The organism is Hominiventricola filiformis (genome assembly GCF_020686965.1).
In the GTDB taxonomy this organism is placed as follows: Bacteria; Bacillota; Clostridia; order Lachnospirales; family Lachnospiraceae; genus Hominiventricola; species Hominiventricola filiformis.
Genome location: NZ_JAJEPS010000016.1, coordinates 1 through 57,671 on the forward strand (window position 1 = coordinate 1; position 57,671 = coordinate 57,671).

General features: G+C 44.9%; 54 protein-coding genes, 1 pseudogene and 3 riboswitches (1 of these 58 running past the window's edge). Of the genes and pseudogenes, 13 read left to right on the forward strand and 42 right to left on the reverse strand.

Annotated elements, in window-relative coordinates; all coding sequences use genetic code 11:
* Window positions 1–87 precede the first annotated feature (87 nt).
* The 5 genes from LKD36_RS13445 to fucO all read right to left on the reverse strand — a co-directional run bounded on the left by LKD36_RS13445 (window position 88) and on the right by fucO (window position 3,888).
* Entirely contained in the window at window positions 88–591 is a 504-nt protein-coding gene (locus LKD36_RS13445) for a PD-(D/E)XK nuclease family transposase (RefSeq protein WP_308459885.1), read from the reverse strand.
* Window positions 560–700, reverse strand: coding sequence for a hypothetical protein (locus tag LKD36_RS13450; RefSeq protein ID WP_308459886.1), 141 nt, complete (start codon window positions 698–700; stop codon window positions 560–562). Before LKD36_RS13450 ends, LKD36_RS13445 begins: the two co-directional genes overlap by 32 nt.
* Before the next feature lie 277 nt (window positions 701–977).
* Window positions 978–1,685, reverse strand: coding sequence for a hypothetical protein (locus tag LKD36_RS13455; protein WP_308459887.1), 708 nt, complete (start codon window positions 1,683–1,685; stop codon window positions 978–980).
* A gap of 1 nt (window position 1,686) precedes the next feature.
* Window positions 1,687–2,568 (reverse strand): ComEC/Rec2 family competence protein, encoded by an 882-nt coding sequence (locus LKD36_RS13460; protein ID WP_308459888.1) that lies wholly within the window; start codon window positions 2,566–2,568, stop codon window positions 1,687–1,689.
* 171 nt (window positions 2,569–2,739) lie between these two features.
* A complete protein-coding gene (gene fucO, locus LKD36_RS13465) occupies window positions 2,740–3,888 on the reverse strand; it encodes a lactaldehyde reductase (protein WP_118769739.1) in 1,149 nt (382 codons plus the stop codon).
* Between the two features lie 185 nt (window positions 3,889–4,073).
* Here fucO and LKD36_RS13470 point away from each other — a divergent pair, with 185 nt between their 5' ends.
* The gene (locus tag LKD36_RS13470; protein WP_308459889.1) at window positions 4,074–4,448 is read left to right on the forward strand and encodes a hypothetical protein; all 375 of its coding nucleotides are present in this window, start codon (window positions 4,074–4,076) and stop codon (window positions 4,446–4,448) included.
* Between the two features lie 28 nt (window positions 4,449–4,476).
* A riboswitch (THF riboswitch) is annotated at window positions 4,477–4,574 on the forward strand.
* Between the two features lie 118 nt (window positions 4,575–4,692).
* Entirely contained in the window at window positions 4,693–5,247 is a 555-nt protein-coding gene (locus LKD36_RS13475; RefSeq protein ID WP_308459890.1) for a folate family ECF transporter S component, read from the forward strand.
* Window positions 5,248–5,325: 78 nt separating this feature from the next.
* Here the strand turns inward: LKD36_RS13475 and LKD36_RS13480 are convergent, their stop codons facing one another.
* The 7 genes from LKD36_RS13480 to LKD36_RS13510 all read right to left on the reverse strand — a co-directional run bounded on the left by LKD36_RS13480 (window position 5,326) and on the right by LKD36_RS13510 (window position 11,646).
* Window positions 5,326–5,658: a DUF1622 domain-containing protein gene (locus tag LKD36_RS13480; protein ID WP_308459891.1), complete on the reverse strand. Its 333-nt coding sequence runs from the start codon at window positions 5,656–5,658 to the stop codon at window positions 5,326–5,328.
* 1 nt (window position 5,659) lies between these two features.
* Window positions 5,660–7,015: an AAA family ATPase gene (locus LKD36_RS13485; RefSeq protein WP_308459892.1), complete on the reverse strand. Its 1,356-nt coding sequence runs from the start codon at window positions 7,013–7,015 to the stop codon at window positions 5,660–5,662.
* A complete protein-coding gene (locus tag LKD36_RS13490) occupies window positions 7,012–8,322 on the reverse strand; it encodes a vWA domain-containing protein (RefSeq protein WP_308459893.1) in 1,311 nt (436 codons plus the stop codon). The genes LKD36_RS13485 and LKD36_RS13490 overlap by 4 nt, the downstream gene beginning before the upstream one ends.
* Before the next feature lie 17 nt (window positions 8,323–8,339).
* Window positions 8,340–9,311 carry a leucine-rich repeat protein gene (locus tag LKD36_RS13495; RefSeq protein WP_308459894.1) on the reverse strand — a complete coding sequence of 324 codons (972 nt, stop codon included), beginning with the start codon at window positions 9,309–9,311 and terminating at the stop codon, window positions 8,340–8,342.
* Between the two features lie 40 nt (window positions 9,312–9,351).
* Window positions 9,352–10,131 (reverse strand): sirohydrochlorin cobaltochelatase, encoded by a 780-nt coding sequence (locus LKD36_RS13500; RefSeq protein WP_431834958.1) that lies wholly within the window; start codon window positions 10,129–10,131, stop codon window positions 9,352–9,354.
* A gap of 164 nt (window positions 10,132–10,295) precedes the next feature.
* A complete protein-coding gene (locus LKD36_RS13505) occupies window positions 10,296–10,658 on the reverse strand; it encodes a DUF6465 family protein (protein WP_118769733.1) in 363 nt (120 codons plus the stop codon).
* A 100-nt stretch (window positions 10,659–10,758) separates the two neighbouring features.
* Window positions 10,759–11,646 (reverse strand): AraC family transcriptional regulator, encoded by an 888-nt coding sequence (locus tag LKD36_RS13510; RefSeq protein ID WP_308459896.1) that lies wholly within the window; start codon window positions 11,644–11,646, stop codon window positions 10,759–10,761.
* Window positions 11,647–11,794: 148 nt separating this feature from the next.
* On the opposite strand from LKD36_RS13510, the gene LKD36_RS13515 reads away from it, so the two are divergent.
* From LKD36_RS13515 to LKD36_RS13530, 4 genes are all read left to right on the forward strand, one after another.
* Window positions 11,795–12,970, forward strand: coding sequence for a galactokinase (locus LKD36_RS13515; protein WP_308459897.1), 1,176 nt, complete (start codon window positions 11,795–11,797; stop codon window positions 12,968–12,970).
* A 46-nt stretch (window positions 12,971–13,016) separates the two neighbouring features.
* The gene (gene galT / locus LKD36_RS13520) at window positions 13,017–14,507 is read left to right on the forward strand and encodes a UDP-glucose--hexose-1-phosphate uridylyltransferase (RefSeq protein WP_308459898.1); all 1,491 of its coding nucleotides are present in this window, start codon (window positions 13,017–13,019) and stop codon (window positions 14,505–14,507) included.
* A 110-nt stretch (window positions 14,508–14,617) separates the two neighbouring features.
* A riboswitch (ZMP/ZTP riboswitch) is annotated at window positions 14,618–14,718 on the forward strand.
* Window positions 14,719–14,786: 68 nt separating this feature from the next.
* Window positions 14,787–15,500, forward strand: coding sequence for an IMP cyclohydrolase (locus tag LKD36_RS13525; RefSeq protein ID WP_118769730.1), 714 nt, complete (start codon window positions 14,787–14,789; stop codon window positions 15,498–15,500).
* A 17-nt stretch (window positions 15,501–15,517) separates the two neighbouring features.
* A complete protein-coding gene (locus tag LKD36_RS13530; RefSeq protein WP_308459899.1) occupies window positions 15,518–16,696 on the forward strand; it encodes a phosphoribosylaminoimidazolecarboxamide formyltransferase in 1,179 nt (392 codons plus the stop codon).
* Window positions 16,697–16,760: 64 nt separating this feature from the next.
* Here LKD36_RS13530 and LKD36_RS13535 read toward each other — a convergent pair whose 3' ends face one another.
* From LKD36_RS13535 to LKD36_RS13550, 4 genes and pseudogenes are all read right to left on the reverse strand, one after another.
* Window positions 16,761–17,780 carry an alpha-hydroxy-acid oxidizing protein gene (locus LKD36_RS13535; protein WP_308459900.1) on the reverse strand — a complete coding sequence of 340 codons (1,020 nt, stop codon included), beginning with the start codon at window positions 17,778–17,780 and terminating at the stop codon, window positions 16,761–16,763.
* A 24-nt stretch (window positions 17,781–17,804) separates the two neighbouring features.
* Window positions 17,805–18,389, reverse strand: a complete 585-nt coding sequence (locus LKD36_RS17575; protein ID WP_408610930.1) for a DNA-deoxyinosine glycosylase — start codon at window positions 18,387–18,389, stop codon at window positions 17,805–17,807.
* Between the two features lie 312 nt (window positions 18,390–18,701).
* Window positions 18,702–19,196: pseudogene (locus LKD36_RS17580) on the reverse strand (glycosyltransferase family 2 protein); the annotation flags it as partial.
* A gap of 15 nt (window positions 19,197–19,211) precedes the next feature.
* On the reverse strand, window positions 19,212–19,394 hold the full coding sequence (locus tag LKD36_RS13550) for a DUF6472 family protein (protein ID WP_118769726.1): 183 nt from the start codon (window positions 19,392–19,394) through the stop codon (window positions 19,212–19,214).
* Between the two features lie 226 nt (window positions 19,395–19,620).
* Between LKD36_RS13550 and LKD36_RS13555 the strand changes: the two genes are divergently transcribed.
* On the forward strand, window positions 19,621–20,967 hold the full coding sequence (locus LKD36_RS13555; protein ID WP_308459901.1) for an ATP-binding protein: 1,347 nt from the start codon (window positions 19,621–19,623) through the stop codon (window positions 20,965–20,967).
* 72 nt (window positions 20,968–21,039) lie between these two features.
* Window positions 21,040–21,843, forward strand: a complete 804-nt coding sequence (locus tag LKD36_RS13560) for an aldose 1-epimerase family protein (protein WP_308459902.1) — start codon at window positions 21,040–21,042, stop codon at window positions 21,841–21,843.
* A gap of 85 nt (window positions 21,844–21,928) precedes the next feature.
* Here the strand turns inward: LKD36_RS13560 and LKD36_RS13565 are convergent, their stop codons facing one another.
* From LKD36_RS13565 to tgt, 8 genes are all read right to left on the reverse strand, one after another.
* The gene (locus tag LKD36_RS13565; protein ID WP_308459903.1) at window positions 21,929–23,161 is read right to left on the reverse strand and encodes a DUF1015 domain-containing protein; all 1,233 of its coding nucleotides are present in this window, start codon (window positions 23,159–23,161) and stop codon (window positions 21,929–21,931) included.
* Window positions 23,161–24,324, reverse strand: a complete 1,164-nt coding sequence (locus tag LKD36_RS13570) for a phosphoglycerate dehydrogenase (RefSeq protein ID WP_118769722.1) — start codon at window positions 24,322–24,324, stop codon at window positions 23,161–23,163. The genes LKD36_RS13565 and LKD36_RS13570 overlap by 1 nt, the downstream gene beginning before the upstream one ends.
* Before the next feature lies 1 nt (window position 24,325).
* Window positions 24,326–25,408 (reverse strand): 3-phosphoserine/phosphohydroxythreonine transaminase, encoded by a 1,083-nt coding sequence (gene serC, locus LKD36_RS13575; protein WP_118769721.1) that lies wholly within the window; start codon window positions 25,406–25,408, stop codon window positions 24,326–24,328.
* Window positions 25,409–25,486: 78 nt separating this feature from the next.
* Entirely contained in the window at window positions 25,487–27,169 is a 1,683-nt protein-coding gene (gene ilvB / locus LKD36_RS13580) for a biosynthetic-type acetolactate synthase large subunit (protein ID WP_308459904.1), read from the reverse strand.
* Window positions 27,170–27,183: 14 nt separating this feature from the next.
* On the reverse strand, window positions 27,184–28,851 hold the full coding sequence (gene ilvD, locus LKD36_RS13585) for a dihydroxy-acid dehydratase (RefSeq protein ID WP_118769719.1): 1,668 nt from the start codon (window positions 28,849–28,851) through the stop codon (window positions 27,184–27,186).
* Between the two features lie 50 nt (window positions 28,852–28,901).
* Window positions 28,902–29,984, reverse strand: a complete 1,083-nt coding sequence (gene leuB, locus LKD36_RS13590; protein WP_308459905.1) for a 3-isopropylmalate dehydrogenase — start codon at window positions 29,982–29,984, stop codon at window positions 28,902–28,904.
* Between the two features lie 66 nt (window positions 29,985–30,050).
* Window positions 30,051–30,338 (reverse strand): preprotein translocase subunit YajC, encoded by a 288-nt coding sequence (yajC, locus tag LKD36_RS13595; RefSeq protein WP_408610931.1) that lies wholly within the window; start codon window positions 30,336–30,338, stop codon window positions 30,051–30,053.
* A 77-nt stretch (window positions 30,339–30,415) separates the two neighbouring features.
* Window positions 30,416–31,546, reverse strand: coding sequence for a tRNA guanosine(34) transglycosylase Tgt (tgt, locus tag LKD36_RS13600; RefSeq protein ID WP_118769716.1), 1,131 nt, complete (start codon window positions 31,544–31,546; stop codon window positions 30,416–30,418).
* A gap of 106 nt (window positions 31,547–31,652) precedes the next feature.
* Here tgt and aroC point away from each other — a divergent pair, with 106 nt between their 5' ends.
* A complete protein-coding gene (gene aroC / locus LKD36_RS13605) occupies window positions 31,653–32,771 on the forward strand; it encodes a chorismate synthase (protein ID WP_308459906.1) in 1,119 nt (372 codons plus the stop codon).
* 223 nt (window positions 32,772–32,994) lie between these two features.
* Here the strand turns inward: aroC and LKD36_RS13610 are convergent, their stop codons facing one another.
* Window positions 32,995–34,698 carry an alpha-amylase family glycosyl hydrolase gene (locus tag LKD36_RS13610; RefSeq protein ID WP_308459907.1) on the reverse strand — a complete coding sequence of 568 codons (1,704 nt, stop codon included), beginning with the start codon at window positions 34,696–34,698 and terminating at the stop codon, window positions 32,995–32,997.
* Window positions 34,699–34,981: 283 nt separating this feature from the next.
* Here LKD36_RS13610 and cobI point away from each other — a divergent pair, with 283 nt between their 5' ends.
* The 4 genes from cobI to LKD36_RS13630 are packed head-to-tail and all read left to right on the forward strand — an operon-like array spanning window position 34,982 to window position 37,833.
* Window positions 34,982–35,674 (forward strand): precorrin-2 C(20)-methyltransferase, encoded by a 693-nt coding sequence (cobI, locus tag LKD36_RS13615; RefSeq protein ID WP_308459908.1) that lies wholly within the window; start codon window positions 34,982–34,984, stop codon window positions 35,672–35,674.
* Window positions 35,667–36,509, forward strand: coding sequence for an ABC transporter ATP-binding protein (locus LKD36_RS13620; protein ID WP_308459909.1), 843 nt, complete (start codon window positions 35,667–35,669; stop codon window positions 36,507–36,509). Before cobI ends, LKD36_RS13620 begins: the two co-directional genes overlap by 8 nt.
* Window positions 36,509–37,243 carry an ABC transporter permease gene (locus LKD36_RS13625; protein WP_308459910.1) on the forward strand — a complete coding sequence of 245 codons (735 nt, stop codon included), beginning with the start codon at window positions 36,509–36,511 and terminating at the stop codon, window positions 37,241–37,243. Before LKD36_RS13620 ends, LKD36_RS13625 begins: the two co-directional genes overlap by 1 nt.
* 32 nt (window positions 37,244–37,275) lie before the next feature.
* Window positions 37,276–37,833, forward strand: coding sequence for a hypothetical protein (locus LKD36_RS13630; protein ID WP_308459911.1), 558 nt, complete (start codon window positions 37,276–37,278; stop codon window positions 37,831–37,833).
* A gap of 226 nt (window positions 37,834–38,059) precedes the next feature.
* On the opposite strand, the gene LKD36_RS13635 is transcribed toward LKD36_RS13630, so the two are convergent.
* From LKD36_RS13635 to LKD36_RS13715, 17 genes are all read right to left on the reverse strand, one after another.
* Window positions 38,060–39,010: an amidohydrolase family protein gene (locus tag LKD36_RS13635; RefSeq protein ID WP_308459912.1), complete on the reverse strand. Its 951-nt coding sequence runs from the start codon at window positions 39,008–39,010 to the stop codon at window positions 38,060–38,062.
* A gap of 15 nt (window positions 39,011–39,025) precedes the next feature.
* Window positions 39,026–40,072, reverse strand: a complete 1,047-nt coding sequence (locus tag LKD36_RS13640) for a LacI family DNA-binding transcriptional regulator (protein ID WP_308459913.1) — start codon at window positions 40,070–40,072, stop codon at window positions 39,026–39,028.
* A 26-nt stretch (window positions 40,073–40,098) separates the two neighbouring features.
* Complete coding sequence (locus tag LKD36_RS13645; protein WP_308459914.1) at window positions 40,099–41,094, reverse strand: sugar ABC transporter substrate-binding protein; 996 nt, start codon at window positions 41,092–41,094, stop codon at window positions 40,099–40,101.
* Between the two features lie 27 nt (window positions 41,095–41,121).
* Window positions 41,122–42,123: an ABC transporter permease gene (locus LKD36_RS13650; protein ID WP_308459915.1), complete on the reverse strand. Its 1,002-nt coding sequence runs from the start codon at window positions 42,121–42,123 to the stop codon at window positions 41,122–41,124.
* Window positions 42,116–43,642 (reverse strand): sugar ABC transporter ATP-binding protein, encoded by a 1,527-nt coding sequence (locus tag LKD36_RS13655; RefSeq protein WP_308459916.1) that lies wholly within the window; start codon window positions 43,640–43,642, stop codon window positions 42,116–42,118. The genes LKD36_RS13650 and LKD36_RS13655 overlap by 8 nt, the downstream gene beginning before the upstream one ends.
* A 248-nt stretch (window positions 43,643–43,890) precedes the next feature.
* On the reverse strand, window positions 43,891–44,988 hold the full coding sequence (locus LKD36_RS13660) for an ABC transporter ATP-binding protein (RefSeq protein WP_308459917.1): 1,098 nt from the start codon (window positions 44,986–44,988) through the stop codon (window positions 43,891–43,893).
* Between the two features lie 4 nt (window positions 44,989–44,992).
* Window positions 44,993–46,012, reverse strand: a complete 1,020-nt coding sequence (locus LKD36_RS13665) for a FecCD family ABC transporter permease (RefSeq protein ID WP_308459918.1) — start codon at window positions 46,010–46,012, stop codon at window positions 44,993–44,995.
* Window positions 46,013–46,016: 4 nt separating this feature from the next.
* A complete protein-coding gene (locus LKD36_RS13670; RefSeq protein ID WP_308459919.1) occupies window positions 46,017–47,156 on the reverse strand; it encodes an ABC transporter substrate-binding protein in 1,140 nt (379 codons plus the stop codon).
* Complete coding sequence (locus tag LKD36_RS13675; RefSeq protein ID WP_308459920.1) at window positions 47,156–47,707, reverse strand: hypothetical protein; 552 nt, start codon at window positions 47,705–47,707, stop codon at window positions 47,156–47,158. Before LKD36_RS13675 ends, LKD36_RS13670 begins: the two co-directional genes overlap by 1 nt.
* A gap of 64 nt (window positions 47,708–47,771) precedes the next feature.
* Window positions 47,772–48,362 carry a hypothetical protein gene (locus LKD36_RS13680; RefSeq protein ID WP_118769707.1) on the reverse strand — a complete coding sequence of 197 codons (591 nt, stop codon included), beginning with the start codon at window positions 48,360–48,362 and terminating at the stop codon, window positions 47,772–47,774.
* 25 nt (window positions 48,363–48,387) lie between these two features.
* Window positions 48,388–49,644 carry a sirohydrochlorin cobaltochelatase gene (locus LKD36_RS13685; RefSeq protein ID WP_308459921.1) on the reverse strand — a complete coding sequence of 419 codons (1,257 nt, stop codon included), beginning with the start codon at window positions 49,642–49,644 and terminating at the stop codon, window positions 48,388–48,390.
* Between the two features lie 171 nt (window positions 49,645–49,815).
* Window positions 49,816–50,002, reverse strand: a riboswitch (cobalamin riboswitch).
* 106 nt (window positions 50,003–50,108) lie between these two features.
* On the reverse strand, window positions 50,109–50,366 hold the full coding sequence (locus tag LKD36_RS13690; protein ID WP_308459929.1) for a spore coat protein: 258 nt from the start codon (window positions 50,364–50,366) through the stop codon (window positions 50,109–50,111).
* A gap of 16 nt (window positions 50,367–50,382) precedes the next feature.
* Window positions 50,383–50,568 carry a hypothetical protein gene (locus tag LKD36_RS13695; RefSeq protein WP_118769706.1) on the reverse strand — a complete coding sequence of 62 codons (186 nt, stop codon included), beginning with the start codon at window positions 50,566–50,568 and terminating at the stop codon, window positions 50,383–50,385.
* A gap of 85 nt (window positions 50,569–50,653) precedes the next feature.
* Window positions 50,654–52,090, reverse strand: a complete 1,437-nt coding sequence (gene glgA / locus LKD36_RS13700) for a glycogen synthase GlgA (protein ID WP_118769705.1) — start codon at window positions 52,088–52,090, stop codon at window positions 50,654–50,656.
* A 71-nt stretch (window positions 52,091–52,161) separates the two neighbouring features.
* Entirely contained in the window at window positions 52,162–52,959 is a 798-nt protein-coding gene (spo0A, locus tag LKD36_RS13705) for a sporulation transcription factor Spo0A (RefSeq protein WP_118769704.1), read from the reverse strand.
* 213 nt (window positions 52,960–53,172) lie between these two features.
* On the reverse strand, window positions 53,173–56,226 hold the full coding sequence (locus LKD36_RS13710; protein WP_308459922.1) for an efflux RND transporter permease subunit: 3,054 nt from the start codon (window positions 56,224–56,226) through the stop codon (window positions 53,173–53,175).
* Window positions 56,226–57,671: the 3' portion of an efflux RND transporter periplasmic adaptor subunit gene (locus tag LKD36_RS13715; protein WP_308459923.1), read on the reverse strand. The gene runs 270 nt beyond the window's last position; 1,446 of the gene's 1,716 nt are visible here — the last part of the coding sequence; its start codon lies beyond the right edge, outside the window — the gene reads right to left on this strand; the stop codon is at window positions 56,226–56,228. Before LKD36_RS13715 ends, LKD36_RS13710 begins: the two co-directional genes overlap by 1 nt.

Consider the following 57,671-nt stretch of genomic DNA (forward strand, 5'->3'; position numbering starts at 1 on the left):
ACAACCGATTTCGCCCCCATTTGGGCATAAAGCAGGGCTACCGCCCAGCAAAAAATATTTGCTAGTGCGACAGCCCCATTTTTCTTATTATAGTCCATATTCTTTATACAGTTTTTCCGTATACGCTTCATCGGAGACCGCCTTCCGTAGATCTTCTATACGACCATCATTTAACAGATGATCACACAAAACCTTAAGGCGTGCTTCACCAATTCGAATTCCTTCTTCTCTCGAACTGCTCATTTGTGAATTATAATCCAATATTGCTTTCTGTCTCGCTTCGTATTCCAGGCGCTTTCGTTCGTCAGCACTTAATTTTTGCAGAACTTCGTAGGCTTCATTGATATAAGTATCTTCTTCTGCCATTTTTTCAAAATCCTCCTTCTTTTCTGCGGACAGAAACCGCATCCATTTGACAATCAGCGGTTCCTTCTTTTGTTCCGGTGGAAGTTTCTTCAGTTCCAACACATAAATCTCCATCAAATCTGTATACTTCTGCTTTGTTGTCAAATCACAAAACGCAATTTCACGGATGCATTCCTGATCTTCCGGAAACAGGTTAAAATTCAATTTCTTCGGGATTCTTACCAAGAATAGCCGCCACAAATCCCTTTCTCACTTCCGGATAAGCCAAAAGTTCTTTAAAACAGTAATCTACTGTCGGTGACATTAAAAAATCATCGTTTTTCTTCTTTTTCATATTATTGTCCCCTTACACTCCATAGCCCGGATGTCAGAAGAAAAACTTGTTTTCTACTATTTTATCACAGATCCCCCTTCCCTGAAAGAAGCTTCTTCCCGCATCCGTTCTATATTAATTTTTTCCTTCTCCGGGAATTTTGCTCGATCAGAGCTCCTAGAATAAGATATAAGATAGTTTTATTACTTTTGTATTTGAATTGTAACACACAGTTACAAAGAAAGCAACAATTATTTAATGAGAACTCCCGGCAATTTTCATTGCCGGGGATTTCACATTACTCCAGGATCATCACTTTCTGTACCTGATTCTGATCATCATACCAGATGGCACATGCGGTTCCTTTCTGCACATCCTGCATCTTCACGATATTTTTGGTGAGATACGGCACTACCTGGGCATCTTCTGTCACTTCATAAACCGTTCCGTCAGTTGCCTTCAGTGTCCAGATGCCGTTCGTTTCTGTCGGGTCTTCCGCTGCCACAGCGTAGGCCGGCATGGCAATGTCTTCCGGAACATTTACAAATACGATATCCGGTGTATTCTGCGGCGGAAGGGACATGGTCATAGCATCCCCAAGATAAGCTTCAAAGCTGTCTCCTGCCTGTACATCCTTCACATCCACTGGAAGTCCGGTTGATGCATCCAGAAGATACGTATGATCCGGGTCAATCATCAGGATGATCTCACCTTCTGAAGAAACACTGGACTGATTATCTACTATAATTTCATTTTCACCTACATCGGTGATGACTCCAAATACAGCTGCAGACGTTTCTTCAGAATCTACACCAAATTCCGGGTCCATTTCCATATCTTCATCCGGTATAGCAGCTTCTTCAGAACCCGCTGCCTGATCTTCTGTATTTTCTGCCTGCTCGGTATTTTCGGTCTGTTCTGCGGCATCTTTCTGTCCGCATCCTGTCATCATTGCTGCGCTCAACGCCGCAGTCATTATCCATACTGCCAATTGTTTTTTCTTCATATTATTCATTCTCCTGTCTGACTTTTATGTTTTTTCCATCGGTTATGGTAACTACCGTTCCATCGGCCGTCTCCCATTCCTTTATCTGCCGTTTTTTCAAAGCATCCAGTGTTTCTTCTTCCGCAGGCTGATCCTCCCCGTCGCAGATCACCGCATAGAAAGGATTCACTGCTTCCAACAGTTTTTCCACCTTCTTCTGATAACGTCCATGATGAGGCATCTTGATCCAGTCCGCCGTCCAGTCCACACCAGAGTCCAGCATCTGACGGATTCTGGTCTTTTCAATATCACCGGTAAATAAAAATTTCCGTTCGCCACAGATAACTTTTGCAACCAGAGACATGTCATTGTCATATTCACCGTCCGTATCCTGAATTTCTTCCGGATCATCCGCCGCATAAATCGCAAGAGATGTGTTCACCGATCCTGCAGGAATTTCCAGTGTTTCCGTTCCAGTTATCCGCTGTACCTCCGTCTCCGGATGTGCCTCCAATGCCGACAGAAATGCCGCATACTCGGGTCTTGTTCCTTCATAATCCGGCATCAGTACCTGATCCGCGCCAACCGTTCCCAGAAGCTCTGCCGCACTGCCCACATGATCCTTATCAAAATGAGTGACCAGCAGAAGATTCAGGTGATCAATGCCTGCCGCCTCCAGTGTCTCACGAATATAGGAACCATCCCTTTCCTCTCCAGTGTCAATCATGGCCGCCCAACTATCCGTCTTAAGAATCAGTGCATCTGCCTTTCCTACCGGCAGCGCCGTAATCGTAAGCGCCGGATTTTTTATCTCATCAGAGCCTGCAAACTGCCGGATACCCAGCCACACTGCTATCAGCGCTGCCAGAAGGATACCCACTGCTATTATTCTTTTCTTTTCCATTTACAATTATGCTCCTCCTGTGCCGCCTATTGTATCAGATTTACGGAATAAATCAAATTAAGATTTTCTAAAGTTTCCAGAAACATGAAAATGCCGCTTTACCGTCTTGATAAACGGCATAGCGGCATTTCCATATCGTATATAGGAAGTATGTAATGGTGGATAACGTCTTTACAGAAGTTTGCGGTACAGCATCTCAATATCTTCCAGAGTTGCCTCTTTCGGGTTACCCGGTGCGCAGGCATCTGCCACTGCACTTTCACTTAAGAACCGTACATCCTCTTCTTTTGCAATTCCTTTCAGGTCTTTCGGAATGCCAACATCGGAAGCCAGTTTGCGGACCGCATCAACGGCTGCTTTCCGGTATTCTTCCTGACTCATGGTCTCTGTTCCCTGAACGCCCATTGCTTTTGCAATGTCTCTGTATTTCTCTCCGGTAGCATCTGCGTTAAATTCCATAACCGTCGGAAGCAGAATTGCATTTGCCACACCATGCGGAGTGTCATAGACAGCTCCCAGTGCATGTGCCATGGAATGTACAATTCCAAGTCCTACGTTGGAAAATCCCATTCCTGCAACATACTGGCCAAGCGCCATTCCTTCCCGGCCTTCCGGTGTATTCTCAACTGCACCTCTTAAGGAAGAAGAAATCAGCTCGATGGCTTTCAGATGAAACATGTCCGTCATCTCCCATGCTGCCTTTGTAATGTATCCTTCAATGGCGTGGGTCAGCGCGTCCATGCCGGTTGCTGCCGTCAGTCCCTTCGGCATAGATGACATCATATCCGGGTCAACCACTGCCACAATCGGAATATCATGGGTATCGACACATACGAATTTTCTTCTCTTTTCGGTGTCGGTAATGACATAGTTAATGGTAATCTCTGATGCAGTACCTGCTGTGGTCGGAACTGCAATAATCGGAACCGACGGATTCTTGGTCGGTGCTACACCTTCCAGACTTCTCACATCCTCAAACTCCGGGTTATTAATGATAATTCCGATTGCCTTTGCCGTATCCATAGGAGAACCACCTCCCAGTGCTACGATAAAGTCTGCTCCGGATGCTTTGTATGCTTTCACACCATCCTGCACATTCTCAATGGTCGGGTTCTCTTTAATATTGGTATAAACCTCATAAGGACATCCTGCCTGCTCCAGTACATCGGTCACTTTCTTGGTTACCCCATGCTTATAAAGGGTCGGACCCGAACATACAAATGCCTTTCGGAAGCCTCTGCGGGTTACTTCTCCTGCGATCTCCTGAATGGCTCCTTTCCCATGATAAGATGTTTCATTTAAAACGATTCTGTTTGCCATCTTTTCAATCCTCCATTCTGCTGATAGGTGAAATTGTTTTTTCTTTCACAATCTTTACTATACACCTGTTTTTCAAATAGTCAATAAGTTTGTTATATTATTGACATACTGATTTGGAATATCTTATGACCCTGTTTTAATGCCCGCAGTCGGGGCTGTGGGTCTCAGCGCCCAACTTGCTTCTCATGGAAAATCTGTGGTGGCCGGGACTGAATTTCCGGCGTCCGGAGATGACTTATCTTCTGTTGGAAAGTATCCATTATCAGAAGAAAGGCCTGATGCTGGATACAGGACATTTTCTGCATACCCACCCCCATATACTGTCAGACGATCCCATGGAACAGATGAACCAGCTGTTCACCCATATTTTTGCCATCGATAAGCACCAGCCTTTCACCGCCCTTGGCGTCCGGGAACTGGTGGAACGGATTCAACCGGAATATGTGACACTGGAATATATCACAGAAAGCCGGGAACAGCTGGCAGAATATTTAAGCCAGGGCATGGCCGCGTTAAAAAATGAAAAAATCTTTGTTAATCCATTGACGAATTGGGAATAACTGCTATAATAAAAAACAAGTAAATAATAGCGAAGTAGAATCTTACGCGTTAAGTGCCCGTGGATGGGGAGTTGTCACGGGACGAAAAGCCCAAAGGCTTACGGTGTCTGATTCGCACCCGTTGCTACATATGAGGATACATCTCAGATGTGGTGCCTGAAAGATATTATTTATGAGTCACTTATCATTCAGCGAAGGACTGGTTCCTTCACCCCTGCATTTCATCTATGGAGGTGTATTTTTTATGCAGATTTCAAAAGAAGCGCTGGATCTCAAATACCAGTTGCAGGAACTGTGCAAAGTACAGAATTTATGTATCTGTGGTTTCTTCATTGCACTGTACGTGGTACTGTCATTCTTCAACATTCCGATCTCTTCTATCGTTGAGATCCGTATCGGATTCCTAGCATTTATTGCTGCCGGTATGATGGGCGGCCCGGTGATGGGCTTCACGGTTGGATTCCTTGGCGACATGCTGAACAGCTTTGTCAGAGGATTTTCCTATTTTCCGGGATTTTCCTTAAGCTATGCTCTGGTTGGCGCACTTTGCGGACTGATTCTGTATCGTTCCAAAATCACCAAGCTCCGCGCTGTTGCCTGTGCACTGGTGGAATTCGTTATCAGCATTACGCTGACATCCACCTGGCTGTACCTGATGTACGGCACCCCGCTTCAGGTACTTCTGACCACCAGAATCATTAAATGTACCATGAACTTCTTTGTAAATATCGTCATCATCTATGTATTTCTGGAAGCATTACAGAAAGTGGTACGTGTGGCATTACCTGCCCGCAGATAATTACATTTGAACTCCCAAAAAGCCGCCATCCATCTGGCATCTTCTGCCAGCGGATGACGGCTCTTTTGATCTTTATGCTTAATGCATTTCTTTTTCTTCTTCTTTGATTTCCCAGTGAATGAGGAAGGTCAATGCTGCACGTAAAGCGATAATTCCTGCTACGGTGCCGATCTCTTTCCAGTCCCGGACAATCACCGTTCTTAAGATCTCGCTTCCAAGCTTAAACTCCAGACCCATAGCCAGACCTTTGGCCAGAGTCAGCTTTGTCTCCGGCGACCGTTTCAGATACAGCCAGAATCCACGGAGGCCAGAGAAAATAATAATTCCCACCCCGATAAATTCAAAGATCAGAATGGCAATTTCTACCAGATGATCCATGCAAAATTCCAGTACATTCAGAATATCCGCCATCCTACTGTCCTCCTTCTCTTCTTTCCATCCGGTCACGGAGAGCATCCATATCATCGAGGATTCCCTGCCGGCCTTCCCGGAATAAGAGTCCTTTATTGTATTTGTAGTAGCGGTCGCAGCCATTTTCACTGATAAACCAGGAACTGTAGGGATTGATCGTAAGCTCCGTGACAAAGACTACCAGCTCCTGTCCTTCTCCGAATGCAGTCTCACAGAAATCAAAGGCGCATTCCAGATTTTCCGCAGCTTCCTCCACCATCTGCTCTCTTCTGCTCACCTGGGCTTCAAAATCTGCCCGGATCGCTTCATCCAGTTCCCCTTCCAGCGCTTTCTTCGATTTCAGCTGCTCATAGACTTCTGTGACCTGCTCATCCACAGCCTGTACCTGGGAAAAGATCTCTCCCAGACGGCTGATGAGAAGCCCCACCACACTGAGCCGCTCATCGAAAGCGGCAAATTTAAGTTTCTCAATGGCGGACGGTTTCCACACGCCTTTTAAGATACCGTCAATCTGGTAATCGGTCTTATATTTTGCATAGAGGTCGAGATACGCCGCAAAGTCCTTGGCAATTCTGCCATGCTGGAGATACTGTCCCACCACTTCCTGGTCTACCGGAATATCAAGTGCCTCGTAAACCTGCAAAATTTCTGAAAGATCCTGCCATCCTCTGGCCGTTACAAAACGTTTCCCGTCCACAGTCGTCTCGATCTGATAAAAATTGTCCGGTTTAATATCCAGATACGAAATGATAGCGCCATGAATCTTCTGCTCATAGGCAAATTCTTTCCACACCTGATAGTCTGCCTCTATCTCGATCTTCTTCACACGGTCCAGGGTAACAATATCGAACTCCCGGACGGATTTGTTATATTCCGGCGGGTTGCCTGCTGCCACAATGATCCATCCTTCCGGCACCTGCTGGTTACCGAAGGTCTTACACTGCAGAAACTGAAGCATGGTCGGTGCCAGTGTCTCAGACACGCAGTTGATCTCATCGATAAAGAGAATTCCTTCCTGCTGCCCTGTCTCCTCCATCTTCTCATAGACCGCGGAAATGATCTCACTCATGGTATATTCCGTCACAGAATGCATCTTTCCCTGATATTCTTTTTCCCTGATAAAAGGAAGGCCAATGGCACTCTGGCGGGTATGATGGGTGATGGTGTAGGAAAGAAGGGGCAGTCCGCACTCTTCGGCCACCTGCTCCATAATCTGAGTCTTGCCGATACCTGGAGGTCCCATGAGCAGCACCGGGCGCTGGCGGATCACCGGAATCCGGTACTTTCCGTCCGCTCCCCGCAGGTGGTATGCATCAATGGTATGTTTGATTTCTTCTTTTGCTCGCTTGATATTCATAAGTCTTCTTCGTCCAGCATCAGGCGGATTGCCCAAGGCGGAACACTTACCTCCTTATAATCTTCCCTGAATAAAATGAACGCCGCATCATAGGGCGGCCTCTTCCGCGGGAAGGTTCCTTTTCCATCGGTGAAATACAATAATCCTTTCAGATTTTTAAATTCACCCTGGTCGATGAGCTGCTGCACATAGGTGAATGCGGGGCGGAAATCCGTTCCTCCATCTCCATAGAGCTGCAGATGATCCATGTACTGTTTCAGCTCTTCTCCTGTTGTAATCAGCTGATCTGCACGTACTGCATCATCACATTGCAGAATCCGGATATGTACTTTCCGAAAGAAACTCTCCGTCTCAGCCAGGATGTGATACGTCTCCTCCAGAAATTTTCTCACCAGATCGCCGCTGCAGGACATGGATGTGTCAATTACAATGACGAATTCTTCAATTTTATGAGTTTCTTTCCATTCCTGTGGTTCAATAAGCGGCATATTGCCATACATCCGGAGACCGTAGCTGTAAAATACATAATCAAAAGAATCCGGATCGATCTGCATTTCTTCTTTTAAGACTGCAAATTTCCTCAGAAACGTCCGGTAATCATAACGCTCCCGGTTCTCCACCGCCAGTTCATCGGACAGGTCTCCGTCCTCTGTTCCCGCTTCTCTTCCGATAGAAAGCTCCGTCTGCATCCGGTCGCTGACATCCTTCCAGTGCTTCTTAAGCTTTGCCATCAGAGGTGACGGCGGCTTCGGACCTTCCTCCTCCGGCGGAGCCGGCCAGTATGTATGGTCATCGATACAGAATTCCTGTACCATCCTTGCCCTCTGCTCCGGACGGTAATCCGCTTTCTTCAGTTCCCGGTAAATGCCTTCTGCCGTCAGCACTTTCAGAGTTTTCCGCAGTTCGTCATAGACTGCACGCCGGAACGGATGGACGCCCATGCGGATGCTTCGGTGATGCATCCCGTCGATGAGCGCTTCCACTGCCATATCACAGGACAGATTCCACAGCTCCCGGTCTTCCGGACAAGGCCGGAACAGATGCCGAAAAATGCAGTGAAACACCATATGGAGATACACCCGGTTCACCAGCATGGGATTTTCCCGATAGAGATCTGCCAGATAATGGGGTTCGTATGCAATTTTTAATCCGTCCGTGCCAATGCGCGGAATGTCTGTGGTAATCTCCCAGGCAAGGCTTGATAATGCCACATCCAGATATCGCATATTGATATACAGGGCATTTCTGGAGCTTTCCAGGATTTTCCTGCAGATGTTTTCAAACCCGGCCTCGATTTCGTATGCCATGGCTTACGCCTTTCTATCTACAATTCAAATGTTTTTTTCCGTCTTCCGCTGTGCCGTCTCCGGTAGTCCATAAGGAAACTGCCCACTTCTGCGGCACCGTGCTCTGCCGCATACGGTGTGGCAAATGCGGTCAGTTCTTCACTTAGAAGTCCTTGCTCTTCCATCAGGGCAAGCAAATCCGGATCTTCTTTCTGTACTGCACGCTTCACCAGTTCTTTTCCATGATCTGCCAGAAATTTTCTGTACTGTCCTGCTGCCTCTTCGGTGAGGCTTAAGGGATATTTCAACCGGTTCAGTGCCAGCTGCAGGCAGGTGTCCGGCAGCTCATTGGCCACGGCATAAGGAAATAATTTGTCATATCCACCCAGATCCAGCTTTCGTTCCGGGAAACACTGGCGATATTTATATCCGGAGCCATGCCAGTGAGTATCGATAATCCGGGCCGGCGTATTTTCCACGGATTCTTCATAGTACTCCGGGAAAGTCAGAGTAAGCGTTGTTCCGTCCGCAAAAAAAAGCGACGCTTCCAGTTCCTGTGTAAACTCTGAGAGGACGTTGTAAACGACTTTGTTTTCCCATGGAATATTTCGAAAGGTCAGGCGGTTCAATCCCTTGCACCACATAAAGGCGCCGCCCTCGATGTCTTCCAGTTCTCCCTGCACATGAAGGATTTTTAATTGCCTGCAAAAATAAAAGGCATAGGCGCCGATTCTTTTCAGATGTCTCGGAAGATAAACTTCTGTTAATAATTCTCCTGCAAGCTCCTGTTCTTCTCCAGGCAGCTTCTCCTCTTCATGAAGTACCGTCTCCTGAATCTCGTATTTCTTCCACCGGTCTCCCGGATCTGATGAAGAGCAGGCATAGGGAGCCAGTTCCGTCACCGGACGCCCCATCAGTTCATCCGGGATCACCAGCGTCTGTTCATATCCATAGCAGCGGAGAACGCAGATCCCATTTTCTGTCTCCGCATATTTCACTCTCAGATACATCTCGTCGTTGTCACTCTTTTCCTCTGTTCATTGGTTCCTGTTACAGTGGTTTCGCATTTTTTGCATGCTCCGCATACAGATTCTGGATTTCTCTATATTCACCCAGGCCTTTCATCACACAGCTTACGCTGTATCCTTCCGCTTCCAGACGGCTTTTCCAGGAATCCTCTTCCTCGCCTGCCATGTCATTTATGGCATGGTCTCCTGCTACTACCATGAATGGAGCCAGGCGGATCTCTTTCACTCCGGATACTCTGATCAGACGTAATGCTGACTCTAATGACGGATAAGCTTCTACGGTTCCCACATGGACATTTTTATAACCCAGATCCTTGAACATATAGTCAAGTGCCGCATAGACCGGATTCACATGATGTTCCGTTCCATGTCCCATAAGCAGCAGTGCCTCCTGTGGCTCCAGATCTTCCTGTTCCTCCATCACCGCCTCGATTACTTTCTGAAAATCTTCCTCACTGGAAAGCAGGGGTTCTCCTACACTGATCTTTTCGAAATGCTCTGAAAATGAGCGGATTTCCTCCATCATCTGTTCATTTTCGATTCCTTTGATCACATGGGTAGGCTGAACAATCACTTCCGTGATCCCATCTGCGAGCATCCGTGCAAAAGCTTCTTTTACCGTATCAATCTGCACCTGATCCCGCTGTTTCAGTTTTCGGATAATCATACGGCTGGTCCAAGCCCGGTACAGCTGGCAATCCGGACATGCGGCTGCAAGTTCCCGTTCAATTGCATCAATGGTTTTCTCTCTTGTCTCATTTACACTGGTTCCAAAGCTGACTGCCAGTAATCCTTTTTTCATATGATTCATGAATTCCTTTCCTGCAGTTACCCGTTTTTCATACATGTCTGTCCCTATTTTATATGGAGAAACCAAAAGATGCAACACCCGTTTTGGACACACAAAAAATGAGAAGAGACCGTGATGCACGATCTCTTCCCATCTTTCACATTCATTCTTCGATCTTATAAAGCCTTCAGATCTACTTTGTAGCTCTCGCCACCCTGTCCATCTACCGTATAATAAGCAGCCTGCTCATTTGCATTTACATAGATCTTCAGTTCAGAAGCTTCCAGTCCCTGTGCTTTCACAGCAGCCTTTACTGCGGACTGAATATCTGCAACTGCAACGCTTAATCCATTCATCTCTACGCATACGCTGGTCTTGCAGGTTTTTCTTGTGGTGGTCTTTGCAGCAGTTTTAGCAACTTCCTTTACTTCTGCTACTACTTTCTCCTGTGCCTTTACTGCAGTTGCTTTTGCTTCAGCAGCAGCATCTTTTACCGCTTTCACTGCAGCAGTCTTGGTGTGTTTCGCCGGTCTTGCCATATTTCATTTCCTCCTCATAACGCTTTATGCCTATATGTATCTCTTTTGTAAGTCTTTAAATTTGTGTCAAAAGATATTATAGGAAGAAATAACCAATTTGTCAACTTTCCCTCCGGTTTTTTCTGTACTGGAGGGGTGTACATCCCATCTTTCGACGAAAAATCCGGGCATAATAGCCGGGATTGGTAAATCCGCAATTTCCCGCGATACCGGTTACATCAAGATCCGTATGCCGTAATAATTCCAGACTTCGTTCCACCCGGTAAGCCAGCAGGTAATCAAATAATGATTCTTTCATATAACGTTTGAAGAGACGGCAGCTTTCACTTTTACAGAGATGAATCTGATCTGCCAGTTCCTCCAGCGTTACCTTCTCCCCATAATGTTTCTGCATATATTCCATAAGAGTACGGATGCGTTCGATATCTCTGCCGTTTTCCTCTGGTTCTTCCGGGCAGTCCGCATGTTCATATATCCTGAGCCAGATTTCCATCAGTGCAATCTGCATCTGCAGTTCCCGGCTGTCCGATTCTTTATCCCGCAAATGATGAATCTCTTCCATCCGTTCCAGAATCTCCCGCTGCCAGAAAACGTCCGGTGTAAAATGAATGGAGGACAGAGTCGGACTTTGTAGAATTCTTTCCATATATTTACTCTGCATGAGACTGGATGTGTAGCCATAGAGAAGGCGCGGATGAAAGGTAATGGATAAATAACTGCAGTCTTCCGCATCGTAATGTCTTCCGGAATGGAGCACGTTGGTATTGCAGAAAAGTCCTTCTCCTGCCCTCAGTATGTATTCATTATCATTGACCAGATAGGTCATGTTTCCATCCAGTACAATCGTCAGCTCAATCTCAGGATGCCAGTGCCAGGGAAATTCTCCCGTATCAAACCAGGAAAGACGCTCATCACTGACCAGCACCGGAAATGCATAATTTCCATGGGCTTTCAGTTCTTTGTGTTCTTTATCAATATTCAGCCGCATATTTCTCAATATCCTTCACTTTTATGCAAATATACTTGTTGAATTGTCCTCTGTTTCTCATTATATTGATATTATAAACAATGTCAAGATTCCATCCGGGCAGAAGACATACCGGAGGTATCATTCAGCAAAAAGGGGGATATTACTTATGGAATTCACTATGCAGCAGTTACAAGACAAATTTGCAGAACTCTACGGCACAGAAGGTGAACCGAAAGCTTATTTTGCACCGGGACGTGTCAATCTGATTGGTGAACATACCGATTACAACGGCGGTCATGTATTTCCATGCGCACTGACCATCGGAACTTACGGGCTGATCCGTCCGCGCAAGGACCGTACTGTCCGCTTCTACTCCATGAACTTTGACACGATGGGTGTTGTCACCACTTCTCTTGATGATCTGGTGCCGAACGACGAAGCCGGATGGACGAATTATCCGAAGGGAGTTATGTGGACCTTTGAAAAGAGAGGCTTCCAGCTTCCGGCAGGTGCTGATATTCTCATCTACGGAGACATTCCGGCAGGCAGCGGACTTTCCTCTTCTGCTTCTCTGGAAGTGCTGACTGGAATTATGCTGCGTGATACTTTTGGATTCGACATTTCCATGGTGGATCTGGCGCTCATCGGGCAGTATTCCGAAAATAATTTTAATGGTATGAACTGCGGTATTATGGACCAGTTTGCATCCGCCATGGGAAAAAAGGACTGTGCTATTTTCCTGGACACCAATACTCTTCATTATGAATATGCACCGGTAAAACTTCCGGATGCCCGCATTGTCATCACCAACAGCAAGGTAAAACACAGTCTGGTATCTTCTGCTTACAATGACAGAAGACGGGAAAGTGAGACTGCCCTCAAGGATCTTCAGACAGTTATGGATATTAAAACACTTGGTGATCTGACCGAGGAGCAGTTTGAAGCCCACAAGGATGCCATTAAGGATCCCATCTGCCAGAAACGGGCAAAACATGCAGTTTACGAAAACCAGAGAACGATCCATGCAGTAGAAGCACTGAAAGCAAATGATATTGTCACCTTCGGAAAGCTGATCAATGAATCCCATATTTCTCTGCGTGATGACTATGAAACTTCCTGCGAAGAAACCGATATTCTTGCTGAACTGGCATGGCAGATTCCGGGTGTCTATGGTTCCCGTATCACCGGCGGCGGATTCGGCGGATGTACCGTCAGCATTGTGAAAAATGATGCCATTGATACCTTTATCGACAATGTAGGCAGCGTATATAAAGAAAAAACCGGACACACGGCAGAATTTTACGTAGTAGACATCGGAGACGGTGCCCGTCCACTGAACTAATCCGGCTGACGTATTCATTCAGTCTATGGCAGGAGGAAAAACCATCATGAAATTATACGAACTGATCGCAGCTCTGGTACAGTACGGCATTGACACCGGTCTTACCCCGGCCTGCGAAAGAATCTACACTACCAATCTTCTACTGGACCAGTTCCACGAAGACGATTACGAAGAACCGGACGCCATCCCTTCTCTTTCCCTGGAAGAGATTCTGGAAGGACTTCTCGACGAAGCCTGCAGACGGGAATTGATTCCGGATAGCATCACTTATCGGGATCTTTTTGACACCCGGCTTATGAACTGCCTGATGCCAAGACCTTCCCAGATTCAGGAAACCTTCCGCGAGAAATATGCCGTTTCCCCGAAGGAAGCAACGGACTATTTTTACAAACTGTCTCAGGACAGCAACTATATCCGCCGCTACCGGGTCTGCAAAGACCAGAAATGGAAAGTGCCCAGTATCTACGGCGACATTGACATCACCATCAACCTGTCAAAGCCGGAGAAAGATCCGAAAGCCATCGCAGTCGCTGGAAAAGCAAAGGCAAGTGCTTATCCGAAATGCCAGCTCTGTATGGAAAATGAAGGCTATGCCGGCCGCGTCAACCATCCGGCCAGAGAGAACCACCGGATCATTCCGCTGACCATCAACGACAGCCAGTGGGGATTTCAGTACTCTCCTTATGTATATTATAATGAACACTGCATCGTTTTTAACGGACAGCACACGCCTATGAAGATCGACCGTGCAGCATTCCGGAAGCTGTTTGATTTTGTAAAACAGTTCCCCCATTATTTCCTTGGCTCCAACGCAGACCTTCCGATTGTAGGCGGTTCCATCTTAAGCCACGATCATTTCCAGGGTGGAAATTATACCTTTGCCATGGCGAAGGCTCCTATCGAACTTCCGGTTACCATTCCTGGTTATGATGATGTGGAAGCCGGTATTGTGAAATGGCCTTTGTCAGTGCTTCGTATCCGTCACAAAGACGAGAACCGGCTCATCGACCTTGCCACCCATGTGCTGGACTGCTGGAGATCTTATACAGACGAAGATTTCTTCATCTTTGCCTGTACAGATGGAGAGCCGCACAATACCATTACCCCGATTGCAAGGAAAGTGGGTGACACTTACGAGCTGGACCTGACTCTCCGGAACAATATTACCACGGATGAGCATCCTCTGGGAGTCTACCATCCACATGCAAAGCTTCATCACATCAAGAAAGAAAATATCGGTCTCATCGAAGTTATGGGACTGGCTGTCCTTCCTTCCCGCCTGAAACAGGAAATGGCACTTCTAAAAGATGCCATTCTCACCGGCAGCGATCTGGAAAAAGACGAAGTGCTTCAGAAGCATGCAGAATGGGTAGCAGAATTCCTGCCATCCTATCCGGAGATCAATGGGGAAAATATCGATGAAATTCTCCGCCAGGAGATCGGCAAAGTCTTTGTTCAGGTACTGGAAGACGCTGGTGTCTATAAATGTACGCCAGAAGGCCGGGAAGCCTTCTTGAAGTTTGTAAAAACATTATAGTTTGCCGTTGACTAAGTGACCGGGAGTGACAGCATGTCACTTTCGGTCACATATATTGAAAACCGTAAATTGGGACTTGCCAAAACCTGAAAGATCGGATAAGATGAAGAAAGGAACTGCACGACTGGCGGAAAAGCAGACACAGTCTGTGGTAGGGCGACCTACAGGGAGTGCAGAAGTAAAAGATTTGCCGACCGCCTGGGCGCATTGCGGAACCGCTGTGCACTCAGGCGGTCTTCTGTGTTTATATACTTATTTACCAGAAAGAGAGGAATAAGAATGAAAGCTTTATCCCTGGAACAGGAACTGAAATCCAACGCATATCCCGGACGTGGAATCGTCATTGGCCGCACCCCGGACGGCACACATGCTGTGACTGCTTATTTTATTATGGGCCGCAGTACCAATAGCCGCAACCGCGTCTTTGTAGAGGACGGAGAAGGCATCCGCACCCAGGCATTTGATCCATCCAAGCTCACTGACCCGAGTCTTATCATCTACGCTCCGGTACGTGTTCTTGGCAATAAAACCATCGTCACCAACGGTGACCAGACGGATACCATCTACGAGGGTATGGATCATCAGATGACCTTTGAACAGTCCTTACGTTCCCGTAAATTCGAGCCGGACGGACCGAACTACACACCGAGAATTTCCGGTATTTTACATCTTGAGAATGGCTCCTATAATTACGCCATGTCTATCTTAAAGAGCAATGACGGCGATCCGGATTCCTGCCACCGTTACACTTTTGCTTATGAAAATCCGAAAGCGGGCCAGGGTCATTTCATTCATACCTATATGCATGATGGAGATCCCCTTCCCAGCTTCGAAGGCGAGCCGAAACTGGTAGAAATCTCCGATGACATGGATGCATTTACAGATATGCTCTGGAACAGTCTGAACGAGGACAACAAAGTATCCCTGTTCGTTCGTTATATTGATATCCAGACCGGAACTTATGAAACAAAGATCATCAATAAAAATAATTAATTCAGGAGGATACGAACATGAAAGAACTTCAGTTAAAATATGGATGTAACCCGAACCAGAAACCGTCCCGCATCTTTATGGAAAATGGTGCCGATCTTCCGGTCACCGTTCTCAACGGACGTCCTGGCTACATTAATTTTCTTGATGCATTCAATGGCTGGCAGCTGGTCAGTGAATTAAAAAAAGCTACCGGTCTTCCTGCCGCCACTTCTTTCAAGCATGTATCCCCGGCAGGAGCTGCAGTGGGTCTTCCACTGACCGATACACTCGCAAAAATCTACTGGGTTGATGATCTCGGCGAGCTCTCCCCGCTGGCATGTGCTTATGCAAGAGCAAGAGGCGCTGACAGAATGTCTTCCTTTGGTGATTTCATCGCATTGTCCGACATCTGCGACGCGGATACCGCAAAGCTCATCAAACGCGAGGTTTCCGACGGTGTCATTGCTCCAGGATATACAGAAGAAGCACTTGAAATTCTGAAACAGAAGAAAAAAGGCAACTACAATGTCATCGAGATCGACCCGTCCTACGTACCAGATCCCCTGGAGAAAAAGCAGGTCTTCGGCATTACTTTTGAACAGGGCCGCAATGAGCTCGACGTGAACGGTGACCTTCTCTCCAATATCGTAACAAAGAAGAAAGAGATTCCTGCTGAGGCGCTGATGGATATGAAAATCTCCCTCATCACCCTGAAATATACCCAATCCAACTCTGTATGCTATGTCAAGGACGGACAGGCCATCGGTATCGGTGCTGGACAGCAGTCCCGTGTTCACTGTACCAGACTGGCAGGCAACAAAGCTGACAACTGGTTCCTCCGTCAGTCTCCGCAGGTTCTGGGACTTCAGTTTGTGGATACCCTCGGCCGTGCAGAGCGTGACAATGCGATCGATGTTTATATCGGTGATGAATATATGGATGTGCTGGCTGACGGTGCATGGGAAAAGATCTTTAAAGTAAAACCGGAAGTCTTCACCCGCGAAGCCAAACACGCATGGCTCGACCAGATGACTGATGTTACGCTTGGTTCTGATGCTTTCTTCCCCTTTGCAGACAATATTGAGCGTGCTCACAAGAGCGGTGTCAAATACATTGCCCAGCCGGGTGGAAGTGTCCGTGATGACCTGGTGATCGAGTGCTGTGATAAATATGACATGGCGATGGCATTTACCGGAATCCGGTTATTCCATCACTAAGAACCACACAAAATGACCGGCTGTGATTTACTTTTTCACAGCCGGTCATTTTTTATGATATTCTTTATGCTCTCCACACCATATCTCTGGTAATTTCTTTCAGGTTTGCAGCACCACACATAGTCATGGTGTCTTCCAGTTCTGCACCGATCTTATCGATATAAGCCTGCACACCTTCTCCTGCACCGCCATAAACTGCGGTTACAAACGGGCGGGCAATCAGAACTGCGTCTGCACCCATAGCCAGTGCTTTGAATACATCTACACCGGAACGGATACCGCCATCAACGATGATCTTTGCTTTTCCATCCACAGCCTTTACGATATCTTCCAGCACCTCTGCAGTTGCCGGACACTGATCCAGCACACGGCCGCCATGATTGGATACGATGATCGCAGATGCACCTGCCTCTACTGCTTTCAGTGCTCCTTGTCTGGTCATGATACCTTTTACAATAAACGGAACCCCTGCCATCTCTGCCACTTCATGAAGTTCTTCCACGGTCTTGCTTCCAGCAGGCGGCATAAGGTTTTTCAGGAACGGAAGTCCGGCACCGTCAATATCCATGGCAACGGCAAATGCTCCGGACTCTTTCACCATCTTCATTTTTTCTTTGATGGTCTCCAGATTCCACGGTTTTACAGTCGGGATACCTGCCCCACCTGCTGCTTTAATCGCTGCGGTTGCACCGATCATCACCTTCTCATTGGTTCCGTCGCCGGTAAATGCGGCAATTCCGCCTTTTGCACAGGCATCTACCAGAATATTATTGTAAGTCAGGTCATCATATTTATCCCCATAATGCAGGGTCATGGCTCCTACCGGGCCTGCAAAGAACGGGTATTTGAAAGTCTTTCCAAAGAGTTCCAGAGAGGTATCCACCGGACCATTCTCGTGAATCGTGTCCATATTCACTCTGATCTCCTGCCATTTCTGGTAATTGCGGACCGCATTGTCTCCCACACCCTTGGCACCCGGTCCTGGCATCTGGTTTTTACATGCCCGTCCATCACATACCGGACAGACCTTACAGTAGGGTCCCATATTTCCTCTTGCTGCATCCATTACTTCTTTGAAATTCATCTGTATCTCCTCTCCGGGGACGATTCACACCGTACCCTTAACGCTTTCGTTTTCTTCTGTTCTGCCGAAAATTTCCGCACCCCAGCTCTCCGTCAGACGATCCAGGGTGAAAATTGCATTCGCCGGACTGGTGGAAGGTAGTTTTTCTGCCTTCTTTCCTGTTTCTTTTTCGCAGTATTTTTTATACAGGCGGTACGCCTTGTCTCCATTGGCATAAATTCTCTGTACAGAACTTTCTTTTAGAATCTTTGCAATATCTGCCGGAACCACATTTTTAATACTGCTGTCACTGGAACCGATGATATCACAGCTCTGCACCACATCCCATATGGCAATGTGATGTTTCAAAAGCAGAGCCTTCTTTTCCTCTATCGTCTCCGGCACCGGTTCTTTAGTAAGCCCTGCTATCAGCTTCCAGAACCGGTTCTGGGGATGTCCATAATAGAAATTATTTTCTCTGGATTTCACCGATGGAAAAGTACCCAGAATCAAAATCTCGGAATTTTCATCATAGACTGGTTCAAATGTATGCTCTACATGCTGATACCCCGGTTTCTCTTTATCCGGAATCACATTCTCCGGAGACAGCTTTTTACTTTTTGGGGTCATCACTCCTGCTGCTCCATCTTTTGCAACTGCCAGTATATAGGAATTAATCTTCAATTTATGCTCTTCGTAAAGGCCTATGCTCTGATATAGATCCCTATATTTTTCCAGCAGTTCGAACTTCACCTTCACGGCTTCTGTCGAGACAGCTTCTGTCGATACCAGGCTGCCTTTTCGCTTCATATAATAATAGATCGGCTTCTGCAGTGCCCGGAAACGCTCTGCATGGCGGATCATCTGAAGATTCAGTACAAAATCCTCACACCAGTTCATGGAAGTATCACACTGAATCTGATGTTCCAGAAGAATGCTTTTCCGGTATAATTTGTTCCACATAACACCGTAGTAAAAATCCGCCGGATCCTCTGCCATCTCCATGGCAAATTCTTCCCTGGTCATAACATGGGTCTTTTTAATGTGCTTTTTCTCTACGTAACGCTTTCCATTTACCCGGTAGAAATCTGCCACTACCAGGTCACAGTCATCGGCTCTGGCTGCTTCCGCCAAGCTCTCTGTTGCATCCGGTGTCAGCCAGTCATCACTGTCCAGAAACTGCAGATAAGTTCCTCTGGCCAGCAACATTGCCTGATTTCTTGTATCCGATACACCCGTATTTTCCTTATCAATCGTCCGGAAACGGAGATCCTTTTCCTCGTATTCCCGGCAGATAGCAAGACTTCCATCCGTGCTTCCGTCGTTCATCAGCAGTACTTCCATATCTGCATAAGTCTGCTCCACCACGCTGTCCAGACAGCGCCGCAGATAACGCTCCGCATTATAAATGGGTATAATCAATGTCACAAACGGCATTTATTTTCATGCTCCTTACATCTGTTTTCGTACAATTAAATATTCATTATCCAACTGATAATAGGGGCAGCTCTGCACAGAACTGGTCAGGAAACGGTACATCTCGTCCTCGTCCAGATCCATCTCACACACATAATATTCATAATCCTCATCATACACATAATTTCTGCAGGTATCGCAGCTTGTAGCCGTACTCATCTCTTCACGCCCCTTTCCGTCATAAGTATAGCACTATTTCACCCGGAAGGTAAAGACCAGAAAACATAGATTCCTTTTTATGATGCATATCTTGTATATTCACTCATAAAAATGTGTTTTTTTGAATTTATTCACTCATAAAAATGTATTTTTTTGAATTTATTCGCTCATAAAAGTGTAAAATGGTGTATAATATCATTATATATCATGACAGGAGGCATCTTCTATGAATTATTTACTTCGTAAAGCAGATACTTTTTTGAAGGACTGGATCAAAAATCCCGATCGATATCCTTTGATTATAAAGGGTGCACGACAAGTCGGAAAAACAGAAACCATACGGGAATTTGCAAAAACACATTACAAAAATCTGATTGAAATCAATTTCATTACAGAACCATCTTATAAATCAATCATTGCCGAGGGTTTTTCGACCGATAGCATTATACGGCTAATAAGCAGAATTGATCCCTCAAAGCATTTTGAACCAAACGAAACCTTGATTTTTTTTGATGAAATACAGGACTTTCCAGAAATCGCAACTTCCCTTAAATTCTTCAAAGAAGACGGGAAATACGATGTGATCTGTTCCGGTTCCTTACTTGGAGTCCAGTATCACCGAATTGCAAGTATCAGTGTTGGTTACAAAACAGACTATCAGATGCATTCTATGGACTTTGAAGAATTTTTATGGGCCAAAGGTTATACAGCAGAAGTCATTGAAGACATGCTTGCACATATGTTATCCGGAAAAGCTTTCTCTGATGCGGAACACAACATCTATTCTAATTTATTTCTGGAATATTGTATCTTAGGTGGAATGCCCGCAATCGTGTCAAACTATATCAAAAAGGGAACGTTTGAAGGATCTTTGGCATTACAGCGTCAGTTACTTACAGATTATGAAAATGACATTATCAAATATGCAGATGGCTTAGATAAGGCCAAAATACTGAATGTATACAGATCCATTCCTGCACAGCTTGCAAAAGAAAATAAAAAATTCCAATACTCCAAAGTCGCAAAAGGAGGACGATCGAAAGATTATATGGGATGCGTGGACTGGTTAAAAGATGCAGGGTTAATAAACGTCTGTGATTGTCTCCAATTCCCTGAACTACCTTTGAAGGGTAACATCTGCGAAAATAAATTTAAAATATATATATCAGATACCGGATTGCTTGTATCGAGTCTTGATGATGAATCACAGGTTGATCTGCGTGCAAATAAAAATCTGGGTGTTTATAAAGGCGCCCTTTATGAAAATTTTGCTGCAGAAGCTTTCATAAAACAAGGATATGGACTGTTTTATTATTCCAAAGAAAACTCTACACTGGAAGAAGATTTCTTTATCCGCAGTACAAACGAGCTCATTCCTATAGAAGTCAAGTCCAATACAAACAGAGCAAAATCTATGAATCAATTGATTAAGAGCGACACCTATCCGGATATTAGGCATGGAATAAAGTTTACGGTTGGAAATATTGGTATAAACGAAAATATTGTTACCTTTCCATACTTTTGCACATTTCTCTTAAAAAAATACATGAGCCAGCAAAAGATCTTTGCTTAAAGACCGTACTTGCAAGCATCCTCGAAATCTTCTATACTGTTATCAGAATAACCACCAAGGGGGATTTTTATCATGAACATTACCATTCAGAATGCAGAAGCCACCGTCACCTGCCGCACCCACGGTGCAGAGCTCCTGTCCTATAAAACCTTTGCCGGTAAAGAATATATGTGGCAGAAAGATCCGGCTTACTGGGCAAAGACCTCACCGATACTTTTCCCGTACATCGGTGCTGTGCCGGAGACCGTCACCATTCACGGTACGGATTATGCCATTCCACGCCATGGCTTTGTCAAAGATGTAGAATTTGATGTCGCAGAACAGGGTGACGACTATGTGGTACTCTCTACTGGGACCAGTGACTTCACGAAACCCATCTATCCTTATGATTTCCGGTTCACGGTTACCTTCCGCCTAAAGGATTCAGCACTGGAAGTGACCTACGGTGTCTCCAACCTTGGTAATGAAGAAATGCCATTCCTCATCGGTGGACATCCTGCTTTCTTCTGTCCTATGGAAGATGGTGAGCAGTTCACTGACTATATGCTCCGTTTTGAAGATGAGAATATTCCGGATCTGCACCTCCAGTATCCCATGTTTGACAACGATGCCATTCTCTATGAGAATCTTATCCACCGCACGGTCAAACTCATCAGTTCCAAAACAGAAAAGGGCATCCAGTTTGATTTTCCGGGATACGAAAGCGTGGCTTTCTGGACTCCCATCAAAAAAGACGCCCCCTTCCTCTGCATCGAACCGTGGTGTGGCGGAACCATGGATCAGGTTTCCTGCACGGATATGCTAAAGAAAAAATATGTACAGTTTCTGGATGGCGGCAAAGCAAGAGACTATGTCTTCCGCTTCCAGCCCTGCTGAATAAACTTATAGTAACTATCCAGAGCCGCATTCGCAAAACCGCCTCTACGGGGCTTTACTTTTGCTCATTTATGGCTCTGAATAGTTAAATCTCATGAATAAACAGTCCGCTCCGAAGCTTCGGCTCGAACCAGGTGGATTTAGGCGGCATCAGAAGTCCTGCATCTGCTACTTCAAAGAGCTCCTGAATGGAGGTGGGATACATGGCAAATGCCACCTCACAGTCGCTGTCCGCCCTTCGTTCCAGTTCAGATAACCCACGGATTCCTCCGATGAAATCAATCCGGTCATCGGTTCTCGGATCACCGATGCCAAGCACCGGCTCCAACAGCTCTCTCTGAAGGAAAGAGACGTCCAGTGCCTCCACCGGGTCTGCTTTTTTATAAGTATCTCTTGCTTTCAGAAGGTACCAGCTGCCATGTAGATACATGGTCATCTGTCCTTTTTCTTCCGGTTTCGCCTGCTGTGTGAGTTTCCGGGTTTCAAACTTTTCCGAGACTTTTGCTAAAAATTCTGCTTCGGACAGACCGTTCAAGTCTTTCACTACCCGGTTATAATCCATGATCAGCAGTTCCTCATCCGGGAACAGCACAGAAAGGAAATAGTTGAATTCTTCAGTTCCGTCGTAATCCGGATGCTCTGCACGGCGTTTTAGGCCTACTTTCACCGCGGACGCAGCTCTATGATGGCCGTCCGCGATATAAATACTGTCGATCTTTGAAAAGGCCTGCTCAATCTGCTGTACTTCTTCCTGATTGCTGATCTTCCAGCCTCTGTGTCCGATTCCATCTTCCGATACAAAAGCAAATTCCGGTTCTGTTGCTTTTACTCTGGCTGTCAGTTTTCGGAGTACTTCATTGGAACGGTATGCCAGAAATATAGGGCCGGTCTGGGCACTGCAGACATCTACGTGGCGGATACGGTCCTGTTCCTTCTCTTCCCTGGTATTTTCATGCTTCTTAATGACTTTGTTGAGATAATCATCCACGGAAGCACAGGCCACAATTCCTGTCTGGGAACGGCCGTCCATAGTCAGCTCATAGAGATAATAGACCGGCATCTCTTCCTGTACAAAGCTGCCCTCTGTCCTCATCTGCTGCAGACGACTTGCTGCAGCTTTGTAGACTTCTGGCGCATACATATCCTGTTCCGGGGCAAACATGGTCTCCGGACGGTCAATATTCAGAAAAGAGAGGGGTTTTCCTTCTACCGCATTCCGTGCCTCTTCCCGGCTATAAACATCATAGGGAAGAGCAGCAATCTGCTCTTCCCTGCCATTTGCCGGATGAATGCACCGAAACGGTTTTACAGCCGCCACTATTTCATAGTCCGGACTCTTAATACACCTTCGATAGCCCGGATCTTTTCGATTTCTTCTTCATCAGCTACATTTCCCAGATCGATCATAACATAACCGTACTCACCTCTGGTGACATTGGTCAGCTTCTCAATATTGATACCCAGATCACCGAATGCAGCGGTAAATTTAGTCAGCATGTTCGGAATGTTGCGATGGATGATGGTAACACGCATAGCATCTTTGCATACACCCATATCACAGTTCGGATAGTTGACAGAATTGTGAATATTTCCGTTCTCCAGATAATCCTGGATCTCTTTGACAGCCATAACCGCACAGTTGTCCTCGGACTCTTTCGTGGATGCTCCCAAATGCGGAATCACAATGGCATTTTTCAGGTTTGCCAGATCTGTAGTCGGGAAATCCGTTACATATTTATGAATGCGGTTGGTTTTCAGTGCCTCTACAATGGCTTTCTGATCTACCAGGGGACCTCTTGCAAAATTCAGTACAACAACACTCGGTTTCATCAGCGCAATCGCATCTGCTCCGATCATTCCCTTGGTGCTGTCCATCAGCGGTACATGAATGGTGATATAGTCACACTCACGATAAATCTCATTGACATCGGTAGTGTGGTGTACATCTCTGGAAAGCTTCCATGCTGCTTCTACAGAAATAAACGGATCATAACCGTATACTTCCATGCCAAGGGCAACAGCTGCATTTGCTACCAGAATACCGATGGCTCCAAGACCGATGATACCCAGTTTCTTTCCTTTGATCTCACCGCCCGCAAACTGTTTCTTCTGCTTCTCGGCAAGCTTCTCAATCTCTTCGTTCTGACGCTCAGACTGTACCCAGTGAATACCTCCTACAATATCTCTGGATGCCAGCAGAAGTCCTGCGATCACCAGCTCTTTTACACCATTTGCATTGGCACCCGGTGTATTGAAGACTGCAATACCCTGCTCAGAGCATTTTCCAAGAGGAATATTATTTACTCCTGCTCCTGCTCTTCCGATCACGCAGAGCTTCTCCGGCAGGTCCATGTCATGCATGACAGCACTTCTTACCAGCACTGCATCCGCATCCTCAATTTTATCTGTTTTTGCATAATTTCCGTTAAAATTCTTCAGTCCGACCTCTGCAATCGGATTCAGGCAATGATACTGATACATCCTACGCGTTCTCCTCTTCAAATTTCTTCATGAATGCCACCAGGGCTTCCACACCTTCCTTCGGCATTGCATTATAAATGCTTGCTCTCATACCGCCTACGGTTCTGTGTCCTTTCAGATTCACAAGACCTGCTGCTGTAGCTTCTTTTACAAATTTGGCATCCAGATCTTTATCACCGGTTACAAACGGTACATTCATAAGAGAACGGTCTTCCTTGCGGACAGTTCCGCGGAACATCTTGCTGTTATCCAGATAATCATACAGGATGGCAGCTTTCTCTTCATTGCGCTGTTTCATTACTTCCAGACCGCCCATATTTTTCAGCCATTTGAAGACTTTTCCGCACACATAGATGCAGTAGCAGTTCGGCGTATTGTAAAGGGAATTGGCATCTGCCTGGGTTTTGTATTTCATGATGGTCGGTGTGCAGGGCATAACATCATCGCGGATCAGATCCTCACGGATCACTGCGATAACCATACCGGCCGGTCCAATGTTCTTCTGTACGCCGCCATAGAACATTCCATATTTGGTCACATCCATCGGCTCAGACAGGAAACAGGAAGATACATCTGCCACCAGTTCTTTTCCTTTGGTGTTCGGGAGGGTCTTGAATTTGGTTCCATAAATAGTGTTGTTTTCACAAATATATACATAATCTGCATTCTCGCTGACTGGCAGGTCGGAGCAGTCCGGAATGTAGGAAAATGTCTGATCCTCACTGGAAGCGATCTTATTGGCAGTACCGTATTTCTGCGCCTCTGCGAATGCTTTCTTTGCCCACTGTCCGGTAATAATATAATCTGCCACTCCATTTTTCATCAGGTTCATGGGAACTGCAGCAAACTGGTGATGAGCGCCGCCTGACAGGAACAGTACTTTGTAATTATCCGGAATCTTTAAGAGATCACGAAAATCCTGCTCTGCCGTATTCAGAATCTCTTCAAATACTTTGGATCTGTGACTCATTTCCATAACAGACATGCCGCTTCCATTGTAATCCAGCATCTCCGCTGCCACTTCCTTTAATACTTCCTCCGGTAATACTGCCGGTCCTGCAGAAAAATTGTAAACTCTGCTCATTTTTCACACACTCCTCTTCCTCTGAAGTCATTTATACACACCGAGGGAAAGGTTTCCCTTTCCCCCATTGTATGCGTTTTACTTGTTTTTGTTCAGATCGTCTTCGTCAAAGACTTCATCGATTGCTGCCCCTGCCGGAACCATCGGGAATACTTTGTCATCCTGATCAATCTGGCAGTCCAGAACTACCGGTCCGCCGTAAGCAATTGCTTCTTCCAGCGCCGGCCCTACTTCTTCTTTTTTCGTAATGCGGACGGCTTTGCATCCAAGTCCTTCTGCTACTTTGACAAAATCTACCTTGTCATCAAGAACGGTTGCTGAATATCTTCCGCCATAGAACAGAGTCTGCCACTGACGTACCATACCCAGTACATGGTTGTTAATTACAACTTCCACAATCGGAATATTATAACGGGAAGCTGTCGCCAGCTCGTTTAAGTTCATACGGAAACATCCGTCTCCAGCTACATTGATAACCGTCTTCTCTGGTTTTGCAATCTTGGCTCCCATGGCTGCCCCTAATCCATAGCCCATGGTTCCCAGACCGCCAGACGTCAGTAAAGTACGTGGTTTGCTGTATTTATAATACTGTGCAGCCCACATCTGATGCTGCCCTACCTCGGTACAGATAATCGCGTCTCCCTTTGTCACACGATAAATCTCTTCGATAATATAGGGACCGGTCAGACCTTCCTGATTATATTTCAGCGGGAATCTTTCCTTCAGATCCTCGATATGTGCTACCCACGCATCATGATTCTGCTGATCGAGCAGCGGATTCAGGCGTTTCAGCACTTCTTTCACATCTCCGATGATACTTGCACTCGTAATAATATTTTTATTAATCTCAGCCGGATCCACATCGATCTGCAGCACTTTTGCATGCTGTGCAAATTTGGATGCATTTCCGAATACACGGTCACTGAAACGGGAACCTACCGTGATCAGGAGATCACAGTCTGCCACACCCAGGTTCGCATATTTGGTTCCGTGCATACCCAGCATACCAGCATACAGTGCATGAGTTCCCGGAAATGCACCTTTGCCCATCAGGGAATCACATACCGGTGCATGTACCTTCTCGGCAAACTCCAGAAGTTCTGCACTGGCATCTGCTGCGATCGCACCACCGCCCACAAAGATCATTGGCTTTTCTGCCTCGCGAATCAGAGTTGCTGCCTGTTCCAGATCAGCGTCGGTGATACATGCCGTATCTGGAAGGATCACATCCGGAACCTCCTCAATATACTCTGCCTGATTGGCAGTCGCATCCTTGGTAATATCCACCAGAACCGGACCAGGACGGCCGCTCTTTGCAATACGGAACGCACGGCGCATCACTTTTGCCAGGTCTCTTGCATCTTTAACAATGAAGTTATGTTTGGTGATCGGCATGGTAATGCCGGTGATATCCACCTCCTGGAAACTGTCTTTTCCAAGAAGAGAGGTTCCTACGTTACAGGTAATGGCTACAATAGGAACAGAATCCATGTAGGCCGTTGCAATACCGGTGACCAGGTTGGTGGCTCCAGGACCGGAAGTCGCAATACATACGCCTACTTTTCCGGTTGCTCTTGCATAGCCGTCCGCTGCATGGGACGCCCCCTGTTCGTGGGAAGTCAGTACATGTCTGATCTCATCACTGTGTTTATATAATGCGTCATAGATATTTAAGATCGCTCCTCCTGGGTAGCCGAATACAGTGTCTACCCTCTGCTCTTTCAAGCAGGCAACGACGATCTCTGCACCTGTCATCATCATAAGTTTCTCCCCCTTTAGTCCTGAACCTCAAGAATTGCTCCACGATTTCCGGAAGTTACCAGATGCGCGTAGCGAGCCAGGTAACCGGTTGTTACCTTCGGCTGTCTCGGCTGCCATTTTGCACGTCTTGCAGCCATCTCTTCATCAGAAATATCTACATTCAGAGAATGCTCCGGAATATTGATCTTGATGATATCGCCTTCTTCTACCAGAGCGATCGGTCCGCCCACTGCTGCTTCCGGTGATACATGTCCGATGGAAGCGCCGCGGCTTGCACCGCTGAAACGTCCGTCTGTAATAAGGGCTACAGAAGAACCCAGTCCCATTCCGACAATTGCGGAAGTCGGGTTCAGCATTTCTCTCATGCCCGGGCCGCCTTTCGGTCCTTCGTAACGGATCACTACCACATCACCCTCTACGATCTTGCCACCTTTAATAGCTTCAATCGCATCTTCCTCACAGTCAAAGACACGTGCCGGTCCTTCATGTACCAGCATCTCCGGTGCAACTGCGGACTGTTTTACAACACCGCTGTCCGGTGCCAGATTTCCTTTCAGGATCGCGATACCGCCGGTCTGGCTGTACGGGTTGTCGATAGTGCGGATCACTTCCGGATTCTTATTGATGCAGTTCTTAATATTCTCTCCAACAGTCTTACCGGTTACTGTCATGCAGTCCAGATTCAGCAGATTCTTTTTGGACAGTTCGTTCATAACAGCATATACACCGCCTGCCTCGTTCAGATCTTCCATATAAGTCGGACCTGCCGGTGCCAGATGGCACAAGTTCGGAGTTCTTGCACTGACTTCATTGGCAATATCCACATTCAACTCCACACCTGCTTCATGAGCGATAGCCGGAAGATGAAGCATACTGTTGGTAGAGCATCCCAGTGCCATATCTACAGTCAGGGCATTCATAAATGCCTTTTCTGTCATAATGTCTCTCGGGCGGATATTCTTCTCCAGCATCTCCATTACTTTCATACCGGCTTTCTTCGCCAGTTTAATACGCTCGGAGTAAACGGCCGGAATCGTTCCGTTGCCCTGAAGTCCCATACCCAGAACTTCTGTCAGACAGTTCATGCTGTTTGCAGTATACATACCGGAACAGGAACCGCATGTCGGACATACTTTATTTTCAAATTCTTTCACATCTTCTTCTGTCATGGTACCTGCTGCATAGGAACCTACTGCCTCGAACATGCTGGAAAGGCTTCTCTTCTGTCCTTTTACATGTCCTGCCAGCATCGGGCCGCCGCTGACAAATACAGTCGGAACATTGACTCTGGCTGCTGCCATCAGAAGACCTGGTACATTCTTATCACAGTTCGGAACCATAACCAGTGCATCAAACTGATGTGCCATGGCCATAGCCTCGGTGGAATCTGCGATCAGGTCACGGGTAACCAGAGAATATTTCATTCCAGTATGTCCCATGGCAATACCATCACATACAGCAATGGCCGGGAACATAATCGGAGTTCCGCCTGCCATGGCAACTCCCATCTTCACTGCCTGAACGATTTTGTCCAGATTCATATGTCCCGGTACGATCTCATTGTAGGAACTTACGATACCTACCAACGGACGATTCATTTCTTCTTCCGTTAATCCAAGGGCATTAAATAATGATCTGTGCGGTGCCTGCTGCATACCCTTTTTTACTGCATCACTTCTCATGATGATCTCCTCCTGTAGTATAAATTTTCAAATGTGTTTGCTTATATAGGTTATAACCTCTCTGCGATGAGGGTTCCCATTTCTTTTGTACCTACCTTTGTACATCCGTCTGACATAATGTCACCAGTGCGGTAACCGTCTTTCAGTACCTGCCGTACTGCTGCCTCCACTGCATCTGCCTCTTTGTCAAGATCCAGAGAATAGCGGAGCATCATAGCTGCGGAAAGGATCGTTGCAATCGGATTGGCCTTATCCTGTCCGGCAATATCCGGTGCAGAACCATGGCTCGGCTCATAGAGACCAAACTTGGTTTCATTTAAACTTGCACTGGAAAGCATTCCGATGGAGCCGGTTACCATGGATGCCTCATCGGATAAAATATCACCGAACATGTTCTCTGTGAGAATCACATCGAACTGTGCCGGATTCATAACCAGCTGCATCGCGCAGTTGTCCACATACATATGCGAAAGCGTCACTTCCGGATAATCCTTTGCCACTTCTTCCACCACCTGTCTCCACAGACGGGATGAATCCAGAACGTTTGCCTTATCCACGCTGCAGACTTTTTTGCGTCGTTTCATGGCAATATCAAATGCACGCTTTGCGATACGGCGGATCTCATTTTCATTGTAGGAAAGTGTATCGGTAGCAGTTCTGACTCCGTCAATCTCCTCGGTCTTTCTTGCTCCGAAATAAAGTCCTCCGGTCAGTTCTCTCATGATCAGCATGTCAAAGCCTTCTGCACTGATGTCATCACGAAGCGGGCATGCGGCGCGAAGTTCGTCATAGAGATACGCCGGTCTTAGATTTGCGAACAGATTCAGTGCCTTGCGGATACCAAGAAGTCCTGCTTCCGGACGCTTGGAGGGCTCCAGTTTGTACCACGGAGAGGTCTTTGCATCTCCGCCGATGGAGCCCATCAGCACTGCATCGCATTTTTTTGCATTTTCAATGGTCTCGTCAGTCAGCGGCACACCGTGTACATCAATGGATGCACCACCCAGCAGAAGATCTGTATAAGTGAACTCATGTTCATATTTTTTGCATACAGCATCCAGCACTTTTCGTGCCTCTCTTACGATTTCCGGTCCGATTCCGTCTCCGGAAATCACTCCAATTTTGTAATTCATAAATTTTTCTCCTCATTTGCAGAAAAGGGGCGGAAGAATTCTCCCGCCCCTGCTGGCATCAGTGCCTTAGTCCTGTTTTTCCACCTGCTGGATAGCCGCTTTCTTCATAGGAATACGGCAGTTGCGGTTGCTTCCGAACTCTACAATTACATCATCATCTGTGATGTCAATTAAGACTCCATAAAATCCGCTTGTAGTCACAACAACATCGCCAACTTCCATTGATGAAAGCATGGCAGCTACTCTTTTCTGCTCTTTTTTCTGAGGTCTGTACATGGTGAAGTACATAACTCCACCGAAAAGTACGATCCAGAGAATGAGAACGTATGTTGAGCTTGCAGCATTTGCGGTCATTAACATATCTCATATCCTCCTAAAAAATAACCTAGTAGATATTGTACACAATATTTACCTGTAGGGCAAGAGTTTTTTTACTCTCCTGCTTCCATTCCATCGAGTTTCTGTCTCTTATATTCTTTATAACGTCCCTGCTCAATGGCTTCACGAATCTCTTCCATCATATGATTGTAGAAATACAGGTTGTGAAGCACGCACAGACGCATGCCAAGCATTTCTTTCGCTTTCAGCAGATGACGGATATACGATCTGCTGTAACGGCGGCATGCCGGACACTGACAGCCCTCTTCAATCGGTCTGTCATCCAGTTCATATTTGGCATTAAAAAGATTCAGCTTGCCATGATTAGTGTAGACATGGCCGTGACGTCCGTTACGGCTGGGATATACACAATCAAAGAAATCCACACCACGATCTACCGCTTCCAGAATATTTGCCGGAGTTCCAACTCCCATCAAATAGGTCGGCTTCTCAACCGGCAGATACGGAACCACTGCCTCAATAATCCGGTACATCTCCTCATGACTCTCTCCTACCGCCAATCCGCCGATCGCATATCCAGGAAGATCAAGTTCCGTGATCTGTTTTGCATGCTCAATACGGATGTCTTCAAAAATCGCCCCCTGATTGATTCCAAAGAGCAGCTGATTTTTATTAATCGTATCTTCCAGACTGTTCAGACGATCCATCTCTGTCTTACATCGTTTCAGCCAGCGAACCGTGCGGTCTACAGAATTCTGCACATACTTTCTGTCTGCCAGACTGGGCGGGCATTCATCAAAAGCCATGGCAATGGTGGAAGCCAGATTTGACTGGATCTGCATGCTCTCCTCCGGTCCCATGAAAATCTTTCTTCCATCGATGTGGGAATTGAAGCAAACTCCCTCTTCCTTAATCTTTCTCAAACCTGCCAGAGAAAATACCTGAAATCCACCGGAATCTGTGAGAATCGGTTTGTTCCAGGACATGAACTTATGCAGACCACCCATTTTCTTTACCACCTGGTCGCCCGGACGCACATGAAGATGATACGTATTAGACAGTTCCACCTGGGTTCCGATTCCTTCCAGATCTTCTGTGGATACCGCACCTTTAATAGCTGCAGCCGTTCCCACATTCATAAATACCGGGGTCTGAATTACACCATGTACGGTATGGAATTCTCCCCGTTTGGCATCACCGTCTTTTTTTATCAGTTTATACACGCTCTATATTACCTCCAAAAATGATCGTTCAAAAAATGATTTACAGCATTCAGTATATTCTATATAATGTGTGTTAGTCAAGCTGATAAAAAGGAGTAACAACGTTATGGCAGGTTCTACATTAGGAACAGTATTTTCTGTCTCCACCTGGGGAGAGTCCCACGGGAAAGGCGTCGGCGTTGTCATCGACGGCTGTCCGGCAGGTCTTCCCCTGACAGAACAGGATATTCAGATTTATTTAAATAGAAGAAAGCCGGGTCAGTCCCGCTTTACCACCCCTCGAAAAGAGGATGATACCGTAGAAATTTTATCTGGCGTCTTTGAAGGACGCACTACCGGCACCCCCATTTCCCTGATGGTGCGGAACACTTCCCAGCGTTCCAAAGATTACAGTGAAATTGCTTCTTACTATCGTCCGGGGCATGCAGATTATACCTATGACTGCAAATACGGCTTCCGGGATTACACCGGCGGCGGACGGTCTTCGGGCCGCGAGACCATCGGACGAGTGGCTGCAGGTGCCGTTGCTGCAAAAATCCTGCAAGAAATGGGCATCACCATTACCGCTTATACCAAGTCCATCGGTCCTGTGGAGATTGATTACAATCGTTTCGACCTCTCCCAGATGGAACAAAATGCAGTCAACATGCCGGACCCGCTGGCAGCCGAGCTTGCCATGGCACATCTCGACGTCTGCCATGCAAAAGAGGATTCCTGCGGCGGCATAGTGGAATGCATCATCAAAGGGGTTCCCGCCGGTGTGGGTGAGCCCTGCTTTGATAAATTAAGTGCCAATCTGGCAAAGGCGGTCTTCTCCATCGGAGCTGTCAAAGGTTTTGAACTGGGAGATGGATTTGATGTAGCAAAAATGCACGGAAGTGCCAACAACGATCCCTTTGGTATGGAAGATGGCCATGTAAAGAAGCTTTCCAATCATTCCGGCGGTACCCTGGGCGGCATCAGCGACGGAAGTGATATTCTCTTCCGGGCCGCTTTTAAGCCAACCCCGTCCATCAGCCGGGAGCAGCATACGGTCAACAAGTCCGGCGAGGAGATCACCGTCTCTGTTAAAGGACGCCATGACCCGATCATTGCGCCGAGAGCGGTAGTCGTCGTCGAGTGTATGGCAGCCCTTACTGTGCTGGACCTTATGATGGTAGGCATGACATCCAGATTAGACCGGATGAAGGAGTTCTGGGCGAAACCAATGATGCCGGAAAAGTAAGACCGGGAATAAACTGAGTTGGCGATATTCCGGCGCTGGGTCTGTATCAAAAATATGCCCCAAAAGTTCCTGTTTTCATTTAAAATAACATGCTTTGAAACACGAAATGGGTCTATGTTTCAGAAAGTGGATTTTGTTTCCTGCGAATTTTCTTTTCGCGGGAACATTTTTCAACTTTTCTGCACATAGACCCATCTTCATTTTCAGAAACAAAGTGATAACACTATCTAAAACTCTTCACCCAGTTCACCAGAGAATCATGGTAGACATTGTCTGCCACATCTTTTTTCATCTGCTCCGTGACCGGACCGTTCTTTGCCAGCTTCTGAAGGACGGCCTGTTGGAGCTCTTCCACGGTCATCTCTTCGTACGGTTTGTCCGGTACCGAAACCGGTACTTTTTCTGCCGGGGCAGCTGCAGCTTTTTCTGCTTCCTGCGGTGCGGTTGCTGATTTTACTGTCTCCTGCGGTGCGGTTGCTGGTTTTACTGTCTCCTGCGGTGCAGCTGTTGGTTTTGCTGCCTCCTGCGGTGCAGCCGGTGTCTCCTTGATAGCTTCCAGCTCCACCGGCGCCAGATCTTTGTCTGCTTCCTCTGCCGGAATCCAGATCTCTCCGCTGTTGCCGTCGATCTGCACCCGCAACTGACCATCTGCATTTACCTTTCTTCCCGACAAAGCTCCTATATAAATTCCGACTGCCGGAACAGAAAATTCTGCACCATTATCATCATTATTCACCATGACAATGACGCTCTTTCCATCAAGACTTCTGGAGAACGCATATTGGCGGTTCTGAAGCATCAGTTCCTTATAATCTCCGTAAGAGAGTTCCTTCGTATGCTGACGGATACGGCCCAGAGCTGCGATGAGCTTTGTACACGGATTCTCTTCCGCTGCATTTGCATAGTCTGCAAGATGCAGTGCTGGACGGATAGAATCATCGGAATACCGCTCCTTCTTTCCCTCAATACCGAACTCAGAGCCGTAGTAAACAGACGGCACTCCCGGCAAGGTATAGAGCAGCACATGAACCGGTGTAAAGTGTGCCTTATTCTGAAGCTTTGTATAGATACGCTCCACATCATGATTGTCCACGAAATTATAAAGCTTCAGTCCCTCCGGACGATTGCCTCCCATCTCATAGAGACGTTTTACCGTATGGGCAATCTCAAAATAGTTGTGATCATTATGGCCGGAATACAGCGCCTTGTGGAGCTGATAGTTGGTGACGGAATGCAGTGTTCCTTCATTGACCCAGCGGCTGTAATCCCCGTGAATCACTTCACCCATAAGCCAGAACTCCGGCTTCACTTCATTTGCGGTCCGGCGCAGCGCTTTCATATATTCAAAATCCAGCACGTCCGCTGCATCCAGACGAATACCATCTACATCAAACTCGCTGACCCAGAACCGAATCACATCACAGATATAATCCCGGACTGCCGGATTGTGCTGATTTAATTTGACCAGCAGGTTATATCCACCCCAGTTCTCGTAGGAAAATCCATCGTTATATTCATTGTTTCCCCAAAAATTCACATTGCAATACCAGTCCTTATAGGGAGACTGCTCCCGATTCTTCTGCAGATCTTTGAATGCAAAGAAATCACGTCCCGTATGGTTGAACACACCATCAAAGATCACCCGGATTCCCTGCTCATGACATTCCTTTACAAATGCCTTCAGATCATCATTCGTTCCAAGGCGGCTGTCCAGCTTCTTATAATCGGTTGTCTCATATCCATGTCCTACAGATTCAAACAGCGGTCCAATATAAAGTGCGTTAAATCCTGTTTCTTTTATATGTTTCACCCACGGCAGCAGTGTATTCAGCCGATGCACCGGTTCTCCATAATCATTTGTTTTCGGGGCTCCTGTCAGTCCCAGTGGATAAATGTGATAAAATACTGCCTCGTCATACCATGCCATACAATCATATCCCTCCAGATCTATCATGTTGTCAGATGACAATTCCGGCTCCAGAACTGTCATTTTTATAGCATACCACATTTTTCAAAAATATAACAGAGCTTTTGAGCATTTTGTATAATTTTATTCTTTTTTTTGCTCCATAACTAGTAATTTCGACTTTTTGTTATAGCAGCAATAACAAACACACACTCTAAGTAATAGTTGAATACATTTTCTTTCTATGATAAAATAAGAATTTAGGTTAATAAAACTCAAAAAAAAAGGAAGGATTACATTATTTATGAACGGAACATTATATGGTGTAGGTGTCGGCCCGGGGAATCCGAGACTTATGACCTATCTCGCAGTAGACACCATCAAAAACTGCCCGGTCATTGCCGTACCTGCAGACGGTAAGGAAAAGGCAGTTGCTTACAAGATTGCCAGCGGTATCGTGGATGGCATTGATGAAAAAGAATGCCTCAATCTCTCCACTCCCATGACAAAGGACAAGGCAGTCTTAGATGCCGCTTATCAGGCAGCTGCTGAGGCAATTATTGAAAAATTAAAAGAGGGCAAAGATGTGGCTTGTCTGACTCTTGGCGATCCCACGATCTACAGCACCTATATTTATATCCATCGTCTGGTAAAGGCACAGGGATATGCTACACAGATCATCAACGGTATCCCCTCTTTCTGCGCTGTCAGTGCAAAGCTTGGTGACAGCCTGGTGGACCGTTCTGAGCAGCTTCACATCATCCCGTCTACCTACGATATCGAAGACGGATTAAAGCTTCCTGGCACTAAGGTCCTTATGAAGGCCGCTTCAAAAATGCATCTCGTCAAAGAAACCTTGCAGCGCAATGAACTGAAAGGTTCCATGATTGAAAACTGTGGTATGCCGGAAGAACACATCTATCACGGGGTAGATGAGATTCCTGATCAGGCAAGCTATTATTCGATTATTGTCGTGAAAGAAGATCATCATGATTGAATTAAGGAATCTGTCCAAGAAATATGATCATTTTCTGGCAGTAGACAATTTGAATCTGACCATTGAGACCGGCGAATTCTTCGGTCTCCTTGGTCCTAATGGTGCCGGAAAGACTACCACGATCGGTATGCTTTCCACTCTTCTCCTCCCTACAGAGGGAGAAGTCCTGATTGACGGTGAAAAGTTAAACCGTCAGAACAACCAGCTGAAGCGAAAACTGAGTGTTGTCACCCAGGAATATTCCATGCGTCAGGATATGACCATGGATGAAGTGATGGAGTATCAGGGAAGACTTTATTACATGCCCCTGAAAAAGATCCGGGAACGTTCTGAAGAATTATTGGAATTCTGCGGTCTGATTGATTTTCGGAAGAGAACAGTCCGTAAACTGTCCGGTGGAATGAAGCGTAAGCTTATGGTCTGCCGCGCACTGCTCACAGAGCCGGAAATTCTTCTTCTGGACGAACCTACCGCCGGCATGGATGCACTGGCCAGACGACAGATGTGGAATCTCCTGAAACAGCTGAACCAGCAGAAGCTGACGATTCTGCTTACCACGCATTATATGGAAGAAGCAGAAACCCTCTGCGACCGGGTCGGATTCATGTGCGACGGTGTTCTGGAGGAAACCGATGCACCTCGTTCCATGATTGAAATGCTGGGACGCTATACCGTGGACGAAGTCTGTCCGGGCGGTATGAAAAACCACTATTTCCATAGAAAGGAGGAAGCGATTCAGTTTCTGTCCGACTGTCCACAGGAAACTTCACTTCGCAGCACTACGCTGGAGGATGTCTTTCTTGAAAAAGTTGGCCGACAGCTGGAACGCAAATAATGATGGGAATCCTTACTGTATTATGGGAAAAATGGGTGGAATTCCGCAGAGATTTTTATAAAATTACTCTGGCGGCCATGATTGCGCCACTCCTCTACATTCTGGTATTCGGCATGGGAATCCAGACCATGTCTCACGGTCAATCCTATTTAAACTTCCTGATTCCAGGCGTGATTGCCCTGACTACCATGAATGGAAGTTTTAATGCCATTGCCCAGAACCTGAATGTACAGCGTCTTTACGAGAAGGCCTTCGACCAGGTTATGATCTCCCCGACACCTCTCTGGCAATTCATTGCAGGACAGGTTATCGGAGGAAGTCTCCGGGGTCTTTATGCCGGAGTCATTATCATTTTGCTGGTGCTTCCCATCGGAACCGGACTTTGTTTCAATGGATGGTCCTTCCTTCTGATGTTTTTAAACGGAGCTGTCTTCTCCACCATTGGAGTTGTCGTCTCCTTCTATGCGAAAAACCATACGGATGTACCACGTTTTTCAAACTATGTCATTATGCCGATGGCTTACCTTTGCAACACTTTCTTTTCTTCCAAGTCCATGCCTGACGGGATCAGACAGCTGGTAGAATTTCTTCCGCTGTCCCAGACCAGCGCTGCTCTGCGAAGCATTGCCAACCACCAAACATTCTCCTATACCAGTATTGGTATACTGGCTCTCTATCTGGTCTGCTTTGCTGCCGCCGCCTCCTGGTTCCTGTATAAAAAGAAAAACTTGTAAGCATCTTTGAGCAAAGGAAAGGAAAATTGATCATGAAAAAAATATTACTCAGTGTCCTGCTGGCACTGGGGTGCTGCGCATCTGCAGCAAGCCCTGTACTGGCGGCTTCTGAGCCGTCTGCTGTCAGCGAATCCCTCGCCTTAGAGGACGGTGAATATGCCATTGATGTTACCATGACCGGAGGAAGCGGCAAGGCGACTGTCCAAAGTCCGACACTTTTAACTGTAACGGATGGTGTTGCCTATGCTTCTATTACCTGGAGCAGCACCAATTATGATTACATGATCGTCGATGGGCAGAAATATCTGAATGAGAGTGGAGAAGGTTCCAATTCTCATTTTACGATTCCGGTACCGGATCTTGCCTCGGATCTTCCGATTATCGCAGATACTCTTGCCATGGGAACACCTCATGAAGTCAAATATACGCTTACTTTTGACCCATCCTCCATCGATTCCAAAAGCAGCCTGCCGCAGGAAGGAGCCAAACGGGTTCTGCTCATGGCAGCAGTCATTATCATCGGCGGCGGTATTCTGAATCATTTCGTCAATGAACGACGGAAGATTGATTATACCGGAAAACGAAAATAGAATAATTTATACACAAATAATCGAGAGAAAGAAACGCCCCTCTATAAAAAGAACCACTTGCGTTAAACCCTTTGAGCCAACAGTTCTAGCATTCGAAGATCTCTTTTGATTTATTCTCATGAAGCACTAGGTTCGCAAATACTCTTTCCATAGAAGGGCTTTTTCTCTCCGTGAGGAAATGATCATATAATGATGCCGGCTGTTTTTCAGTAGTACCTCTAATATATTACTTATTATCAAACCATACTAATTCTGCCGTTCGTCCTAAAATATTTTCTAGTTCATTGTCAGATAAAAAGTAACTATACTTCACTACACAATCCAAATGTTGTTTATAAGTGCAGGCTTTAAATACAGTAGGCATATCACTGCCCCACATTACTCTGTTAATTGCACCCATCTTTTTTGCCGTTTTCAATACATCCTGCATAATTGGCCATGGATAATCCTGACCTGCTCTCATAGCCAGCATAGGAATCCCCGAACAATCGAAATACACATTTTCATTATACTCTAAAATAGATAATACTTTCTTCAGGCTATTCAATTCCCCCAATTCTGCATTATCCCACAATCTGCTCACTCCCATATGTGGAAGTATAATTTTAAGGGTTGGATATCTTCTAGCCACTTCTAATATTTGATCAATCGGAAAATCATCTGGACCATTTCCCCATCCCATATCCAACATAAAATATGCATTATACTTCAACAATTCTTCAAATACAAATTGTTTATCATCCGCCAGCATATCAAACGGAATATCCGGAGATTCAAATTTCAATCCTTTATACCCATATTCACCAATACACTTTTTAGCCGTTTCTTTGTACATTTTTTTATCCTGAGGTGTTCCTATTCCAATAGAGACATATTTTCCCGGATTGTCTTTAATAATTTTATTAATGTAATCATATTGTTCTCCGTAGCAGGGCGTCTGAAGTAATACAACTTTATCAAATCCCATTATTTTTTCATAAGATTGCATAACTTCTATTTTGCAGGTATTATCTCTCATTTCCGGAGGCAAAAATTGTTCTTCGAAATTTCCAACCCGAATTCTACCATCTTCAAGCGGCACCAACGGCTGATAATTAAAACGGATTCCGTGAAGTTTTTCCCACACATGTCCATGTGCTTCAATAAAAAGCATATCCTTTCCACGTACATTAATCATCCCTATTCTCCTTTGTTATAAAATAACCGACACAGATCCTCTTGCAATTAATTGACCTTTTAACTGAATGCCCATATTTTCTGTATTATTTCCATCTATAATTTGTTTCATTAAATCCATAGCATTCTTTCCAAGCTCATATTTAGGCTGTCGTATAGTCGTCAATGCAGGTTTTATTAATGCAGATACATAAACATCATCAAATCCAGTCACACCAATATCATCAGGTACTATTAGGTCATTTTTTCGTAATTCCTTAATTACTTCAATTGCAGAAATGTCTCCATTAGCATCGTAAATAGCTGTAAATCTTTTAGGTGATTCAATAATATTTTTCACACAATCATCTAAATTAGAAAAATGGATTGCATCAAGGTAAAAAATCCCATCTTCTATATCATGGTCCGTTTCTTTCATTGCTTTTTCATATCCACGTCGACGTTCTTCTATGATATACTGTTTTCCTTGAGGCATAAGCAATGCAATTCTTTCGTGTCCAATACTCAAAAGATACTTTGTCATTTCATAAGATGCCTGATAATTATCAAGTCCTACGTACGGAAGCTGATGAATTGGATTAAATCTATCCACCTGAAGAAGTGGTACTCCTTGCTCTTTCAACTCATGGAACATTCTTTCTTCTCTTCCATCATCATCATATACTCCTGCAATAATAATTCCTTTTGCAGATATAGAACGTAAAGTTCGTACATAAGCTTCCTCTTTGGCAAAATCATTTTCCGAGTCGAAAATTACAATATAATAACCAAGTTCATCTGCTCTTTGCATTATTCCTTTAATTAATTCAGGATAAAAATGATTGGTTATACTAGGCACAATCAAACCAATCAAAACACTATCTCCGCTTTTTAGAGTTCGTGCGTTCAAGTTTGGCTGATAATTCAGTTTTTTTATTGCTTCCAGTATTCTTTTTTTTACTTTATCCGCTACTTTTCCATTATCTTTTCCATTAATAACCAAAGAAACAGATGCTATCGATGTATTAGCCTCCTTTGCTATATCTTTAATTCCAACTCTCTTATTTGCCTTATTTTCGTCCACTTTTCTATACCCTTATCTTATTTTATTCATTTCGAATAATATTTTTCACTATATTCATCAACATTTGAACTATCAATCACTTCAAAGTCTGAGAATACATCATCATGAGTGCTTTCTCCACTACTAATCATGTCTTCCAAAACACTATAAACATTCTGAGCCTGTTTCTGGAAATTATAAAACATACTCATTGCAATACTTCCATCCCGAATATATCCCATTGTCACTTCCAAACCATCTGCACCAATAATCATAATGTTTTCATCAGCGCGTCCCGCTGCTTTAATTGCCTCCGCTGCGCCCATTGCCATATTATCATTCATGCAAACAACAGCATTTATATCACTATACGCCTGAAGCCAATCTTCCATCAGTGTTAACGCATCTTCTTGATTCCAATTTGCAGTTTTTGATTCTAATATATTTAAAGATGGATACTCACTATGCAAAGTATCTGTAAATCCTCTTACGCGCTGTTCACTATTAGATGCTCCTGGTGCACCTTCCATGACCAAAACGTTGGATCCATCTTCCAGTCTATCTCCAACATATTCTGCCATAGTTTTTCCACAGCTCTCATTAGACCCACCAACATATACAAATTTTTCACTTTCCGAATCAATATTATTTACATAATCTATCAACGGAATTCCAGCTTCATTACACGCATCTACGCATGCCATATTAGCCTGCGAATCACTTGCTGACATAACAATATAATCACAATTTCTGGCAATAAACGTCTCAATCTGAGAAAGTTGAATACTAGAATCCATTTCTGCGCTTACAAAATCAACATTCCATTCCGGATGATTTTCACTAATCAATTTTTCTAAATAGTTTGCTACTTCCTTTGTAAATGTATCTGTATCTGAACAATTACTCACACCTATTTTTATTGACTGTAATTTTGAATCTTCACTTGTTTGTTCTACAGAGGTATTTTTACTCGATGTTCCACAAGCTGTCGATACTAACATTGTTCCAATTAAAATCGCACTTAAAATAATTGTTCTCTTCATAATAAAACTTCTCCTTTCAAAATCCATCTATGCTTTTTTTCCAATTCCTTTAATTCTGTAATCAGCAACTACTGCTACTACGATAATAACTCCCCTTACAATCATTTGCCAATATGTACTAATTCCTTTCAAATTCAGTATATTATTTACAATAGCAATTACGAGACACCCTATAAATGTACCGCTAAGTTTACTTGACCCTCCAATTAAGCTTGTGCCACCCAATACGCATGCCGATATAGCATCAAATTCATACCCGCTGGCCGCAGATGGTTGTCCTGAATTCATGCGAGACATCAAAATAATTCCTGAAATAGCAGCTAAAGCACCATTCATCACATATGTTCTAAAAATAATACTGTTAATTTTGATTCCTGATGCCTTTGCAGCTTCACGATTTCCTCCCGTCGCATATACATATCTTCCGAATTTTGTTTTGTTCAATAAAATCCAGCAGATAAACAATAGAAAAAACATAAGCCATATAGGAAGGGGAATTGCTCCCAACACAGGAACACTAATATTAAATAATGAATTAAGAGTCCCCTGACCTAAAATTTTAAAGCTTTCTCCCATTCCTGCAACAGGTTGTCCATCTGTAATCAAATATACAATTCCTCTTGCTATTGTCTGCATTGCAAAAGTTGTAATTAATGTTGGTATCGAAGTTGCTACTGTAATTGCTCCAGATATTGCTCCGCAAATCACACCTGTAAGCACTCCTGCACCAAACCCTAATGCGGGATTTCCTGTTACTGCCCAAACCATTGCTGATATGCAGCCGCCCAAAGCCATTATTGAACCAATAGATAAATCGATTTCCCCTAATGTTAATACAAATGTCATTCCATATGCACTAATTCCTGTAATACACATTAGTCTTAACACATTCAAAATATTATTTACACTTAAAAATGCGTCTGTAGTAACTGATGCAGCAAAAAAGATAATTGCAAAAATAATGAACATCCCATATGAGGAATATAAATCCCCCATATTAATTGTTTTTGCTGTTTTTTCTTTATTCATTGTCTATCTCCTCATCCGATTCACTTCTCAATTTTGTATTCGCGATCGCATATCTCATAATATTTTCCTGTGAAAAATCCTTTTGTGCTAATTCCCCGGTAATTTCACCATCACTCATTACATAGATCCGATCACAAATCCCCATCAATTCTTGAATTTCTGAAGAAATCACCATGACTGCCAATCCATCTTTAGCCATACTTCCGATCAAATTGTAGATATCGTATTTGGCCCCTACATCTATTCCTCTTGTTGGTTCATCCAAAATCATAAATGTCATATCTCTAGAAAGCCATTTTGCCAAAACAACCTTTTGTTGGTTGCCACCGCTTATGTTTTGAACTTTGCTTTCAATTGAAGGTAATTTTATATTTAATTTTTTTACCATACTATTTGAAAGTTCTTTATCTTTCTTCATATTGATAATACCGTTTGATGTAATCATCTCCATATTAATCATAGAAATATTTTCTCGGATACTTCGGCACAAAACTAAACCTTCAACTTTTCTATCCTCATTAGAAAATGCAATTCCGGCCTTTATGGCATCCGACGGCTTTCTGATATCAATTTCGGAATTTTTAAGATACAACTTCCCTCCCCGTAAATCGTCTAATCCAAAAATAGCTCTTGCTACTTCTGTCCTTCCTGCACCCACCAATCCTGAAAAACCTACTATTTCTCCTTTATTAACATGGAATGATATATTTTTAAATTTTTTCCCTTGTAATCCTTCTGCACGAAAAATTTCTTTTCCTATATTTCGTATTCTTTCTGGATAAATGTTTGTCATCGCTCTGCCAACCATTTCTGTAATAATACGTTCCATATTGTAGTCCGAAATTTTTCCAGTACTGATTTTTTCTCCATCACGCATTATTGTTATTTCATCACTCATTTTAAAAACTTCATCCAATTTATGAGTAATGTAAATAATAGCAACACCTTTTTTCTTAAGTTTTTCTATTTCCCGAAACAAAGCTTCAATTTCCCGATCTGTGAGTGATGATGTAGGTTCATCCATAATAACCACGGAAGCATCCCTCGAAATTGCTTTAACAATTTCTACCATCTGCATTTCTGCTACAGTTAATGTTGACATTTTACGTGATGGTTCTAAGTGCATTCCAACTTCTTCCAATAATTTCTTTGCTTCTCTATTCATCTTTTTATCATCTACGAACCTTAATTTTGTCATTGGTTCACGATAGAGAAAAATATTTTCCGCAATTGTCATTTCCGGTATCGGACTTAACTCTTGCTGGATCATCGAAATTCCCATTTGAATCGCATCTCTTGGATTCAAATTTTTGATTATTTGTCCATCATATAAATACTCTCCTTGATCCATAGTGTAAGTGCCACAGACTATTTTCATAAGAGTTGACTTTCCAGCACCATTTTCTCCTAACAATGCATGAAATGTTCCACGTTCTACTGTAAAATCAATATCTTTTAATATTGGAATTCCACCGAAAGACTTTCCGATATGTTTTAATTCTAATACGTTTCCGCTCATCCACAAATCCCCCCTTTCATCTTATTTTGCTTAAAACGTTTTGTGTTTTTTCTAAAATTAGGCCTATTATTTTACTTTTTTGCGTATATACGTTACTTAAAACGTTTTAACTTGTAAGATGAATATATCATATATTTTCAAAATTCGCAAGTATTTTATATATTTTTGTCAAAAAATAACAAAGATCTCGAAAAATAATCTTTTATTTTCCAAGATCTTTGTTTATTATCACAGTACTTTATTTATTTTTATAGTTTACCAAGCTTCAAGGCATATTCTTTTAATTCTCTTAACCCTTCTCCAAGACTTCCCAGGTTTTCTGTGTCCAACGTACAGATGACTCGCTCACAGTTGTCTATCAACTGCTTCGCACGCGCCAGCTGTGCTTCAGAGAACTGTGTAAAGACCTTTTCTGACACCACTTCGACTGCCAATGCTTTTGCCGAAGGATAGTCAAGATCATTTTCCCACAGAATTCCCGCTGCAAAAGGGATACCTTCTCTTTGCAGACGCCGGAATACACCGGTTCCGGTGCCGTTTCCGGTCAAAACAAACACTCTTGGTTCGCCCTGTACCGCCGGAAGCTCCAGATCACCGGTCAGTTCATCGTAAGAACCGGTAGTCATCTGATACAGTTTAGGAATGTAACCTTCCGTGAAAATCTCCTCCGGTGTTCCGAAGCGGTCCACCCGGTCGCCGCGGACGCAGGCAATCTTATCGGAAATCCGTCCTGCCAGATCCAGTTCATGAAGGGACATGATGACCGACAGTTTTCTTGTCCGGGACATATTTTGTATAATGGAAAGAAATTCCAGCTTATAGCGGATGTCCAGAAAAGAAGTCGGTTCATCCAGGACGATGATATCCGGCTGCTGGCAAAGTGCTCTGGCGAGCATAACCCGTTGTTTCTGTCCGTCACTGGTTTTCGTAAAATCCCGCTCCGCCAATTCTTCAATATGAACCAGCCTCATGGATTCGTCTACGATCTTCCATTCTTCCTCAGAAAGGACGCCAAATTTTCCCGTATAGGGATACCGTCCCGTAGACACCACATCTCTGCAGTTCATCATCTCCGGCCGAACCCGCTCTGTCAGTACCACAGACAGCTTCTTAGAAAGCTCTCTGCCGCTTAATTCTTCCATGTTACTTCCATCCAGCACAGCCACACCTCCAAGAGGTTTTAACTGCCGGATAATATTTTTCAGAATCGTTGTCTTACCTGCTCCGTTAGGTCCAATCAGCGTCAGAATCTCTCCTTTTTTCACGCTGAGTTCAATGTCTTTGATTAACGGTACTCCATGATAGCCAACGGTCAGTCCTTTGGTATAAAAATAAAATTCTTCCATGATCCTACTCCGCCTTCTCTTTCTTCCGGTGAATCATAATATAGATCACCACCGGAGCACCGAATACTGCCGTCACTGTACTGATGGACAACTCTGTAGGGGCAAACATGGTTCTCGCCAGCAAATCGCAGAAAAGACAGAATGTCGCGCCCCCCAGAAAGCAGGCAGGAATCATAAGAATGGGTTTTGCCGTTCCAAACAGATTCTTTACCAGATGAGGAACCGCAATTCCAACGAAGGATACAGGACCTGCAAATGCCGTCACGCAGGCAGATAATACGCTGGATAAAAGCACCAGAAGGATCCGGAACATCTGCACATTAAGGCCCATATTTTTCGCATAGGATTCTCCCATCTGATAGGCACTTAATGGCTTAGACAGCAGGAAAATCCAAATCAAAGTGACACCTGTCACAATTGCCATAATTGACACATTATTCCAGGTAATGCCGGAAAAACTTCCCTTGGACCAGTTATGTAAATTCACAATGTCCGCGTCATCCGCAAAGGTAACAATAAAATCCGTAATAGCCGAGCAGATATAACCAATCATAACACCGCTGACAATGAGCATGGACATCTGATCCATCACCCTCGACATAAGGATGACAAATCCCATACAGATCATAGCTCCCACAAATGCGGCAATAATCATGAGCCAGGAGCTTAATTTCAGAGCATTTCCAAGAGATGCCACCATGACTAAAGACACCATCAGCTTTGCACCAGAGGAAATACCCAAAGTAAAAGGTCCCGCAATGGGGTTATGAAAAAAAGTCTGCAGAAGATAACCAGACAGCGCCAGACCGCCACCCAGGATTGCTGCCGCCAGCGCTCTCGGGAAACGGATACCCATCACAATATCCGTATAAACATCATCTGCTCCATTTCCAAACAAAATCTTCGGAATTTCTGTCACCGGAATGTTCACACTTCCAATGCATACATTCAACACCAGAAACACCAATACCAGTACCAGCAAAATTGCAAATGCGGCAGTATATCTGCCCTGTCTTTTCTTCATAGTATCACTCCAGTTTATAGAGATAAGTAAGATCTGCATCATCCCCGATCAGCATCTTGTGAATATCCGAGGTAATGGTTCCCAGCTCCATCGTGGACTGGTACAGATTCTTCGTCGTACAGTATACATTTCCATCCTGTACCGCTTTGAACTTCTCCAACATAGGACTCTTCCCTGTCAGATCTGACAGAGTCTGCATGCCTCCATCAATAGTACTGTTATAGATAATATAGTCTGCATCTTTCGCCCCTGCATAGAACTCTTCCATCTGCATGGACATGGTGGAAGCCACATCATCTTCATCACCCAGTTTATCAAAAATGTATTTGCCGCCTGCCAGTTCAATCATCTTTGGCAGATAATCCGCAGACTTCCGGACATTGACCTCTCCGTTGGTCGTAATATAAAAAAATGCAACGGTCTTTCCGGTCTCTTCCTCCTCACCGATGGATGCAAAGGCTTCATTTTCTGCTGCGAAAGCCTCCTCCGCTTCCTTTTCATGTCCCGTCAGAAGTCCATAAAGTTTCACCCATTCTGTACGTCCAAGTGGATTTTTCTCATAACTGGAGTGATCTGTCAAGACCGGAACGCCAAATTTCTCCAGCTGTTCCTTCACTTCCGGTGTATGGGAAATCATGGTATTTTCAATGGCAAGCTCACAGTTTTCTGACAGAATCTGCTCATAGTCCGGTGCAGAGTATTTTCCTGCATAGAGAATATCTCCTGCCTCCATCGCCTCTTTTGCCGCTTCAATGTACCAGGAGTCTGCTTTTAATGCACTGAACCGTACACTATCCAGAGCATCCAGTGACACAAACATATCCATAACAGAAGATGCCACCAGATATATATTATGTAATGGCTGCTGAAGTACTGTAATATCTTTGGAAAGGTCATCCGGTGCGGTTTTTCCTTCCGGCACCACCAGATACTGTCCGTCATCCGCAATCGTTACCAACGCATATCCATCCTGATAATAATCCACGGAAAACTCTTCCGCATACTCCAGTTCCATACTGTGGTCATATTCAAGTTCTTTGCTGATCTCTGTATTCTTCTCGGACATTCTGCCTGCAGAACCACAGGCCGTCAGTGAAATTGCCAGTACCGCACTTACGATACCTGCTGCTATTTTCTTCTTCATCACATTTTCTTCGCTTTCTTCTTTTTAACCAGAACAATCGTCACAGCTGCTGCAACGATCACCACCAACATGATGATTCTCTGTTGGGTTACCACTGATTTTTCTGATTTCAAAGAGGCGCTGTCAAAGGTCAGTGTATATTCGATTTCATGTGGAACGCTCATGGCTGTCGTATCCGCAACTACTTCCATGGGTTCATCAAATACGGTCACCGGAATCTGAAAAACGGAATTGCCCTCCTCATTGACCGGGTCATACTGTACATCTCCCACTTTCATATAATCGTAATGAGAACTGCTCCACTCAATCCGGGCCGTTGCCTGTCCATTTTCAACGGTCAGGATAGCCGGAGAACTGATGGTTGCACGACCACTGCCGCCTTCCAGTGTTACATCTACTGCATATTTTCCATCTGCGAGATCAGATGAGACGGATTCTGTACTGCTTTCCGCAGCCTGAACCGCCATATTCTGTGATCCGGCACCTGTTGCAAGAAGAACTGCTGCCAGCAGAATTCCTGCCGTTTTTGTCAAAATAGTTTTCATTTTCATACTTTTTCCTCCATAGCACAACGACCCGGGCTAGGCCCGGGCCGTCGGTATCACAGTTCTTTTGCTACTGTTCTTCTATTTTTTCCGGATTGGAAACACTTACTTTGTGATCATACCAGGTTCCTTTTGTTCCGATCAATGCCAGATCAAACTCTTCATCGAGCGCTGGAACCGGAACATCAAACCCGTTCACTTCTTCGGTCATACCATCGCTGTAGGTAACCGTATCTGTGGTCGGCTGCAGAAGCTCTGCGCCTTCCTTCTGAGCATCCTCTGCAAGTCCCGGATAGAGATTCACAATATTCTTGGACGGCATTGATACATGAATCGTCATAATGCCATCTTTTACCGTCAGAGTTCCTTTTCCTTCACATGCTTCATTTACATGGAACATGCTGCTGTCTGTATCAAATTCTGCTGTATAGGTTCCATCTTCCAGTACTGCTGCTGCAGTCTTTTCTTCCGTTTCTTCCTGAGCATCCGCCTCGTCCGATGTCTGCTCCTCCGTCAGAGCATCCGTGCCTTCCTGCTCCTCTGCAGGTGCCTCGGTCGCCGCTTCACTCTCTGCCGCCGGCGTCTTACTGCCTCCGCAGCCTGTCACCAGTGCGCAGCTCATTACCGTCATTCCTAATAATGCGATGATTTTCTTCTTCATTTCCAGTCTTCTTTCCTAGTTCTGATTACTCGTTAATGGCTGCTGCCGTATGAGCAACATAGAGTTCCTGAACAGCCGGAATCTCACCAAGGCCAGCGATCTGAGTATCTACGTTTTCAAATTTTCCGGAAGCCTCAAACTGGCTCTTCCAGGAATCATCATCATCGCCTGCCATATCGTTGTTTGCATGATCGCCTGCTACTACCATCAGCGGACGAAGAATTACTTTGGTGTAACCTGCATCGGCAACTGCCTGAATAACGTTCTCACAAGCAGTCTCTTCCGGCTCACCCTCTACAGTTCCGATAAATACGTTCTCATAGCCAAGTTCTCCCATCTGGGACTGCATCTGGCTGTAGGAAACTTTTGCAGTATGGGAAGTACCATGTCCCATGAATACAAATGCAACACCGTCTTCTTTTGCAGCGTCAAGGCTGTCATAACCTGCAGTCTTTACTGCCTCAGCAGTGATATCTTCTGCAACTGCTTTTTTATCATCATTCACTACGGTAGCGTCATCTCCAACTTCACCAAGCAACGGCTCAGCAACTTTTACAGACTCAAATTTATCTTCGTATGCTGCAACTGCCTCGCACAGCTCATCATACTCTGCACCATGCATCAGATGGGTCGGCTGAACAACCAGGTTCTTAACACCGTTTGCTACTGCGCGATCCAGTGCCTGATCCATATTATCAATAGCTTCGCCATCACGTGCCTGTACATGGTTGATGATGATCTGAGCGGTAAATGCTCTTCTTACAGACCAGTCCGGATTTGCTTCCTGAAGGGCATCCTCGACACCTTTGATATCAGCTACACGGCTGTCATTGAAGGAAGTTCCGAAGCTTGCCACCAGAATCTCGTTCTCACCGATCTCATCCTGGTTACGCGGATCATCTTTGGAAGCATCACCGGTGTCACGTCCGAAGTAGTCCGGATCTGCGTTCTCGCCCTCGACCAGTTCTTTCTGCGCGTCGGTCAGAGCATCCCATGCTTCTTTGGCTGCCTTGCAGTCTTCGTCAGTAGTATCGGTTCTCTCCTGAACGTAGATTTTGTCAATCAGAGCTGCTACATTGTCAGCTGCTGCCTGATCTGCATCCTCGTCTGCTGCTTCTGCAGTATCGTCTGCCTCAGTGGTCTCCTCTGCTGCAGTATCATCTGCTGCCTCAGTAGTCTCCTCTGCTGCAGTATCCGTTGCCGTACTGCTGCTTCCACATCCATTTACCATGGTTGCTGTCATTGCTGCTACGCAAAGCATTACTACAAGTTTCTTTTTCATCTTAATCTCTCCCTTATGATAAGAAATTTTTTTGTAAGTAATTGAAAATTCGAACATACTCGGGAGAAATAAAAAATCCAACGCATGAGAATGCAGCTGGATTGTATAGAAAAATATATTTTTCGGTACAATCAAACCTCGTGACCTGGAATAAAAAAACGTTTTTGTTTCTTTCCCGTACCGCAGCTGGCAGGTCTCCTGGCTTTCAGCTTTTCCACACCGATCGTCTTCCCAAGTCCATGACTGACCCAGTGACATTATGATCATGCAACGCTGTATACAGTGACGAGCTCCGCACAGGCTTTTCACCTGTTTCCCTATTCTCCGTAAAAACGGCACCAACTACTTCTTATTCTATTTTCGAATCACTTAACATATGTACTATACCACTTTATCTCAGATACAGCAACCTCTTTTTTCGCGGCAGGATATTCTCCTGCCGCTGCTCTATTCTGCAATGAAAATCACAGCATACTCTCCGGCTTAAAAAGAGATTTTACATGATCAATCTCTTCTTTTGATGCCTTTTCCGCCGGAACATAATAAGATTTTTCCCGGGCAATCTGATATAACTGCTCCTGTGCGGTCTCTGCCTTGTTCCTCATCTGTTTGAGGGTCTGTTTTAACTGCGGATCCTCACTTTGGGAAATATATTCCGCATACATTTTCAATTCTCCATTGATGCCGGTCAGCGCATCACTGACCATGGTTTTTTCATTCATCATCCTGTACGCCCTCCTAATTTAAAAATCCCATCAACTGCTGTTTATTCTCTTTTGCTGACTGAGCTGCCTGCTGGAAATACTGTTTCACACGGCTGTCAGTTGCATTTTCCGCGTAAGTCTCAAATTTTGCCTTACAGGTTTCGCTTCCGCCGATGAGATGGCGAAGATTCTGGACATCCAGTTCTGATAACTGTGACATAAAAAATACCTCCTTGTTTTCCATACTCCTGACTACGATTCCAGTATGTGAAAACAGAGAGGTATTTATACCTGACAAATACAGGTTACAGTTCCTCGTAAAGCTGTTCGTACTGCTTTGCAGAATGTTCCCATGAAAAGTCTGCATTCATCGCGCGTTCTACCATCTTATTCCAGGATTTTCTCCTGTCATAGTAGATCTCCTCGCCATAACGAATTGCTTCGAGCATTTCGTGGGCATTGTAATTTGTAAAGGAAATTCCGGTTCCGGTCTCTTCATATTCATTATAGGGTTCTACTGTATCTTTCAGTCCGCCGGTCTCTCTGACGATCGGAAGAGAACCGTATCTCAGGCTCATAAGCTGACTTAAACCGCACGGTTCGAAAAGGGACGGCATCAGGAATGCATCACTGGCTGCATATATCTTATGTGACATTTCATCCGAATAATAGATGCAGGCAGCTACCTTATCCCCATATTTCCACGCGAAATGACGAAACATATTTTCATAACGTTCCTCACCAGTTCCGAGTACAACAATCTGCACCGCATCCTGGCACAATTCATCCATAATACGATCAATAAGATCGAATCCCTTCTGATCGGTCAGTCTGGAGACGATACCAATCATCATGACTTTCTTGTCCTGCGGAAGTCCCAGCTCTTTCTGCAGTGCAAGTTTATTTTTTACTTTATTCAGACGGAAGTTGCCAACACTGTACCGCGCACTGATCTTCTGATCTGTCTGCGGATTCCACTCCTTATAATCAAGTCCGTTCACAATTCCCTTAAGTTCACCGGACCGGGCTCTCATCAGGCCATCCAGATGTTCCCCGTAGAACGGAGTCTTAATCTCCTCCGCATAAGTATTGCTGACCGTTGTAATCCGGTCTGCATAAACAATGCCGCCTTTCAGATAATTTGCGTCACCAAACGCCTCCAGTTTGTCCGGCGTAAAATATGACATATCCAGTCCTGTCGCATCCTGTACTGTCTCGATATTCCAGATTCCCTGAAACTTCAGGTTATGGATTGTCATTACGGATTTCATATTCACATAAAATCCGCCTTCATGAAAGCTGTCTTTTAAATAGACGGGTACCAGTCCGGTCTGCCAGTCATGACAGTGTACAATATCCGGCTGATATCCTACCACTGGCAGGATTGATAATGCCGCCTTTGAAAAGAAAGCAAATTTTTCCACATCCTCATGGATATATCCGTATGGTTTCTCACCGGCAAAATAGTATTCATTGTCAATAAAATAATACTGTATGCCGTCATACTTCATCTCCATAATTCCCACATATTGACTTCTCCAGGCCATATCCATATAAAAACTGGTGACGAAATTCATCTTTTCTTTCCATTCCGGTTTAATACACTTATAATTGGGAATGATCACTCTGACTTCATATTTTTCTTTATCAAATGCTTTCGGCAGTGAACCGACTACGTCTGCAAGGCCCCCTGTCTTTACAAATGGCACACACTCCGATGCAATAAATAATATTTTCTTCATTTCATGCACCCCTCCGGTTTTTAACAACATTATAACTCACCGGTGGTATCTTTGAAAGCAATTTTCACAAATTATGCCTGTTTTTTATAGTCCAGTCGTATTTTATCCGCAATCAGGGCAATAAACTCTGAATTTGTCGGTTTTCCTTTTCCAACGCTCACGGTATATCCGAACAATCGGTCAATCGTATCCATCTTTCCTCTGCTCCATGCAACTTCTATAGCATGCCGGATTGCACGCTCCACCCTGCTTGGTGTTGTCTGATGTCTCTTCGCAATCGTTGGATAAAGGATCTTGGTTATAGAATTCAGCATATTCATATCTTCGACTGCCATCATAATAGCATCTCTTAAGTACTGGTATCCTTTAATATGTGCAGGAACTCCAATCTCATGAATCATATCCGTAACATCCGTTTCCAAATTTCGCGTCTGGTAGACTGCTTTCGTCTCATAGGGTTCGATTTTTTTGATTTCTGCTTTTTTCCGCTGTCTGTTTTTAAGGTTCTGAATGCGGTTCAGAAGCATTTCATGATCAAATGGCTTCATAATGTAATAACTGGCTCCCAGTAAAAACGCATCTTCCGTAATCCGTTCCTGTCCGATCGCTGAAATGACTACAAACTCAGGCTTCTTCTGAAGAGTCTTATCCTGTCCGATCTTCTCCATCACGGAAAGTCCATCCAATTTCGGCATAATAATGTCCAGCAGTACAATATCCGGCTCTTTCTCTTTAATCATCCGACAGGTTTCTTCTCCGTTATGGGCGATTCCGACGACTGCAAAATCGGAATCCTGCTTCAGTATATGATCAAGGATTTCTGCCATCCTCTCATTATCATCCGCAATAGCCACATTCCACCTGCTCATTCATAGCCCTCCTTTTTCCCATTTTCCTAGTCTCCTTTCTACGGCATTATACATAATTCCTCAACATCCATAGAAAAATTATAAAAAAGTAGTTTCATTCTTACAAGTATTATTTATCTGACTTTTTCGACAAATGCGTTAAGATTTCGCAAATTTTTTTGCAAAAAGAAACAGGCTGTCTGATTTGACAGTCTGTTTCTTTTTATTCATTATTTATTCCTGTTCCTGCGGAACCTCTTTTTTCTTTTTCCAGAAATAAAATCTATGCCAGCGCTCTTTACGCGTCTTCTTACTGGTACCGTATACCATCAGATAGAATACCGGCATCAGAAGAAGAATCAGCAGCGTGGAAGCCACAAGACCTCCGATAATAACCAGCGCCATTCCCTGCATCATAACAGCGCTTTCGCCGCCAATACCAAGGGCACTTGGTGTCATGGAAATAATGGTGGTCAGGGTTGTGATCAGAATCGGGCGAAGTCTCGTCTTACCGGATTCGATCAGGGCATCCTCAATATCCATTCTGCGGCGCAGCATATTCACACCATCGACATAGAGAATACCATTATTTACAACCGTACCAACCAAAGTCAGCACGCCCATCAAACCTACCATACTGAAGTCTGTACCACTTAAGAATACTAATCCAAACGCACCGATCAGACTGAATGGGATACTTAACATAACCATCAAAGAGAACTTTGGAGACTCAAACTGCATGGCCATAACAAGGAATACCAGGAATAATGCCATTGCAATGGCTTTTCCCATATCTCCGAACATATCATCCTGCATCTTATCCATCATGGTCTCTGCCTCACCTACACTGTCCGGCAGATCCAGCGTATTCAGGAACTCATCCATGGCATCCTGGATATCTGCTTTGTCATCAGAAAGGCAGGTAGCACTTACTGTAACGGTGTATTTTCCATCCATCTTCATAATGGTCTGGGCTGCATCTGTATATTCCAGTGTTGCCATTTCAGAAAGGGGCACGCCTGCTACCTCTGTATCCAACAGCTGGGTGGCATTATCATAGGTTCCTTCCGGGAAAGAAAGATCTACATCATATTCTTCCCCATCCGATGTAACAGTCATGGCTTTTGTACCACTTAAGGTACTGTAAAGCATTCCGCCTACCTGCGTCGGTGTCAGTCCATGACTCATGGCACTTAACGGATCCACTACCACCCGAAGCTGCGTCGTGGACGCTCCTGCATCGGTAGACACATTCAGTACACCTGGAATATTCCATGCTGCATCCTGAATCATTTCTGATGCATCTTTCACATCTTCCAGATTCACAGAACCAACGGTCAGAGTTGCACCGGAACCTGTCGTACTGCTGCCCATGGACATGGAACTGGACATGGTGATATCAAGCTGCATATCCGAAACATTCTTTGTATCCTGCACCCATTGATCGACAACTTCCTGAGTCGTCATCTTTCTGTCATCTTTCAAGGTTGCGGAAATGGTTGCAGAACCTGCGGAAGCCGTCAACGTATAGCTTTCCACATTTTCATCTGCTGCCACCAGATCTTCAATCTGGACGATTTGCTCATTGACTACCTCGACACGGGTTCCCGGCCGGAACGTAGCAGTCACAGAGATCATTCCTTCATCCATGGTCGGCATGGAAACAATATTTGTCATGCTCAGAATCCAGAAAGAAGCCACCAGCAGAAGCACAGCTGTCAGAAGGCAGGTTTTCTTCTTATGCAGAAGTTTCCGCTCCACATGATCGTATTTTTCTTTGATTTTATCAAGGAAGACATTCAGCCGCAGTTCCTTTTTCTGTGTTGGTTTATACAGTTTAAAGAACAGCGGAACCAGTGTAATCGCAGAAATCAGGGAAGCTACCATCGAAAATACAATGGTCAGACCCAGCTGCATGAAAATCTGTCCTGTCATACCGCCCGAGAAGCAAAGAGGCAGATAAACAACAACGGTTGTAATCGTAGATGCCACGATGGATGCTACTACCTCCGTCGTACCCTGCAGCGCTGCTTCTGAAAAATCCGGTACCCGGTCATTAGCACGGAAACAGCTCTCAATCACGACACTGGAACTGTCGACCATCATACCGATGGCAATCACCAGACCTCCCAGAGTCATGATATTCAGAGAAAATCCCATCATTGACATGACAATCACTGTCATCAACAAAGAGATCGGCATGGAGCATCCGACGATAATCGACGCTTTCCAATCTCCGAAAAAGATAAACAGTACAATCATGGAAAGGATAACACCCAGTGCCAAAGTGCTTCCAACAGAACTAAGAGATTCCATAATCATATCGGAGGCATCATAGGTAGCCGCAACTACAATGTTATCATTTTGCTCCTGAATATCATTCATGGTTTCTTTTACAGAATTTACCATGCCGATAGTGCTGGCACTCTGGTTCTTGGTCATGCTGACCGTTACTGTGTCTTCTCCATTGTATCTTGCGATGCTATCTGCATCTTTCACAGTCCATTCTACATCTGCCACATCAGACAGCTGAATCAGGCTTCCCGTTGCTGTGCGCAACGGAATCTTCCGGAGTGCCTGCACGGTATCTGTATCAGCTGTACTGATCACACTGATGGACTGACTGCCCTGATCTACAGAACCAAGGGGGATCGTAAAGTCAGAGGCTTTCATGTACTGGGCAATGGAGTTCATATCCAGTCCGTACTGATTCATCTCGTCTCTATTAAGTTCTACCTTTATATGCTGTTCCTGACCTCCAGATACGGTTACCTGCGCCACCGTACTCAGTGCTTCCAGTTCCGGAACCACATCCTGCTTTACAAATGCAAGTGCATCTGTTCCGTCCGTTGTGCTGACAGAATAAGAAATACTCGGCATAGAATCCATGTTCATCTCGATGATCATCGGATCCTGCGCATCATCCGGCAGATCTCCCTTTACCTGGTCAAGTGCTGCCCTCAAATCAAGATAGGCATCATTCACATTCTGGTCATAATCATACTGCAGAAGAACCATAGAAACATTTTCCATGGAACGCGAAGTAATAGATTTTACACCACTTAAACTTCCTGCCTTATCCTCAATAATACTGGTAACCAGATCATCTACCGACTCGGAATCCGCACCTGGATAGACCGTATATACGATCTTCATCGGCATTTCCATATCCGGCATCAGTTCCAGACGAAGCCCCATCAGAGATGAAAATCCGAAAACAAACAGTGCCAGAACCGCCAGAAGTGTGGATACAGGTCGTTTTAATACTAACCTCGTCAATCGATTCATTATTCAGCAGCCTCCTCATCTGAAGCACTGTTGTCAGTTTTCTCATTTTCAGCCGCTGCATCTGCGGGTGTATCCTCTGTAGCCTCTTCTTTCGCTGCGTCTTCTTCCTGCTCCGGCGATGCCACCGATTCGCCGTTCAGAGACACGATCTCGGCATCTGCACCATTTCTCAGCTTGGAAGACCAGTTGCTGACTACCAGGCTGTCTGCGTCAAGTCCATCTTCGATAATCGCATGGTCATCATCCATAAGGCCTACCGTGACCGAAGTACGCACCAGTTTATTATCTACCACACAGTAAACATAGGCATCTCCTCCGGAAAAATAAAGAGCATCGAAGGGAACCAGCGTACTGCCGTCTTCTTTCTCGGTAGTTGCACTGACTTTCACAGATACACCATTCGGAAGTTTATCCCCTGCTCCAGGAATGGTTGCTTTCACCTGGAAGAGCTTCGTCTGCTGTCCTGCCATGGTTCCAATCTCTGTGATAGTGCCGTCAAAAGTCTCTCCATTTCTCTCTACGGTCACATGGTCACCTACATTCATCGTATTCTTTGCCTTTTCTGTTACATTGAAGGTAACCGTCATGGAATCTTTATTGGAAATAATGTAAGCCGGATTTCCAGCTGCTGCCATATCTTCTTTCTTTACATTGGCTGCCTCTACCACACCACTGATCGGTGCTTTCACCGTATAGAAATCTAACTGCATCTTTGCAGAATCCACGCCAACAGATGCTGCCTGAAGCTGTGCGACGTATGTAGCGTCGGTCTCCGGGTAAACTTCGTTCTGGGTAATGGAGTAGGTCTGCTCTGCAGTGTTCAGGTTATCCTGAATCGTATCTTTTCCATCTTTCAGCTGCTCAATACCGGATTTTAACTGGGTCTTGCCACTCTCGATGGAATTTAATGCTGCCTGAGCAGTGCTTAAGCCCTGTTTCGCAATGGCAAGCTGGGAAGAAGTGGCTGTAATTTCAGTTGTCGTATCTTTAATAGTTTCGGTTAAAGCAGCTACATCTTTTGTAAGCTCTTCTTTTTCTTTCTGTAAATCTGTTTTTTCTTCACTATCATCAGTCAAAGTTCCAAGTTTATCATCAATTTCCTGAATTCTCTTTGTTTTAGTATCACTACTCTCCTGTGCATCTGCAAGTGCATTTTTCTGCACCCCCAACGCCTCTGTCAACTGATCTACTGTAGCTTGCGTCGTTGTTACCTGTTTAGACGCAGTTCCTTTCTGCTCCCGCAGTTTATCCAGATCGTCTTCCATATCATCAATGCTGTCGTCCGCATCACTCAGTTTTTCTTTTAACTGGCGGATCTGCTCTTCTGTCTGATAATTCTGCAGATCTCGTGATCCACTGGTAGCCGCGGTCACTCCTGCCTCTGCCTGACTATAAGAAGCTTCTGCACTCTTCATCTGAAGCTGAGCTGCCTCATCATCGATTTT

What these genes read in the sequence shown, in the direction of transcription:
- LKD36_RS13610 (WP_308459907.1), bottom strand. Translation starts at nt 34,698, where the DNA reads ATGGCATGGTATGACGAGGCAGTATTTTATCACATTTATCCACTGGGA.
- LKD36_RS13550 (WP_118769726.1), bottom strand. Translation starts at nt 19,394, where the DNA reads ATGAGTACGGCTACAAGCTGCGATACCTGCAGAAATTATGTGTATGAT.
- ilvD (WP_118769719.1), bottom strand. Translation starts at nt 28,851, where the DNA reads ATGAGAAGTGATGCAGTAAAAAAGGGTATGCAGCAGGCACCGCACAGA.
- LKD36_RS13680 (WP_118769707.1), bottom strand. Translation starts at nt 48,362, where the DNA reads ATGAAGAAGAAAATCATCGCATTATTAGGAATGACGGTAATGAGCTGC.
- LKD36_RS13515 (WP_308459897.1), top strand. Translation starts at nt 11,795, where the DNA reads ATGGAATTCACTATGCAGCAGTTACAAGACAAATTTGCAGAACTCTAC.
- serC (WP_118769721.1), bottom strand. Translation starts at nt 25,408, where the DNA reads ATGAGCAGAGTTTACAATTTTTCTGCAGGACCGGCAGTATTACCGGAG.
- LKD36_RS13695 (WP_118769706.1), bottom strand. Translation starts at nt 50,568, where the DNA reads ATGTCACAGTTATCAGAACTGGATGTCCAGAATCTTCGCCATCTCATC.
- LKD36_RS13670 (WP_308459919.1), bottom strand. Translation starts at nt 47,156, where the DNA reads ATGAAGAAGAAAATAGCAGCAGGTATCGTAAGTGCGGTACTGGCAATT.
- LKD36_RS13475 (WP_308459890.1), top strand. Translation starts at nt 4,693, where the DNA reads ATGCAGATTTCAAAAGAAGCGCTGGATCTCAAATACCAGTTGCAGGAA.
- LKD36_RS13685 (WP_308459921.1), bottom strand. Translation starts at nt 49,644, where the DNA reads ATGAAAAAGAAACTTGTAGTAATGCTTTGCGTAGCAGCAATGACAGCA.
- LKD36_RS13660 (WP_308459917.1), bottom strand. Translation starts at nt 44,988, where the DNA reads ATGGAAGAATTTTATTTTTATACCAAAGGACTGACCGTTGGCTATCAT.
- LKD36_RS13625 (WP_308459910.1), top strand. Translation starts at nt 36,509, where the DNA reads ATGATGGGAATCCTTACTGTATTATGGGAAAAATGGGTGGAATTCCGC.
- LKD36_RS13630 (WP_308459911.1), top strand. Translation starts at nt 37,276, where the DNA reads ATGAAAAAAATATTACTCAGTGTCCTGCTGGCACTGGGGTGCTGCGCA.
- leuB (WP_308459905.1), bottom strand. Translation starts at nt 29,984, where the DNA reads ATGAATTACAAAATTGGAGTGATTTCCGGAGACGGAATCGGACCGGAA.
- LKD36_RS13675 (WP_308459920.1), bottom strand. Translation starts at nt 47,707, where the DNA reads ATGAAAATGAAAACTATTTTGACAAAAACGGCAGGAATTCTGCTGGCA.
- spo0A (WP_118769704.1), bottom strand. Translation starts at nt 52,959, where the DNA reads ATGAGCAGGTGGAATGTGGCTATTGCGGATGATAATGAGAGGATGGCA.
- LKD36_RS13655 (WP_308459916.1), bottom strand. Translation starts at nt 43,642, where the DNA reads ATGAGCGGAAACGTATTAGAATTAAAACATATCGGAAAGTCTTTCGGT.
- LKD36_RS13665 (WP_308459918.1), bottom strand. Translation starts at nt 46,012, where the DNA reads ATGAAGAAAAGACAGGGCAGATATACTGCCGCATTTGCAATTTTGCTG.
- LKD36_RS13525 (WP_118769730.1), top strand. Translation starts at nt 14,787, where the DNA reads ATGAAAGCTTTATCCCTGGAACAGGAACTGAAATCCAACGCATATCCC.
- LKD36_RS13490 (WP_308459893.1), bottom strand. Translation starts at nt 8,322, where the DNA reads ATGGCATACGAAATCGAGGCCGGGTTTGAAAACATCTGCAGGAAAATC.
- LKD36_RS13455 (WP_308459887.1), bottom strand. Translation starts at nt 1,685, where the DNA reads ATGAAGAAAAAACAATTGGCAGTATGGATAATGACTGCGGCGTTGAGC.
- LKD36_RS13480 (WP_308459891.1), bottom strand. Translation starts at nt 5,658, where the DNA reads ATGGCGGATATTCTGAATGTACTGGAATTTTGCATGGATCATCTGGTA.
- LKD36_RS13635 (WP_308459912.1), bottom strand. Translation starts at nt 39,010, where the DNA reads ATGATTAATGTACGTGGAAAGGATATGCTTTTTATTGAAGCACATGGA.
- LKD36_RS13535 (WP_308459900.1), bottom strand. Translation starts at nt 17,780, where the DNA reads ATGAATTTCAAAGAAGTAATGGATGCAGCAAGAGGAAATATGGGACCC.
- LKD36_RS13450 (WP_308459886.1), bottom strand. Translation starts at nt 700, where the DNA reads ATGAAAAAGAAGAAAAACGATGATTTTTTAATGTCACCGACAGTAGAT.
- fucO (WP_118769739.1), bottom strand. Translation starts at nt 3,888, where the DNA reads ATGGCAAACAGAATCGTTTTAAATGAAACATCTTATCATGGGAAAGGA.
- LKD36_RS13530 (WP_308459899.1), top strand. Translation starts at nt 15,518, where the DNA reads ATGAAAGAACTTCAGTTAAAATATGGATGTAACCCGAACCAGAAACCG.
- LKD36_RS13645 (WP_308459914.1), bottom strand. Translation starts at nt 41,094, where the DNA reads ATGAAGAGAACAATTATTTTAAGTGCGATTTTAATTGGAACAATGTTA.
- LKD36_RS13495 (WP_308459894.1), bottom strand. Translation starts at nt 9,311, where the DNA reads ATGTATCTGAGAGTGAAATATGCGGAGACAGAAAATGGGATCTGCGTT.
- LKD36_RS13510 (WP_308459896.1), bottom strand. Translation starts at nt 11,646, where the DNA reads ATGCGGCTGAATATTGATAAAGAACACAAAGAACTGAAAGCCCATGGA.
- LKD36_RS13460 (WP_308459888.1), bottom strand. Translation starts at nt 2,568, where the DNA reads ATGGAAAAGAAAAGAATAATAGCAGTGGGTATCCTTCTGGCAGCGCTG.
- yajC (WP_408610931.1), bottom strand. Translation starts at nt 30,338, where the DNA reads ATGACCGCAAATGCTGCAAGCTCAACATACGTTCTCATTCTCTGGATC.
- LKD36_RS13650 (WP_308459915.1), bottom strand. Translation starts at nt 42,123, where the DNA reads ATGAATAAAGAAAAAACAGCAAAAACAATTAATATGGGGGATTTATAT.
- LKD36_RS13710 (WP_308459922.1), bottom strand. Translation starts at nt 56,226, where the DNA reads ATGAATCGATTGACGAGGTTAGTATTAAAACGACCTGTATCCACACTT.
- aroC (WP_308459906.1), top strand. Translation starts at nt 31,653, where the DNA reads ATGGCAGGTTCTACATTAGGAACAGTATTTTCTGTCTCCACCTGGGGA.
- LKD36_RS13620 (WP_308459909.1), top strand. Translation starts at nt 35,667, where the DNA reads ATGATTGAATTAAGGAATCTGTCCAAGAAATATGATCATTTTCTGGCA.
- glgA (WP_118769705.1), bottom strand. Translation starts at nt 52,090, where the DNA reads ATGAAGAAAATATTATTTATTGCATCGGAGTGTGTGCCATTTGTAAAG.
- ilvB (WP_308459904.1), bottom strand. Translation starts at nt 27,169, where the DNA reads ATGATGATGACAGGTGCAGAGATCGTCGTTGCCTGCTTGAAAGAGCAG.
- LKD36_RS13570 (WP_118769722.1), bottom strand. Translation starts at nt 24,324, where the DNA reads ATGTATCAGTATCATTGCCTGAATCCGATTGCAGAGGTCGGACTGAAG.
- LKD36_RS13505 (WP_118769733.1), bottom strand. Translation starts at nt 10,658, where the DNA reads ATGGCAAGACCGGCGAAACACACCAAGACTGCTGCAGTGAAAGCGGTA.
- LKD36_RS13500 (WP_431834958.1), bottom strand. Translation starts at nt 10,131, where the DNA reads ATGAAAAAAGGATTACTGGCAGTCAGCTTTGGAACCAGTGTAAATGAG.
- LKD36_RS13555 (WP_308459901.1), top strand. Translation starts at nt 19,621, where the DNA reads ATGAATTATTTACTTCGTAAAGCAGATACTTTTTTGAAGGACTGGATC.
- cobI (WP_308459908.1), top strand. Translation starts at nt 34,982, where the DNA reads ATGAACGGAACATTATATGGTGTAGGTGTCGGCCCGGGGAATCCGAGA.
- LKD36_RS13485 (WP_308459892.1), bottom strand. Translation starts at nt 7,015, where the DNA reads ATGAATATCAAGCGAGCAAAAGAAGAAATCAAACATACCATTGATGCA.
- LKD36_RS13690 (WP_308459929.1), bottom strand. Translation starts at nt 50,366, where the DNA reads ATGAATGAAAAAACCATGGTCAGTGATGCGCTGACCGGCATCAATGGA.
- galT (WP_308459898.1), top strand. Translation starts at nt 13,017, where the DNA reads ATGAAATTATACGAACTGATCGCAGCTCTGGTACAGTACGGCATTGAC.
- LKD36_RS17575 (WP_408610930.1), bottom strand. Translation starts at nt 18,389, where the DNA reads ATGACCCCAAAAAGTAAAAAGCTGTCTCCGGAGAATGTGATTCCGGAT.
- LKD36_RS13560 (WP_308459902.1), top strand. Translation starts at nt 21,040, where the DNA reads ATGAACATTACCATTCAGAATGCAGAAGCCACCGTCACCTGCCGCACC.
- LKD36_RS13470 (WP_308459889.1), top strand. Translation starts at nt 4,074, where the DNA reads ATGGAAAATCTGTGGTGGCCGGGACTGAATTTCCGGCGTCCGGAGATG.